We start from the raw sequence: 57,671 nt of genomic DNA on the forward strand, positions 1-57,671 counted from the left end.
AATGTTTCAATTAAAGATTGTTTATGCCGTTTGACGAAATCTCCCAACCCTCTATAACCAAGACAACCACTCATTGTTCCCATGATTACTAGCAACAACACAAACCACAATGGATGTCTTTGTCCCTTTTTGGTGCGAAAATCTTTAATTTTTTTGAGTTCTTCAATCAAGCCTGCTGTCATAGATACCCCCGGACAATTTGTCGAAAGTCTGATTAGCGCTTGGGTGCGGCTACGCCGCACCCTCGCTTAAGTTTGTTACCTCAGTTTCGATTGAATCATTTTTCTTCCAAGAATGAAACAGCCCTGCCTCCCAAAGGGAGGAGCTTCGCTAACGCATCCCAACTTTATCATTTAAATCTCTTTGTTGAAAAAAGACGTAAAAATAGGGGTTTCAGATTATTCTCTGCCGAAGGTAACAAAAGAGGGATAACCAACAAAGTACTTATGTAACTGTACAAATTTTATGATATTGAGATAAGTTTGATATGTAATCCGATATGGTGTTCTCTGTTTACTCTCAACTTTACGGCTTGAATAAATTTGGTATCTATACTCTTGAAATAATTACCATTACAAAATTACTTACACATTCTTCAAGCTATTGCCTATTCCCTGTTAAGAGTTCCCTACCTTCACGAGTAAGTTCACCATATCAAATTGCTATATATTTTTAAAAAGTTGGAAAACTTTTTACAACATTTAAATAAAATCTTGAACAAATCACAAATACTCAATTTTTACATTGCATCAGTAATAGACACAAAGATATGCATATCTACTCATAAATATCAGTATTGAGTAGTAACATAGCACTTACTTTTTATACATTTCATAAAAATACTGATATAAAATTCTATATCCTACAAAATAAATCAAAATTACATCTAAATTTTATCAGCCCATTGATGTGTATTTCTTTACTATATCAATTTTTTTAAATTCTTTATTTGCAGAAATATAACAAATCAAATTTTCGTCTTTGTAGATAAGTATTTATGATTAAAATTATTGCTATTGTTGGTATGCCTGGTTCCGGTAAGAGCGTAGCCGCTACTCACTTGAAAAATCAGGGTTTACCTATAATTTGGTTGGGTGAAATTATTATATCTGAGGTTGAAAAAAAAGGTTTAATGCTCACGCCACAAAATGAACAGATTGTTAGAGAAGAAATTAGAGCTAAACATGGAATGGATGTATGTGTGCAAATGGCCTTACCACTTATTCAAGAAAAGTTATTGAATTATCCATTAGTTATTATTGATGGTCTTTATAGCTTTAGTGAATATAAAACTCTCAAAAAAAACTTTGGTAATGAATTGTTAGTAGTAGCTATTTTCACTCCCAAAGCTCTGAGATACGAACGACTATTTTTTAGAAAAACTAGACCTTTGACACGAGAAGAAGCTGAGTTAAGAGACTGCATGGAGATTGAGAAAATTGAAAAAGGAGGACCAATCGCTATGGCAGACTTAACTATAGTCAATGATGGAACGCAAGGACAACTATATCAAAAGATAGAAATGATTTTAACAGAAATATTGCATAATTCTTCTTTAAATGTCTGTAGTAATTAATAGAGCAGATTGAACATTTTATTAAATCAAGGCAATCTAGATAATTTGTAGGAATTTTACTATCGTGAAACTAATTTCTATTCTTGGCTCGACAGGTTCTATTGGTACTCAAACTCTGGATATTGTTACCCAGTTCCCTAATCAGTTTCAGGTTGTGGGATTAGCAGCTCTCAAAAATGTAAAATTGCTAGCTCAACAGATCCGCAAATTTCAACCAATGATCGCAGCTATCGGTGATTCACAAAAATTACCAGAATTACAAACTGCGATCGCTGATGTTAAACCCCAACCTATTTTACTTGCAGGTGAATCAGGAGTCATCGAGGTTGCTCAGTTCAGCAATGCTAAGATTGTAGTCACAGGTATTGTTGGTTGTGCAGGTTTATTACCTACAATTGCTGCAATCAAAGCAGGTAAAGATATTGCCTTGGCCAACAAAGAAACTCTCATTGCTGGCGGACCAGTTGTCTTACCTTTAGTACGCGAATATGGAGTAAAACTGTTACCTGCCGATTCCGAACATTCCGCAATTTTTCAGTGTTTGCAGGGAGTACCCGATCAAGGATTGCGGCGAATTCTACTGACAGCTTCTGGAGGTGCTTTCCGTGATTGGCCAGTTGAGAAATTATCTAATATTACTGTAGATGATGCTTTGAAACACCCTAACTGGTCAATGGGTCGTAAAATCACCATTGATTCTGCAACGTTAATGAATAAAGGATTAGAAGTCATTGAGGCTCACTGGCTTTTTGGTATTGACTATGACCATATTGATATTGTCATCCACCCTCAAAGCATTATTCATTCATTAATTGAGCTACAAGATACCTCTGTATTAGCACAATTAGGCTGGCCTGATATGCGCCTACCACTACTGTATGCTTTATCTTGGCCAGAGCGGATTCACGCAGATTGGCGACAGTTAGATTTAGTAAAGCTTAAAGAATTAACCTTTTACGCCCCAGATCATCAAAAGTATCCTTGTATGCAACTAGCTTATGCAGCAGGTCAAGCAGGTGGTTGTATGCCAGCAGTGCTAAATGCAGCTAATGAGCAAGCTGTAGCTTTATTTCTAGAAGAAAAAATTCAATTTCTTGATATTCCTCGTTTGATTGAACAAGTCTGCGATCGCTACGTTATCGACAACTGTTCTAGCCCAACCCTTGAAGACATCATTGCAGCGGATCAATGGGCTAGACAAGAACTCATAAATGCAAGTCAACTTTTAGAGCGTTTGACTATCAGTAAAGTTTCATCAAAACAAGAAACTTTAACCCTTACCTAGAAATACATAGCCTATTTTATTTTCACAATAACGTATGCAGGTAAATATTAGTATGTATAACCACAATATATAATGAATGGTTATGATAAATAATATAATTATTTTAAATACTTTTAAAAAAGTACTTGTGTAACTATCAAATTATATAATAGCAAGGTTAAATTAAGTAAAGGAATGGCAAGACTTACTTCATAGTTTAAAAATACATAAAAAATAAAAACTCACTTTTTATATGAGTAACTTGGCAATTAAGTTTGTAATTGTAAATTAAGAAATAATCAATAATATATAGTATTAAATTAAAGATGATTAGTGAAAAAATTCTCAGACATATATTCCAATATCGTCGTTTATTATCAGATACAGAACCTTGTGCTAAAGAACCATGTTCAATATGTCTAGCTCCTCATCTTCCAAAAATACAATCATTTATTGAAAATAATGAGCCAATTCATTTTATTCTCCCGGCATTTCCTGCAAAATCTCCTAATCCTCAAAAAGTTTTAGGACCATTGCCAGATATGGGAGAACGAGTTGCACTTCAATTTCTTCAGAATTTGTGCAATCAGATATCAGAAATATATGCTTCCGGAGCAAAGATAACTATTTGTTCTGATGGTCGAGTATTTACCGATTTAGTTGCTATCACAGATGAGAATGTAAGTCTGTACCGTCAAGGAATTGGACGACTGCTCAATGAAATCAATGCAGATGCAATTGATACCTTCTGTCTTGAAAACGTCTTCACAGGAATGAGCTTTGATCAAATGAGAAAAACACTTGTCAAACAATATGCTCAACCCATTGAAAGTATCCAAGAGCGGGTAAACAGTGAAGATAAGCATCGTCAATTTTTCAACGGTATTTATCACTTATTATTTGACGATTATCTCGTTCTATATCCTGATAAATCTCGTGAGCAGATTGAAGTTGAATGTAACTTACGAGCTTATGAAGTCATCCAACGAAGTAATGCTTGGACTACATTGGTTGGACAACATTTTCCTCAATCTTTACGTTTGTCAATTCATCCTCAAGATTATCACTCAAATAAGATTGGTATTCATATGATTAAAACTTCAGACCAATGGGGAACTCCATGGCATAATGCTCCAATGTTTAATGGTAAAGAGTTTCTGCTAATGAAACGCAAGCATATTGAAGATATAGGTGCTTCGCTAGTTTGGCATAATGATCATCCTAGTCATTACATCTTATCTGAACAAGTATCCCAAGCTTTGGTAACCCTTGACAACAAGAGTTAGAGCATCAGGTTATTCGCCTTGATTCACAATTACTCTAACTTAAATCTGAACAAAGATTAAGGAGAAAAAACAAGGGAAAAATATTTTATCCCTTTACTCTACCAATGAAACTTGGAACTAGTGCAGTGATGCTTTTGCAATACAGAGATTTTTGCTCAATTTAAGTACTAGTCACAAAGCATAGGTTTAAAATGACTCAAATTATCAATATCGCTCAATCAAAGGTGATTAGTGAACAAATTCTCAGGCATGTATTTCGTCATCGCCGTTTAATTTCAGATACGGAGCCTTGTGTACATCAACCCTGTTCATTGTGTCTAGCTCCTCACCTTGAAAAGGTTCAATATTTTGTTGAACATAACGAACCAATTCATTTTATTCTCCCAGCATTCCCTGCAAAATCACCAAATACTCAAAAAGTTCTCGGCACTATGCCAGATATGGGAGAACAAGTTTCACTTAAATTTCTTCAATCTCTTTGTGATCAGATCAGTGAAATATATGCTCCTGGAGCTAAATTAACAATTTGTTCTGATGGTCGGGTATTTAGTGATCTTGTCGGTGTCACAGATGAAAATGTGACTTTGTATGGTCAAATAATTCAAGCACTGCTGAAGGAAATGAATGCAGATGCAATTGATGTCTTCAATCTAGAAGATATGTACACTGACCTCAGCTTTGATGAGATGAGACAGAAACTTGTCAAGCTCTATGGTCAAACCATCGAAGCTATCAAAGATGCTGTGAAAAACAATGAGCATCAGTGTCAAATGTTCAACGGTATTCATCGTTTTTTGGTTGAAGATTATCAGGTATTGGAAGCTGATAAAAAAAGTCGTAACAAAATTCGACTTGAATGTAAGGCAAGAGCTTATGAAGTAATTCAGCGCAGTAATGCTTGGAGTGTATTAATTTCAGAACTTTATCCTCACTCAGTACGCTTATCTATTCATCCTCAACATTACCATTCAGAAAAAATTGGTATCCACATGATCAAAACCTTAGATCAATGGGGGACTCCATGGCACAATGCTACAGTCTTTGATGGAAAAGAATTCATGCTCATGAAGCGAAGCCATCTAGAAAGCATGGGTGCTACTTTAGTTTGCCAAAATGGTCATCCTAGTTATTTTGCGTGGACTGAACAGCCATTAGAGAGTCGTATTACCGTTCAGGAGGTTATTTAATGATAGTTTCTACTTCTGTTGAGCAATCAGCGCAATTTAACGTCAAATCATTAACTCCTTTCGGTGCATTGCTTGAAGCAACTGAAGACCACTCAGATATTCAACAACTGTCCATTGAACAGTTATGTCAATTGACTTGGGAACATCGGTTGATTGTTCTGCGAGGTTTTTCACTCTTAGAGCGTGAAGAATTATCAACGTACTGTCAAAGATGGGGTGAGCTATTAGTTTGGAATTTTGGTACAGTTCTTGATTTGATTGTTCACCAAAATCCTGAGAACTATTTATTTACAAATGGAAATGTACCGTTTCATTGGGATGGAGCTTTTGCTGAAGCTGTACCACGCTTTCTATTCTTTCAATGTCTAAAAGCACCGGAAGCAGGAAGTGGTGGTGAAAGCTTATTTTGCGATACAGTGCGGATTTTGCAAAATGTCAGCCCCCAACAACGCGAAATTTGGCAAAAAACTGAGATTAGTTACAAAACTCAAAAAGTTGCTCACTATGGTGGAGAGATCACCAAATCTCTTGTGATTAAGCATCCGATAACTGGTCTTTCAACACTTCGTTTTGCAGAACCATTAAACGATGCAAGTGTACATCTCAACCCCTTGTATGTTGAAGTTTGTAACCTACCAGCCGAAGAACAAAACCCATTTATTAATGAGCTAATAGAAAACCTTTATCTACCACAAAACTGTTTTGCACACGAATGGCAAGAAGGAGATTTTTTGATAGCTGATAATCATGCACTGCTCCATGGTCGTAACCCGTTTCTTTCCAATTCCCAAAGACATTTGCAACGGGTACATATTTTATAAATTTTGATCGATAATTCCGAGCAGGGTACAAGAAAGCAGATTTATCCGTGGAATCAATCGGAAATCCAAAATTCCCAAGCCCCCGGATTGATCCGTGGGGACGGCACTCAATGTGGCGACGCAGGTTCGCCACCTGTGCCTCGTCAATCCAAAATCTAAAATCGGATGACTCTTAGAGATCTCCGTTTAAACACTGATCATTGAGGCTGACGAGAAGAAGTCAAAACGCAGAGATAGGGAAAGGTAGTGTTAGTGCAGGTAATTTACTGAAATTTTCACTGAAGTAATTCCCGCCTTCCGCTACTCTCAATCAAATATGTGGGGATAGTGTAACTAGGTAACACATTGGTCTCCAAAACCAAAAATTCTGGGTTCAAATCCTAGTCCCCACGCTAGAGCAACAACTTAAAATCCGTCTGCTCTCAACACAGTTCATGATTATCTAAGTTGAAATTGAGGTAAGTAGAAAATGAACGACGTTAACCGTATACGCACTGATATCATCAATGTTGCGAAAACTTTTGGAGCAGAATATTCTGAAAAAGTATTGGACGAAGTATTCCAAGTTTTTGGTGAGCAATTTGCTGATAATTCATTCATGATTCGGACAAGCAATAAACAACCAGATAAATTAGGCTGCTATTTCCGTTATCATGAAGAAGACGAAAGCCAGCTTGGTCTTGCATGGGATATTGCCAGAAAATCCGGTCTGTTATCTGATCAGGGTCGTCCAGTAGATCAACTGATCCCAGAAATTTGTGAAACTTTTCCCATCATGGCAGATGGTGTAGATTTTGACGTTAAACACGGGTTAGCAAAAATTTGGCAAAGTATTAAAGGAGTTGTTCCTGTACAAGACGCTTTTAAATTATCTTTGCCAGCAAGTGTTACTGCTCACTCAGATTTTCTCAAAAATCACCATCTTGATGCTCTCTACGCTTTTGGAATTGACTACCACCACAGTTCTGTTAATTTGTATTTCGACACTTATCATCCTAAACATCATACATCTGAATATTACAAAAATCTTTTACAGGATTTACAATTTCAACCTCCTTCTGATGAACTTCTTGAACTACTAACAAATAATGGAGAAATTGCACTGACATTTAATTTTGCTTCTCCTCGGATTGAGCGGTTGTGTTTTTACCTTCCTTTTTTAAATCGTGAAGCTGTACCTCAAAATCTTTTGAATCCATTACTGAAAAAATATATTAACGAGGCTCCAGCATTAGTCGATAATCCAGGTTTTATTTTGGGTTGGTCATTCGGTCCACAAGGAGGAAAGGGAACATACACTAAAGTTGATGTAGACTATCATGGTCGAACTGTACCTTTATTTATGAAAGTACATAGCCAACCATTACCTAAAGCTGCTGATTTTGCTCTTGCTCAATGATGAATTAAGTGTATAACAAGCAGAGTAAAACTACTCTTTGCTAAAGTTCAAAAAAAGCGATTGAATACACTTAAATTAAAGTTTATGGGTGGGTCAATAAAAGCTCACCCACTACTTTGATTGTTGAAAAAACTTAGTACAATTTCTGCTAATTCTTTATTGTTAAAAATCTTGATTAAAAGTCTTTACGAGTAAGTTTATAAATCAAATCTAATAATAATATCTGGTTATTTTACTTCTAACGTAACTATTCTTATGAAACTGAACCAAATTACTCATCCAAATCAATTACACGGATTGTCAATTCCGCAATTGGAAGAAATTGCACGTCAGATTCGAGAAAAGCACCTACAAACAGTATCTACTAGTGGAGGCCATCTTGGTCCAGGTTTAGGTGTGGTTGAACTGACGTTGGGACTTTACCAGACTTTAGATCTTAATCGAGATAAAGTTATTTGGGATGTGGGTCATCAAGCTTATCCACATAAGTTAATAACTGGACGGTGCGATCGCTTTCATACTTTGCGACAAAAAAATGGTATTGCAGGTTATCTCAAACGCTGCGAAAGTCAGTTTGATCATTTTGGTGCAGGTCATGCTTCTACTAGTATCTCTGCGGCTTTAGGAATGGCTCTTGCCAGAGATATGAAAGGAGAAAATTTCAAAGTTGTTGCAGTCATCGGTGATGGTGGATTGACAGGAGGTATGGCCCTAGAAGCAATTAACCATGCTGGTTACTTGCCCAAAACTAAATTGTTAGTTGTACTTAACGACAATGAGATGTCGATTTCTCCAAACGTCGGGGCGCTTTCTTCTCACCTCAATCAACTGCGGTTTAGTTCTCCAGTCCAGTTGCTTAAACAACTGGAAGAACAGTTTGAGCATCTATCACCTGTAAGTAATTTTCTCGCACCAGAATTGAACCGGATTAAACAAGGTATAAAACGTCTAGCAGTGCCAAAGGTGGGAGCAGTATTTGAAGAATTAGGTTTTACCTATATGGGACCAATTGATGGTCATAATTTGCTAGAACTGATAGCTGCTTTTGAGCAAGCACATCAACAAACTGGCCCAGTATTAGTACATGTAGCAACCATTAAAGGCAAAGGATATGAATTCGCTGAACAAGAAAGAGTTGGCTATCATGCCCAATCCAAATTCAATTTAGCTACAGGCAAAGCAATCACCTCTAGCAAGCCTAAACCACCAAGTTATTCTAAAGTCTTTGGTGAAACTCTTACCAAAATTGCTAAGGGTAATTCCAAAGTCATCGGTATCACCGCAGCCATGTCCACCGGGACAAAGTTAGATATCTTACAGAAAAATCTACCTGAGCAATATATTGATGTGGGGATTGCCGAGCAGCATGGAGTAACACTAGCAGCCGGTTTAGCGTGCGAGGGTATGCGTCCTGTGGTTGCCATCTACTCGACCTTCTTGCAACGAGCGTATGATCAAATCATCCATGATGTCTGCATTCAAAATTTGCCTGTCTTCTTCTGCATGGATCGATCTGGTGTGGTTGGAGCAGATGGCCCCACCCATCAAGGAATGTACGACATCGCTTATTTGCGTTGCATTCCAAATATGGTATTGATGGCTCCCAAAGATGAAGCCGAACTCCAGCAAATGCTGATCACTGGTATCAATTACACTGATGGCCCTATTGCCATGCGGTATCCACGTGGTGAAGGTCACGGAGTTCCCCTGATGTCAGAAGGCTGGGAAACCCTACCCATTGGCAAAGGAGAAATCCTCCGTCAGGGAAACGATGCGCTGATGGTAGCTTATGGTTCTATGGTATATCCAGCACTGCAAGCTGCTGCTATTTTGAATGAACACGGTATCCAAGCAACTGTGGTCAATGCTCGCTTTGCCAAGCCTTTAGATACTGACTTAATCGTGCCTCTTGCTAAACAAATTGGTCAAGTCTTTACTTTGGAAGAAGGTTGTTTAATGGGTGGCTTTGGTTCAACAGTTGCTGAAGCTTTACTTGAACATCGTGTGATTGTTCCGGTCATTCGTCTAGGTGTAACAGACAAATTAGTTGAACATGCTACTCCAGAAGAATCTTTATCACAACTAGGTTTAACTGCTCCAAAGATTGTCGATCGCATCCTTAAAGAATTTCAACAACAATCCAATTTCGATATAAAAGTATTGCAAAACGGCTCCTTTGAGCAAAAAACCCCTTCATAGTAATTTGTGATTTTTCAAACTCATAAATTAGTTTTACTGCGTTTCTGTTGTAGGCGTCAAAAATAACAACATATGCAAACTCTTTCAACTCCCATCATCTCCAATTCTCCTTCTCAGCAGACATTTACTAATACCATTATCCCCCGCAGGAAAACTCGCCCAGTTCGTGTCGCTAATGTCACCGTTGGTGGTGGTTTCCCTGTAGTAGTCCAGTCAATGATTAATGAAGATACTTTAGATGTAAAAGCATCTATAGATGCTATTCGTCGCTTGCATGAAATTGGCTGTGAAATTGTCCGCGTCACCGTACCCAGTCTGGCTCATGCTAAAGCTGTAGCTGACATCAAGCAAAAACTCAAAGTAACTTATCAAGATGTTCCTTTAGTGGCTGATGTTCACCACAATGGCATGAAGATTGCCTTAGAAGTGGCAAAACATGTCGATAAAGTACGGATTAATCCTGGATTGTATGTCTTTGAAAAGCCCAACACCAATCGTACCGAATATACCCAAGCTGAATTTGATGAAATTGGCGATAAAATTCGTGAAACTTTAGAGCCTTTAGTCCTCTGTTTGCGCGACCAGGGAAAAGCCATGCGAATTGGCGTCAATCATGGTTCGCTAGCAGAGAGGATGTTATTTACCTACGGTGATACTCCTGAAGGTATGGTACAGTCTGCTCTGGAATTTATTCGCATTTGTGAATCTCTCGATTTCCGTAATCTAGTAATTTCCCTGAAAGCCTCCAGAGTCCCTGTAATGATTGCTGCCTATCGTCTGATGGCTCTACGGATGGATGAATTGGGTATGGACTACCCTTTACACCTTGGTGTCACCGAAGCAGGCGATGGAGAATATGGTCGCATTAAATCCACGGCTGGAATTGCCACTCTTTTAGCCGATGGTATTGGTGATACAATCCGCGTCTCTCTAACAGAAGCACCAGAAAAAGAAATTCCTGTTTGCTACAGTATTCTGCAAGCTCTGGGATTACGTAAGACCATGGTAGAGTATGTAGCTTGTCCCTCTTGCGGTCGTACCTTGTTTAATTTAGAAGAAGTGTTGCACCAAGTGCGAGAAGCTACCAAACACCTTACAGGTTTGGACATTGCTGTTATGGGCTGCATAGTCAACGGCCCTGGAGAAATGGCAGATGCAGACTACGGTTATGTTGGTAAGCAACCTGGCTATATCTCTTTGTATCGCGGGCGAGAAGAAATTAAAAAAGTACCAGAATCCCAGGGAGTTGAAGAACTGATTAATTTGATTAAAGCAGATGGTCGTTGGGTTGATCCTTAAGATCGGGGATCGGGGTTCGGGGATTGGGGATTGGGGATTGGGGATTGGGTATTGTGAGAAATTATCCCTTGCTCTCCTTGTCTGTGTTGTCCTCTTTGTCTTACCAATCTCTCCTGTCTCCTCAATCTTCTTATATTGAGATATTGAGAATATTATGTCGATACATAAAGCTTTCAAACTTGCTAGTCGAGAATTTCACAATGGAGAGCCAAGTGAAATATTTGTTTCAACACCTAATGAAATTGTAGCCTTTGGTCAAAATCATCCGATTGTTCAAATAGCTGGCCCCTGTTCTGTAGAAAATGAAGAAATGATTATTTATACTGCCTTGCAAGTCAAAGCAGTTGGTGCTAAGTTTTTGCGAGGTGGAGCTTATAAGCCCCGTACTTCTCCTTATGCTTTTCAAGGTCATGGTGAAAGTGCTTTGGGTTTGCTGGCGATCGCTCGTCAAGTTACAGGTTTAGGTATTGTGACGGAAGTCATGGATACAGCTGACCTTGAGAAAGTTGCTTCTGTCGCAGACATTATCCAAATCGGTGCGCGTAACATGCAAAATTTCTCACTTTTAAAGCGAGTGGGAGCAATAAATAAACCAGTTTTGCTGAAGCGAGGTATGTCTGCAACTATTGAAGAATGGTTAATGGCAGCTGAGTACATACTGACAGCAGGAAACCCGAATGTAATTTTGTGCGAGCGAGGAATTCGCACATTTGACCAACAGTATACACGTAACACATTGGATTTAAGTGCCATACCAGTACTGCGATCGCTCACTCACTTACCGATTGTAATTGACCCCAGTCATGGCACAGGTCGATCAGAGTATGTACCTGCAATGGCTATGGCTGCTATAGCTGCTGGTGCTGATTCGCTGATGATTGAAGTTCACCCTGATCCAGCCAAAGCGCTTTCTGATGGCCCTCAATCTTTAACACCAGAGCAATATGGCGACTTAATTCAGGACATGATTGGAATTAGTAAAATTTTTGGTCGTTGGCCTGAAAAATATCCTATATCTACAGGACATCTTGCTTTACCAATACACGCTATCAATACATGAAACACAACAGAGACATCAGGGAATTTGCTTTAAGTTATTGGAGATAAATTATTAATGTTTTTAAATAACCATGATTACATAACTAAAGGTGGGGTTAAGGTATCTCGCTTCGTTAATGAGACTTTCATAGATACTGCGATCGAACAAATTTTGTTGCGTATCGATTATCAACGTGGAGGATTGTTCAAAAGTAGCTATGAATATCCAGGAAGATACAAAAGATGGGCGATTGGTTTTGTTAATCCACCCTTAGAACTTGTTACTCGTGAAAAATTTTTTAAACTCACCGCTCACAATCAACGAGGTAAAGTCATACTTTCGTATTTGGCAGAGTTTCTAAAGAAGCATCCGCAACTGCAAGAAATTGACCAAGATGATCAGCATATAACTGGTTCTATCAAACCAAAAGAAATTTTTTTTTCAGAGGAAGAAAGAAGTAAGCAACCATCTGTTTTCAGTATCATTCGCGAAATTTTATATATTTTTGAAAGTCCTGAAGATGATCATTTAGGACTTTATGGTGCCTTTGGTTATGATTTGGTTTTTCAATTTGAATCTATGGAAAAACTGCTCCCGCGTTCTACAGAGCAGCAAGATTTATTACTTTATTTCCCAGATGAATTATTCATCATTGATTATTATTTACAACGTGCATTTTGTTTACAATATGATTTTGAAACAAAGCATGATAGTACTAAAGGACTTTTCCGCAGTGGTGAAATAATTGATTACAGAGGTAGGTGTCTTACTCCTGCTCAATCTTCAGATCATGAACCTGATGAATATGCACAGCAAGTTTGTAAAGCACTCTTATACTTCCGCCGTGGTGACTTGTTTGAGGTCGTTCCTAGTCAAAGCTTTTATAGGCACTGTCAACAGTCTCCGGTAGAATTATTTCGTACTTTACAACAAATCAATCCCAGCCCCTATGGATTTATTTTGAATTTAGGTGGAGAGTATTTAATTGGTGCATCTCCAGAAATGTTTGTGCGAACTGAAGGTAGACGTGTAGAAACTTGCCCAATTAGTGGTACAGTTCGCCGGGGACAAAATGCAATTGATGATGCTGCTCAAATTCAGAAGCTTCTCAACTCAGGCAAAGATGAAGCTGAACTGACCATGTGTACTGACGTGGATCGCAATGATAAGTCGCGCATCTGTGAACCTGGTTCAGTACAAGTAATTGGTCGTCGTCAAATTGAGATATACAGTCATTTAATCCACACAGTAGATCATGTAGAAGGATTACTCAGACCTGAATTTGATGCTTTAGATGCATTTCTCACTCATCTGTGGGCTGTTACAGTTACAGGAGCGCCAAAACGGTCAGCAATGCAGTTTATCGAACAGCATGAGCGCAGTTCTCGACGTTGGTATGGTGGAGCAGTTGGTTACTTAACCTTCAAAGGAGATTTGAATACAGGTCTGATTCTGCGAACGATCCAGCTTAAGGACTCAATTGCCGAAGTGCGAGTGGGTGCAACAGTTCTTTACGATTCAGATCCACAAGCAGAAGCTCAAGAAACTCTCACTAAAGCTGCTGCTCTGTTTCAAACACTTTACCAGACTCAGCAGAAGACTGACAGTGTTGTCAACGACATCGACACCAATAAAGACTTTTTTAAATCCAAAGCTGAAAATAGTAAACAAATATTATTGATAGACTATGAAGATTCATTTGTTCACACTCTAGCAAACTATATTCGTCAAACTGGTGCTGTCGTCAAAACATTACGCCATGGCTTTTGTGAATCAGTCTTTGATACAGAAAAGCCGGATCTTGTTGTCTTATCTCCTGGACCTGGTAGACCCAGTGATTTTTGTGTAGCAGAGACAGTAAGTGCTTGTATTAAACGACAGATTCCCATCTTTGGTGTTTGTTTGGGATTGCAGTCCATTGTTGAAGCTTTTGGAGGTAAACTAGGAGTTCTGAGTTATCCTCAGCATGGTAAAGTATCCCGGATTTCTGTTATTCATTCAGAGTCTATTACTTTCAAAAACTTACCAAAATCGTTTGAAGTGGGTAGATATCACTCACTATTTGCTTTACCTGAGAATCTCCCCACAGAATTTAAAGTGACAGCGATCTCAGATGATGGCGTAATTATGGGTATCGAACATCAAACATTACCGATTATTGGCGTTCAATTTCACCCAGAATCAATTATGACTTTAGCTGGAGGAGTTGGTTTAGAGATTATTAAGAATGTAGTTAGTGCATGTACAACTAAAAAATACTCTTCAGTTGTCGTTGCATAAATATTTTTTTGGATATGATTTTGACTGTATCAAACTAGTTTCTAGGATTTGTAGTAAGCAATGCGCGTGCTTCAAATAAGCAGGACTTACGCAAAACATAACGCGGATTTGCGGTAATTCATGAATTACCGCTACGCAAGAATCAGGTTTTCGGTCACATCTTGCGTAAGTCCTGATAAGGACTAAAGTCCTTACTACAAACTTTTTCAAGTATGCAATAGTTGTTTATAATCAATGCTATCTCATATGGATGTATGTAAGAATATCTCCACCCTTGAAATAAATTCAACAAAACCGCGCCATATTCTTGAAGAGATTGTCTGGCACAAACGAAAAGAAGTTGCATCTATGGGTGAGCAACTATCTTTTGCAGACTTACAAAATCAGATTAGTACTGCTCCTCCCCTACGAGATTTCCTGGATGCTTTGCGGCAAAATCCGAGTAAACCGAGCTTAATTGCCGAAGTTAAAAAAGCTTCACCTAGTAAAGGAGTGATTCGTGCCGATTTTGACCCAGTTAAGATTGCTCAGGTGTATGAACAAAGTGGTGCTACCTGTCTATCAGTACTAACTGATCAAAAATTCTTCCAAGGCAGTTTTGAGAATCTACGGTTAATTAGAAAAAGCGTAGGATTACCTTTATTATGTAAGGAGTTTATTATTGACCCTTACCAAATTTATTTTGCAAGAGTCAATGGAGCAGATGCAGTGTTACTGATTGCTGCGATTTTATCGAACGAAATTCTTGCGGATTTTCTACAGATTGTTCAGGATTTGGGTATGACTGCTTTAGTAGAGGTGCATACTCTGGCTGAACTTGATCGGGTACTAACACTATCAAATGTGCAATTAATAGGAATTAATAACCGTAACCTTGAAGATTTTAGCGTTGAATTAGAAACAACTCAACGTTTATTGAAAGAGCGTCGAGAACAATTAAATAATTCAGATATCACTGTGGTAAGTGAGTCTGGTTTGTACACATCAACTGACTTAGCTTTTGTTGCAGAAGCAGGAGCCGAAGCAGTTTTGATTGGAGAATCTCTGGTAAAGCAAACAGATTTAGAACAGGCTGTAAAAAAGCTAATGAATAAATAAAATCTGTCGAGTCAATCCAAAATCTAAAATATAAAATCCAAAATCTAAAATCGAATGACCTCTATTTCTCATCACTTTGCATCTTTACGAGCCAGTAATCAGTGCGCTTTGATTCCCTTTGTAGTTGCTGGTGATCCTAATTTAGAAATCACAGCAGAAGCCTTACGAGTTCTAGATTCTAGCGGTGCTGATTTGATTGAATTGGGAGTTCCCTACTCAGATCCATTAGCAGATGGACCAGTGATTCAAGCAGCTGCAACCCGTGCTTTGAAACGAGGAACCCGTTTAGATAATGTTTTGCAAATGGCTCAAACAGTTACTCGTGGTTTGCGATCGCCTATTATTCTTTTTACTTACTACAATCCAATTTTAAATTTAGGCACAATTCCGTTTCTAGAAAAAGCCGCAGCATCAGGAATTAAAGGATTAGTAGTACCTGATTTACCTTTGGATGAGGCAAGCAATTTGTTAGAGGTTGCTGATACTGTGGGAATTGAGGTGACTTTGTTAGTAACTCCTACAAGTTCAAAAGAACGCATAGAAGCGATCGCTCGTCAATCTCGTGGATTTATTTACTTGGTGAGTGTGACAGGTGTTACTGGTGTACGCTCACATCTCCAAACACGGGTTAAGGATGTGCTTCAAGACATTCGCAGTGTTACAAACAAACCTATTGGTGTGGGTTTTGGCATATCTAAACCGGAACAAGCTCGTCAAGTTAGAGATTGGGGTGCAGATGCTGTGATCGTCGGTAGTGCTTTTGTAGAGCGTTTAGCTGAAACTAGACTGACAGCTATTAAAGATTTCTGTCGTGATTTGAAGACATCAATCGAAGGCAGAAGGCAAGAGGTAGAAAGCAAAAGATGACAGATTTAATCCTGCAAACTCTAAAGATTGGAAAAAGTATTTTTATTTAAAACATATGTTGTTAAATACACAACTAAATCAAGATGTAACTCAATTATTCACTCAACAACCTGACCCCAATGGCAGATTTGGCCAATTTGGCGGTAAGTACGTACCTGAAACTTTAATGTCAGCGCTGAGTGAATTAGAAACAGCCTTTAAGCAATACCGCACCGATCCATTGTTCCAACAGGAGCTTCAAACATTACTACGGGACTATGTTGGACGTTCTACTCCTCTTTACTTTGCTCAAAGATTAACTGAGTATTATGCTAAAGCTGATGGTACGGGGCCACAAATTTATCTTAAACGTGAAGACTTAAACCACACAGGAGCGCACAAAATTAATAATGCTTTAGCACAAGTGTTGCTAGCAAAGCGCATGGGTAAACAACGCATTGTAGCAGAAACTGGAGCAGGTCAACATGGTGTTGCTACTGCTACTGTGTGCGCTCGTTTTGGCCTAGAATGCGTGATTTACATGGGTATCCATGACATGGAACGACAAGCTCTGAATGTCTTCCGGATGCGGTTGATGGGCGCAGAAGTCCGATCTGTCGAAGCAGGTAGCGGAACTCTCAAAGATGCTACTTCTGAGGCAATTCGGGATTGGGTAACAAACGTCGAAACAACTCACTATATACTAGGTTCAGTTGCAGGACCACATCCCTATCCGATGATGGTGCGAGATTTTCACGCAGTAATTGGTAAGGAAACTCGCGCTCAAGCAATTGAGAAATGGGGAGGACTACCAGATATTCTTTTGGCTTGTGTGGGTGGAGGTTCCAATGCGATCGGACTGTTTCATGAATTTGTGAATGAACCTTCTGTGCGCCTGATTGGTGTTGAAGCAGCTGGTGAGGGTATTGATACAGACAAACACGCAGCAACTCTGACAAAAGGGCGAGTTGGAGTTTTGCATGGTGCTATGAGTTATGTATTGCAAGATGACGATGGTCAAATTGTTGAAGCCCATTCTATTAGTGCTGGGTTAGATTATCCAGGTGTTGGCCCTGAACATAGTTATTTGAAAGAAATAAGACGTGCTGAATATTACAGTGTGACAGACCAACAAGCGCTACTAGCATTTCAACGCCTTTCCCAACTTGAAGGAATTATTCCAGCGCTGGAAACAGCACATGCGATCGCCTATCTAGAAACTCTTTGTCCACAATTAGTTGGTAGTCCCCGAATTGTGATTAACTGTTCAGGGCGAGGTGATAAAGATGTACAAACAGCTATCCAATTTTTAAACCTTGTTTAAATGAGAATATAGTAATTTAGAAAAAATTTTTACTGAAATATGGTTACAACATCTGTGGTTGAAACAAATTCAACATTTCATAACTCTTCCAATTGGAGTCAGTTATTACAACAATTATTAGATCGTCAATCGCTGACAGCTGATCAAGCCAGTGAATTAATGTACGGCTGGCTCACAGATGCTATTCCTCCTGTGTTATCTGGTGCAATATTGGCAGCAATTCAGATGAAGGGTGTGTCTGTACAAGAGTTGCTGGGTATGGTGAAGGTTTTATACTCCCAGTCATTAAGACCAACATTGCGGGATATAGTTGTTGGTGATTCCCCACTTATTGATACTTGTGGTACTGGTGGAGATGGAGCATCAACATTTAATATTTCCACTGCTGTGGCTTTTGTCACTGCTGCTGCTGGTCTAAAAGTTGCAAAACATGGTAATCGTTCTGCATCTGGTAAAACCGGATCAGCAGATGTTTTGGAAGCTTTGGGAGTCAATTTGAAAGCAAGTAGTAAGAAAGTTCAAGAGGCTGTTGATACAGTTGGTATAACTTTCCTATTTGCACAAGATTGGCACCCTACTTTGAAAGTTTGTTACCCATTGCGGAAAACACTAAAAGTACGTACGGTTTTTAACTTGCTTGGTCCTCTGATTAATCCATTGCGACCAACAGGACAGGTTATAGGTGTTAATGATCCAGGTTTGATACAGACCTTTGCTCTAGTCTTGCATCAACTGGGAATTCGTAAAGCGATCGTGCTTCATGGACGAGAGAAATTAGACGAAGCAGGTTTAGCTGATATTACTGACTTGGCGATCGTATCAAACCAACATTTGCGCTTGCTTGAACTTGCTCCTGAAAAACTAGGAATAAACCCGGCTCCAACTACTGAACTGAGGGGTGGGGATGCTCAGGAAAATGCCAGAATTCTCAAAGCAGTTCTTCAAGGTAAAGGTACTCAAGCACAGCAAGATATAGTAGCCTTAAATACAGCTTTAGCACTTTTCGTTGGTGAAGCAATTCCAGAAACAGGAGATGATATGAGTACCTTTGCAAAAGGTCTGACTCTTGCTACAGAGGTCATTGCAAGCGGGATTGCTTGGACAAAGTTAGAACAGCTTGTTGAATTTTTGCGCTAAAAAGTTTCAAATAAGGACTGCTTTATGGCTGCTGAAAACCGACTAATTTTAGTACGTCACGGTGCTAGTGAATGGAGTAATCAAGGGCGTTATCAGGGACATCAACCTGTACCATTGAGTTCTCTGGGATTAGAACAAGTTTATGCTTTAACAGAGGAACTGCGTCAGTATAATCCAGAGCGAATAGTTAGTAGTGACTTGCAAAGAGCGCGCCAAAGTGCGGAAATTATAGCCAAGCATCTCATGCTGGAAATTCACTATGATGCACGACTGCGTGAGCTAGACTGTGGAAATTGGGCTGGATTAACTGAGAAGCAGATTGAAGTATTAGATCCTAAAGCTGTTGTCGAGTTGCGTTCTGGCCGCGATATCCCTAGAGGTTCTGGTGAGAGAATGGCAGATTTAATAGTGCGTACTCGCGCTGCGTTAGCTGATTGGGTAAATGATAATTTTTCTGGCATACTCATATTTGTTGCACATGCTTATGTCATTCGGGAAATTACGCAAACTCTTTTAGGTGGAAATTTACCTAATAATCAGTTACCAAGTTTAGGCTCTTATACTTTACTCAATTACAAAACAGGAGGTAAATGGATATTAGAGGGGTATGGAATTGTTCCCAATAGCAGTTCTTCTCTAACTACGGTAAATTGGTTGCCAACATTTTGAAAAATTATATTAATTTAATGTGAAGCTCATAGAAAAGAGCTTCCAGAATTAAACAGGACTTACGCATGGGTAACGGAAAAACAAACCACAGAGAACGCACCAGGACACAGACAAATAAGAGTTTGGGCTGTTTTTTGCGTAAGTCCTAACGCTTTCTGAACATTCTCGCGAGAAAATTGGAATAAACTTACCCAACAAGCAGAAGAACAATTACATCTGTTTTCTAGCCCCTAGGCACAGCCTATAGCTGTGCCTCTTACTCCCCGTGTAATAATTATCATTCTTGATATTGGATATTTTATTTTTTGGAAGTCCCTAAGTGAGATAAAACTGAACTTCACGGGTAGTTCTGTTCCAATTCAAAAAACTTAGTACGGCCATTGCCAATTGCGAATCTCTGGCATATCTTCGCCATACTGAGCAATGTAATGTTTGTGTTCAATCAACTTATGCTCAAGCATTTGTTTAGCATATGCGATTTTGGTTTCCAGTTGAGGTAAGCGGTCAATAACATCAAGAACAAGGTGAAAGCGGTCTAGCTCATTGAGTACAACCATATCAAAAGGTGTAGTTGTAGTTCCTTCTTCCTTGTAACCCCGAACGTGGAAATTCGAGTGATTTGTACGACGGTAAGTCAGGCGATGAATCAACCAAGGATAGCCATGATAAGCAAAAATAACTGGTTTGTTTGTTGTGAAAATACTATCGAAGTCTTTATCTGATAATCCATGAGGATGCTCGCTTGACGGTTGTAGAGCCATTAGATCAACTACGTTAATCACTCTGACCTTCAAATCAGGGGCAATCTGTCGGAGAATATCAACAGCAGCTAGGGTTTCTAAAGTAGGAATATCACCTGCACAAGCCATGACCACATCCGGTTCATTGTCTTGATCGTTACTTGCCCATTTCCAGATACCGAGACCTTTGCTACAGTGCTTGATAGCATTATCCATGTCAAGATACTGCAATCCAGGTTGTTTTCCTGCAACAACAACATTGACACAGTGACGACTACGTAAACACTTGTCAGTTATTACTAATAAGGTGTTAGCGTCAGGCGGTAAATATACTCGGATAATATCTGCTTTTTTATTGACCACATGATCAATAAAACCGGGATCTTGATGAGAAAAACCGTTATGGTCTTGACGCCAGACATGAGATGTCAGCAAATAGTTGAGGGAAGCAACGGGTCTGCGCCAAGGAATATGACGACTTGTCTTAAGCCATTTAGCATGTTGATTGAACATTGAGTCAATGATGTGAATAAATGCCTCATAACAAGAGAAGAACCCATGACGACCAGTCAGAAGATATCCTTCCAACCAACCTTGACACATATGTTCGCTTAAAACTTCCATCACCCGACCATCAGGAGCAACATTTTCATCATTAGGAAGAGTAAAGGTAGTAGATACCCGATTTGTAACTTCAAACACAGCACTGAGGCGATTAGAGTCAGTCTCGTCAGGTCCCATCAACCTAAAGTTTTTGGCTTCTTCATTTAGCTTAATTACATCTCGAAATAAACGCCCCATAACACGAGTAGCTTCAGCCGAAGTGATCGCAGGTTTGGGGACAGCGATCGCATAATTTTGGAAATCGGGCATTTTTAGGTCTCTTAGCAAAATACCACCGTTGGCGTGTGGATTTGCTCCCATACGTTGCTCGCCTATGGGAGCGAGTTCCGCTAGTTCAGGAATGAGTCTACCATTTTCGTCAAAAAGTTCCTCCGGTTTGTAACTTTTCATCCAATCCTCAAGCATTTTGAGATGCTCTGGCTTATTTGCTAAACCTGATAAAGGAACTTGGTGCGATCGCCAAGAATCCTCTATTGCTTTGCCATCAATTTCTTTAGGGCCTGTCCAACCTTTTGGAGTCCGTAAGATAATCATTGGCCATTGTGGACGCTTATCAAAACCATGAATGCGAGCTTCGCGCTGAATAGCTTTAATTTCTTCGATTACTGTATCAAGGGTTGTTGCCATCAATTGATGAATATCTTCTACAGGATAAGAACCCTCGACAAAATAAGGTTTGTAGCCGTAGCCAAGAAATAATTGTTCTAATTCCTTGTCGCTCATCCGTGCTAGTATTGTCGGATTTGCAATTTTATAGCCGTTGAGGTGCAAGATTGGTAAAACAGCACCATCATGTGCTGGATTGAGAAATTTGTTACTGTGCCAACTTGCAGCAAGAGGCCCAGTTTCTGCTTCTCCATCGCCTACTACACAACAAACTATCAAATCAGGATTATCAAAAGCAGCACCATAACCATGGACTAGGGCGTAACCAAGTTCTCCTCCTTCATGGATGGAACCAGGAATCTCAGGAGCAACGTGACTAGGAATACCACCAGGAAAAGAGAACTGTTTGAACAAACGCTTCATTCCTTCGGTATCTTGAGAAATATCAGGGTAATGCTCGCTGTAAGTACCTTCTAAATATGTATTGGCAACTAAACCAGGTCCACCATGTCCAGGACCTGCAATGTAGATGCTGTTCAAATCATACTTCTTAATTATGCGATTGAAATGAACATATATAAAGTTAAGACCAGGAGTAGTTCCCCAATGACCAAGTAGTCTTGGCTTAACATGTTCCAACTTCAGAGGTTCTTTAAGCAGTGGATTATCAAGAAGATAAATTTGTCCAACTGAAAGATAATTAGTCGCACACCAATAAGCATTAATTTTCCTTACTTCTTCAGCAGTAAGAAATTTTTGTTGAATTTTGGGATTAAATGCCAGAACCATATTGAACTCCTACTTAATATGAGAATTTTGATTCAGACGAATTGAAAAAAGTCGCTATTTGTAGCTAAAATATATAGTTACAAATAGATTTACTGAAGCCTGCACCAAGTAGTAATCAGTCCCAGATATGCACAGAAAAAATACACATCAAGGTTTTTAAACTCTTGATTTTATGTTAATCTGAGTTGTCAGACTTAGTTTGTCAAACTGTGACTGATAATTGTCAGCTATAGATGCAATACTTAAGTTTATACAAAGACTCATCTTAATGATTAGAATCGAATATGAATCTTTGTACAATAGGGAATTGTAATCTCAATTAAAGCCAACTTGCAATATTTATCTAGAACACCTATCTTTAATTTTTACATAAAAATAGAGGTAGGAAACTTGATTGCCAAATACATCGGTGAATTTGTTGTTTAACTTTTATTGAAAATACATTTGAATATAAATTTATAAATTTAATAGGTTATTTTCAAGAGATAAAATTTCGGCAAAATTGGATATATTTTTGCTGTTATATAGAAATAATAATTTATATGACAGAATGCCGAATATTTTTCATAACAATATCTCGCAAATAGAATTCGCAGCTACACAAACAAAGTCTACCTATCCAGGCTATACACCCTTGGGAATTCGCCTCCGTTGTAGCATCTGCCATCCAGATTTGCAGTTTGCGGAAATTTAAAATATTTGGGATACCCCCTAGCATTTAAGTTTAAGTTCATGCTTAATTCAGATATCTTAAGAGATAATCTTTAGTAAAAATGCCAGAATAATAGTGTAATAACGCAAGTTACTAGTTATTGTTACTGTCGTGAGCATCTCTTATTTCTCTCTCTGCGTTCTCTGCATCTACTACGGTTAATTGATCTTACAAATGATTTAGAACTGCTATAAATAGCTTTCAGAAGGTAATTATGTTAACAGCAAATAATCTTAACTCCAAAATAGTGCAATCCATCCCTTACAGCAATGGTGTTAATACACTTTTGAGCGGAGATAGTCAAAACCAGAGATTTTCATTAAGAAATCATCCATCTCAAAAATCACTAAAATCTTATTTAGTTTACTATTTATCCAATTATTTACAAGTTTCTTCTCAGGAATTAGATGTTAATCTTCCATTTCATTATTACGGGATGAATTTAGTAGATCAATTATGTCTTACAAGTGTACTTGAAGATTATCTTGGATACCGTCTTTCTAACGATATAGTTTGTAAACATCCCACTATTGAGAAATTATCTGAGTATTTAGTTCAGGGACTAACCATGCGATGAAAACACAATTGTTGTTCCTTGGCTCCATCAAAATTCATATAATCTAATTTTTGAAATAATGAAAGGATAAAGTATCTTCAATAATTTAAGTTTCAGTCGTTCATACTCATCCTTAAATTATTCTCTATTTTGTGGTAGTGTAAGAGCTTTTTTCCTTGATAGGTCAAATTATTCAACCGCACTAATGGAAATTTGAGTTAGATAATTATAGGCTAAGTTTATGGTAGGCATCAACTATTTATGGCTTCCTCCATCGGTCAATTGGACACTATTGAACAATGATGTTCATGTCTGGAGTGCTTCCCTCAACTTACCAACGTTTCGGGTTCGACAATTGGCACAAAAACTTTCAATAGACGAATGTATGAGGGCGGAGCGTTTTTACTTCGAGCGAGATAGGAAGCGTTTTATAGTCGGTCGTGGACTTCTTAGGACAATTTTAGGATGTTATTTGGGCATTGAACCAGAGCGACTACAGTTTTGTTATGGCCCTCATGGAAAACCAGCTCTTGTAGAAACACTTGATGAAAGTATAGTTAATTTTAACTTATCTCACTCCCAAGATTTAGCTTTATATGCTATTACTCTTAAGCGCAAAATTGGTATAGATGTTGAATACATTCGTCCTATTGCAGATATTGAACAATTTGCAGCACGTTTTTTTTCGGCTCGTGAACAAGCCGTCTTTAATGCGCTTCCAGCAAACCAAAAGCTAACAGCACTTTTTCATTGCTGGACTTGCAAAGAAGCTTTTGTTAAAGCTATTGGAGATGGATTAACTTTTCCCCTAGATCAGTTTGATGTTTCTTTGTCCCCAAGTGAACCAGCTCAACTGCTGAGTATTAGAGGTGATTACTCTTGTGTAAAGCATTGGTCTCTTAAGAAATTGAAACCATTTCCTAAATATGTCGCAGCTTTAGCTGTGGAAGAAAACGATTATCATCTTACATGTTGGCGGTGGCCAGAGTGAAGTACATGTAACTGAACTCTGAAAATTAGAGAAGATTTGGCGTTGCTCAATCACGGGATGATTTCGCCCAATTTGGAACGAATTTTCAATGTTTTCAACTGCCGATTCATCCCGCATTTATGCAACGCCGAAGATTTAAATACGCTTCCACTCTAGAGACTGAGGTGCTCCATCTAGGGATGGTGTAGTTAATAACAACTTATGACTTGTAATTTCAAAGGTACGCTCTAAGTCTGTTCCTATCCAATCAGGTATCAAACTAACTTCTACATGATGAATCACTTTATCTCCTTGAATTTCATATTTACCGCTATAAGAAATATAATTTATGGATGCTTTAAAATATCTAATAATTGCTTTGATAGACTTTCTACCGTTTCTAAATAAGAGCCAAGGATTTAATAAAATTTTCCTTGTTTTTACTAATTCCTCGGAAGATATCTCAAGAGGTAAACAATTATTTTTCATAATATTGACAGATACGTACCCATCTTGTGTGTATGTCAAATAACCGATTGGGTTTTTACCATAAGGATAAATTATCTTTCCATCAGAACTTTCGGTTTTCCAAGAGCTAAGTTTCCAAACACCTATAAAATCAGAATTTGTCATCTCTAAAATACCTATAACTTTCGTGAATGTTTAATTAATACAATAGTTTGTATTGCATTAATTTTGTGTTTATAATCAACTAGCAATAAGGTGTGATATCTTCACCACATTCGTCTACCAAATAAGACAATGACTTATAGCGCAGATTGATTATTTGTTGATACACAGGATTAAATTTACACAAAGGTGGAATGCGAAATACAGTGATGCCAAATAATTTAAATGTTCGCTCAAAAGGGCAATTAGCAGGAATAATTTTACATAAAATGCGAGCTATCGTAGGTTTGCGAATCTCGACAGATTCAAGCCATTGGCGGACTAATTGTAAGAAGTTAGCACTCTGTATAAAAATCTTAGTATGATCATGAAGTCTTTGCCAAACAAATATTTTTTTGAGCATAATACACCTCTTCCAGATTATAAAAATAAACATTATTGCACATTAGTATCATTTGCTGAGTGTAAGTAGAATGACTTGAAAAAACCAAATTATGTGAAGTAATCTAAAATTGGCGAAATTCAGTTTGTAGTCAGGACTAAAGTCCTGACTACAAACCTTTAATTATTTACAAAGAAAGGCAGAAGGCAGAAGGAAAGAAGTATTAATAAAAAATGCGCGTTGTGGGTCTAAAGCCCACTAGTATAAAAAGATTTGTGTCGAGATGCACAAGCCAAAGACACAAGGCGTCCTTGCTTCAATCCCACGTTTTTAAACGTGGGTTCCTTCTGCCTTCTGCCTTCGTACTTCTGCCTTCTGAAACCGTTCTACTTAGAGCTAAACCTTTGATTTGATTATGCAAATCTGCTTTGTCCGTTTAATATGAAGACGCATACAAAGACCCCACCCCGGCTTCGCCACCCCTAAGCGCAAGCGGGGAGGGGTTAGGAGAAGGGTAAAATTCTATACAGCTTCACGAAGGATTGGTATTAGGTAAAAAAATTGCATATATACAATCCTCACTGCTTTGCTATCGTTATTAACATTAATTATCTAGAAATCAAAACCATTTCTTCCAACTGCTTCAATGAAGGCGTAGTTGAATAAGGCTGATGCAGGGAAATGATCTCAGCTAATGTTTTCTTTAACTGTGTGCGAGCAACAATTTTATCAACAAAACCGTGACGCAGCAGGTCTTCAGCAGTTTGAAAATCATCAGGTAACTTTTCTCGCAGTGTTTGCTCAATGACTCTACGACCTGCAAAACCAATTAACGCCTTTGGTTCTGCGATGATAAAATCGCCTAACATAGCGAAACTAGCAGTTACACCTCCTGTGGTTGGATGAGTCAAAATAGGGATATAAAGCAAATTAGCTTCACGATGATACTCTAAGGCTCCTGAAATTTTAGCCATCTGCATCAGACTGAGCATTCCTTCCTGCATTCTGGCACCACCAGAAGCACAAACAATGACCACAGGATAATGTTTTTGTGTGGCTCGTTCGATAAGACGAGTAAGTTTTTCACCGACTACCGAACCCATACTTCCACCCATAAATTGGAAGTCCATGACACCAAGAGCGATGGAAAAGCCTTCAAGTTGACCTAAACCAGTTTGCACAGCATCTACTAAACCAACTTTTTTCTGAGTTTGTGTGAGGCGATCGCTATAGGCTTTGTGATCGCGGAATTTTAGTGGATCAGTAGGACGTATTTGTTCATCGAGAGCTACCCAGGTATCAGGATCAATGAGCTGACGAATACGTTCATGGCTATCTACTCGTTCATGATGTCCACATGCTAAACAAACCATCTGATTTGCTCGCAAGTCTTTAGTATAAGTTAAAACGCCACATGCAGTACATTTACTCCATAGTCCAGAGGCAAAATCATGCTCTTGGCGCTCTGGATTTGTAGGTGAAGATTTGCGACGATTTGCAAACCAATCGAATAGAGACATGAAACCTCCTAAATTCTCTGTTATTCATGAATTATTGCTAGTACTCTGTCAGGCTTAAATTGATGAATAAGAAAGTTAGTAGTAAGAACTGTACGCGTAGCGTCCCCGCAGGGTAGTCCTTATTTATTAAGTACTAAAGTGCTTACTACAAACCCTTAATTAAAACTTTAAATTCTGTCTTGTCTCTTATTTAATTGACTGATTGCTAATACTAACAATTGGCTTACCATCTACAAAATTGAAATAAAGACAGCTTTTTTCTGGAGCCTGAGAATCCCAACTATATATGGGTATTCCAGAATAATTGACGGAATCTAAGTCTTGTTGAGGCAGGTTTTGAAATGTAATTTTCTGTTTAGATAAAGCATCTAATAGTATGAAAACTAAACCCATTTCACTAAGACCTCTACTTTCTAGAGAAATACTTTTTCTTTCCCTAAGTTCATCAAGTTCAGATTCTGAAATCGTCAAACCCACACGATGAAATCCCTTTTTAATTTCAGCAATGTCTATAGTTTCAGCAACTTGAGTTAATTGATACATAGTTCTAACCTCTTTGATAGATATCTAATTCCTTACATCTGTAAAAAAGCTTGGTCAAACTGACGTAGCTTCAGTTTTACTGAATATCCAAAACAGCGTCAGGTAAAATCAATTGCATACGTTGAATCACGTTTTCATATAATAATTTCATGACTGGGAATGGACGCGCCATCAACTTGATTTCTTTAACTTTTCCATCCGATCCATGAGTTATTATATCTACACCGTGAATTGGATAACCATCAATTTCTCCAGCCCAAACAAGCACAGTCTTATTATCCTGTCTCAACTCTTCAATGCATTTAATATTTTGGATATTTGGCAAAACATTTTGAAGAACATTTAAAACTAAATCTCTTCCAACAATTGGAGTAATTGCTAATGGACTGAAAAAGATAATGTCTGGGTCCAACAAATGTGCAACGCTCTCTAGTGAATTGTATGTTTCAACAGCAATACGAAATGGATGGTTTTCCATACAAGTTCTATTCCTTCTGAAAATGAGTGTATTGTAATTAGTAGTATCAATTGCAGATATGCATATTCCACAATTTGAATGTGAGAGCAAGTATCAAGTAAGTTGAAATCTTTTATGAATGATGCAAGCACTGAGTACTCTCATCAAAAAAGGTTCTATAGAGGTACGTTGACTTGCATTCATTTTTGGGAGTTGATCAAGCCTGGTTATAAAATATCCGCTCTCAAACGTAACTGAATAGACTCATCTAATGTATGACGGAGCTTTTGAACGTAATCCTCTGGAGTGGATTTTTCTATAGAGTCATGCGCGAGGGGATAATTAAAATCCCAGTAAGACTGCAATTGTATACTAGAGTTAGATGCAAGCAGAAAATGACCAGGTGGCACTTGATAAACATTGGCAAACAAAGTACGGTCATCTGGTAGGATACCGTGATTACATTGCCAAAAAGATTCATCATCCCAAGCAGCTGGTACACCTGCTCCAAACAATGCTTTGACTTCAGAAGCAAGATAAAGATTACCGCCGTAATAAGAGTAATATAGGGGCTTAATACCAAAGCGATCGCGGGCAGCAAAGAATAATTCGTTACGTTGATCCCAAATCACAAAAGCAAACTCACCCCGTAAATGATGCAGACACTGGGTTCCAAATTCGTTGTATAAGTGAAGTGCAATTTCACTGTCAGAATGAGTTTGCAGCTGATAGCCCCAACGTTTCAAATCATACTGTATCCGCTCAAAGTCGTAAAATTCTCCATTAGCAACGATGTGTAGATTTCCTTGTGCATTTTGAATTGGTTGTTCTCCTCCAACAAGGTCAATAATACTCAGTCGGGTATGACCTAAAGCAACTCGTTGAGTAGGGTCTATCCAATATTTTTGTCCATCTGGCCCTCGATGATGTAAACTAGCCAAAGCTTGCTTAACTGATGCCTCAGAAATCTGTTTTTGATTTGAGAATAACGCTACTATTCCACACATAAGCTAGTCTTTTCTGCTTTTTTAATGAATGAAACTTAAATTTTTGCTGAGGTGGTACAAATTTTTGCCTCATCTAAACTACTGTTTAATTCACCTTGAGAAAGTTGCTTTTCTTGAGTAGATTCTTCAGATATCCAAGGTTGTAATTCAGGCCGATATTGATAGTTTTTAAATTCTTGGCGCATCTTCTCAATTGAACTATTGTCAGATAATCCTTTCTTGAGTTGGAAGCGATAAATCAACTCTAGAAACGCCCATTGACCCGATACACTTAAAAGTCGGAAGAAATGGTATAAATGTCTTGGATTCAAGCAACCAGCTAAACCAAAACTTTTCCATTGAAACAATGCATACCAAATTGCAGCATTAAAGAAGTTAACTTTGACACCAGCAAACACATTGCATCGCAGAGGCTCAAATTTAGTATTCTCCAGAAAATTATCGAAGTATTTGGGTGTATGATATCCTCCTAATAACTGATCTGCTCGATAAAGATCCATTAACCCAATATTTGTTCCTTGATTTACCAACTGCTGAAATTCTTTAAATAGATCAATCCAAAATCCTCCTATATTTTTGTAGCTCAGTTTCAAATACATATCAGTGAATTCTGGATTTAAATGCCATTTCCCTGCATAAGTTGGTACGTGAATACTGAACCACCACATCCAATCAAGATAAATACGCCAACTCATAATACTTGCATGACCTAGCTGTTTACCATGATCGAAGTAGACATGGTTAATTAAGTTGTGATAATAAAGATTGAACTCATTGTAAGCAGAACGTTTTTTATCTACATCTGCTTCACCTGCTATTTTAGCTCGAATAATTTCCGTAACACTTTCTACAGCAAACGCTAATAAAGTAGTCTCAATGCAATAGAAGCCGCCAAAGAAAGAAGCAGAATTACCAATTACATACCAATTATCTTCCGAGAAAAGTTTTTTACTTTTATAAGCAATTCTCGGTGAATAATGGAAATCAATGATTTCACCACTTTCAATGAGTTGATAAACAAGATTATGATTAGCTTGCATAAAAGCAACGAACTTTTCTTGTGTATCAATTCCCTGCGCTGGTAACACCTCATTATAATGAACAATACCAACAGAAAGTTCTCTTGATGGAATATCAGTGGGAGTCATCCATGACCAATGACCATAGCCAAAATAATGGTTAGTGGAATAGTAACGACTAGTGGATGTTTCATTTGGGTTATAGCCATCGTCGAAGATGGTGCGATTCACATTTTTCACTCGCAACCATGCTGTACCATTATTCAATCCACAAAGATTTTGTGGGCCAAGCAGAAGATTATCTGTTTTACGTCCAATAATAAATTGACGACCAGCACCATCGATAACATGATCGGCTTTCAGTGCTATTTGTTGATCAGCAACTTGAATTTTAACAGTATTAACAGCATCACCCTCAGTTAACTCTACATCAACCACAGATCCTTTGTAGACAGTAGCTCCCATGGCTTCATTCATGAGCAGTAAATCCTGCTCAAATTTCGTACGATTAATTTGATAAGAAGCAATCGAAAGTTGTCGGTTACACCAAATATGATAGTAATCGTCTAATGTCGTAGTTTGGTCTGGACGCTTGGGCCAATGAAAACTCAATGTAGACCTGAGAATGTGATTTTCAATTAAGTAATCGTGAAGCCCTAATTCCTTACAAAAAAACAAATCGGCAATTTCAATTGTGGAATCGTTAATGGCAGGTTCATTGTCTAATTCTTGTGCAGGGAGATCAACTAGAGCAACTTTGATGTTAGGAATGTTTAACATTAGGTGGCGAGCTTGGCTCAAACCTGCCAAACTTGTACCCAGAATTACAACATCGTATTTTAATGATTGAGTGGTGTACATGAAAGTATCCTCTGTTTTGAGTGAATTTTTGATGAGAGCAGTAGTGATATTTGCTTACACTACTGCTGGTAGTATTAAATTAAAACGCAAGTACAGCAGTCGGCTTTGCAGATGTCTCGACAAGAGCATTTAATAATGATTGTGGCCAAGGAGTTGCTATAGGAGTGCCATCAGCGAGGTGCTTGACCCACAATACTTGTTGTTGTCCAACATGTAGTTTTTCTGTAGTACCATCTTTCTGTTCGCGGAAAAATTCTAGATTGAACGTAGCTCCACACTCTGAAACAGACTCTACATAAAGAAGAACACGAATTTTATCAAAAGGCATTGCTTCTCGCAAATAATTCATTTGGCTGTAGAGACAAATCATTTCTCCTTCAGACTGAGAAATCATTAAGTATTCAGGAGCAACCGAGTAAAGGAAGAGGTCTAAAATTCGACCTTGCCAAATGAAATAGTTGCTGTAGTAAATATTACCAACTAAGTTTGATTCTTCTAAGGTTGTTTGGAAGAGTTCAGACTTGATTAATCTGCCTTGACGGTTATCGTCTGAGGAAGCATGGTAGACAGTAGTGCCAGAATTGAGATTAGACAGAGATGCAGGTAGTGTGGGCAGAGTTGCAATCGTTGATTGTTTGAGATTGAGAGTAGCTGGTTGTTTAGCACCAAATTGTTGCAGATATTCTTGGAAGTATTTGGGAAATAACTGAGATGAAGCTGTTCCATTACTACCTTTATGTACCCAAGTTGCTTTGACTTGTGCGATCGCCAAACGCTCTAGAGAATTATTTGGCAACACTTTACAAAACTCAATGTAGGTATCAAAAGAGGAACCAACTACATCGCCTAGCCAGCAGCGTGCTTGGATTGTATCGTAGGCAGTAGCTTCGCCTACTACTCGCAAGCTCACAGTTTTAGTCAATAAACTCCAATCACCATCTTGGAAATCTGTCAACATCTGTGAAGCAATACTTTTCATTGGTAGTTCACGAATTTTTCCGATCCAATTAAAGTATTGTGAAAAGTATACGTGGTGGCTGATACTAGCGCTTTCTCTCAAGCTGACTTGAAAACTTTGTTCAAAAACTGGTTGTCCTTGAGGGCCATGGTTCTTAGCAATACTTAAAGTTGATGATTTTGTTTGTTCTTGAGGTTGAGGAACAATGATCGCAATCATTCTTTCGGGAGGGCGAGTCAACTTCACCGGTATGGTAATGATGTAATAATCTCCAGAAGAAGTTTGACTTTCTAGTAGTACTGCGTCTTTCTGTTTGGCTACAAATCCAAAATTGGGTGGCGCTTGGTCAGTAACATTGAGGATAGCTTCGACTGCTGACCAGATACGAGTTCTAGCTGTTTGTGTTGTGTCTCCCTGCTGAATTAATTGATTTACTAGCGGGCGATAAGAGTTACTTAGCTGACTTATTTCATCATCTTCTGATTGATGGACTGGTTGAATGTGACATCCTTGGGGATTTTCTCCAACTGTGCATAGATAGTAGCGATCGCAACCAGACAAAGATAAATAGATTGCACTTGAACTATTCTCTTTGAATGTAAATTTTCCACAAGCAAGTGCTGCTTCAAGATCAAAATCTATTTCCTCTTGTGGGTTTAACCCTAACATCTGCAATGCTTGAGTTACAAGCGAATGCTTTTGCTGTTGTTCTTGTTGAGGAGCATATCCGAGAGTAACAGTTGGTTGATTAATACCAAATCCTGGGAACGTAGTATTGAGCAATTTTTGCAGATGGCTGCGATCGCGAGCTTCAGGAACAGCTAATTCAACTGCTGTGGGATTTTCTGGGTGTTCTTCCAAAATCCGTAGGCGATAACCAGTAATTCGCTCTACTATATATCCCTGTTCATCAAAAGCCACAACCTCACTGATATACTCACGTCCTTCTAGTTTTTGTAAAACGACATTAACAATTCTTGATGGTTCCTGTGGATTTGGACTGGGGAATAATTCAATCTGATCAATTTGCACAGGTAAACAAATGTGCTTGGGAATCGTTAACTGTACAGACTGAAGCAAAACATCCCGGAAATAGGGATCACCCAAGAGAATGTAACTATCTTGACCAGGAGCAAAACTATCTGCTAAAAGCTCAGTTACAGAACTAACATAGGAACGGAAAACACTAGTTTTTTCATTCAGCGAAAAGATACTACCCATCCGTTGGAAACGCGTACCCTGGAAAAGCAAATCTCCGTACAGGTCTTTTAAAGGTTCTATATCCAATGCTTGACCTAATTCCAACGCCGTTTTTGCTGTTTGTGTGGGCTGACCCAGCACTAAAGTAGCAGCAAAATGATCAGACGTAAAACCGCTTTGCTCAGTACGAATTCCGACTTTAACTCGTGTTTCTCCATAGGGATTAACTTCCAAAACCTCAGCATGAAGCTCAATTTCGGTTCCGTCTGTAGGGTGAACAACTATAGGACGTCTTAAAGAAATATCTTCAAGTCGTACAATTGCAGGTTGTTGTTGACCAGTGACATAAGCAGTAACTTGTGTCATCGCTTCCAAACCAAATACAGTCGGGAAGAGGTATGAACCACGCCATACATGATCCTGGACATAAAGGTCTCGTTCTAAGGTCAAACGAGTTCGAGTCACTAATTCTACACAGGGTTCCACATAAAGTACTTGGTCAACAAACCGAAGTCCTGTTGATAATGGTAAATCTACAGGAGACCAAGTATCCAGACCGCCTAATTTCGCTGCAATTACAACTTGTGAGACTCCAGGATCGTAATTAAAGAGTTTGAGAAAGCGATCGACACCTTCTTGGGTAGGAATAGCACCGATACCCATACGTTCTAGATTTTTGACGCTACCCATGCGCGCACCCATACCAACTTCACCCCAAACACTGTAAGCTAGGGAAATAGTTTGAGTTGTAGGATACTTATTTGCAAAGTTCTTAAACAGAAGTGCTAGAGACTCGTTCGCAAAGGCATACCATGTATTACCAGGCATTCCTGTGACTCCAATAATGGAGCTAAAAGCAACCAAAAGTTTAGGAGGATTTGCAGCTAAAGCCTGTAAAAGATTGTAAGCTCCCAGAAGTTTTGGTGACACTTCAACTACAGCTTCATCAACCTTGACTTGTTCTACTCGACGCGGTTTATTTAGACCTGCGCCATGAATTACTCCTGTAATTGCGCCTAATTCATCAGTAATTTTTGTAACTAACTCAGATACAGCTTCAGGGTTAGTAATATCACAAGAGTAATAGCGACAAGTTAATCCTTGCTCGGCAAACCTTTCTAAGGTGCGTGTAATCTCGTTTGTACCATCTTTTGGAGCAGGAGAGCTTCCAACTAAAGCCATTTTGGTACCGACGAATTGAGCAAGAGCTAAGGCACATTCAGCAGTAATACCCTTTGCTCCTCCAGTCACAAGGATGACATCATCTTTTGACCAAGAAATTGCTCGTTGAGTATAGCTATTTGGCTGTTGAAGACGGTGTTGAGGTACTAAGCGCACTAAATTAGCGTCATAGCCAACCGTAGATATAGGTGTGTTTCCTGATACTTCGCTAATCACCAAGTTAGCAGCAGAGCTAGCTTCAATTTCTAGAGCTAAGTCTACTACTCGGACTCGCAGATCTGGTCGCTCAAAATGTAAACTGCGAGCAAACGCAGCAGCACAACAGACTTCTGGAGCAATTGTTTGAACTTCGTTACCAAAACGACCGCCACCAAATTGTACGTATGCAATGCAAGTATTACCATCTTTTTTCGCAATTGTGGCAATACTTTGTAGACGTTCTACCATTGACTTGATTGGTAGAGGCGATCGCTGTTCTTGAGAGCTTGTTTGTGGTAAAATCGCGAAATAATGAGAGAAATCTTTTGGTAAAGATTGCTCATTAGCATAAATTTGCTGGTAAGTGACTTGCTCAACTTGCGCCCCAAAACCAAGGAGTTGATTGCTCAAAGCAGTAACTACCAGATTTTCTAAGACATCAGCAACAACTAATACTCTGGCTTGAGACCAGTTTTCTGTTGCTTGTGGAGCAGCTGCTTGAGCTATATACTCAACAGCGAAATTTCTTACCCAGTCAAAACTTTGTTGAAAGTTAGGAGCAGATACTTCAGGAGTCTTTGCTGTTGTTGCAACTGGAGCAGTCGCTTGATTTACCTTTGGTTGGGGATTTTTTGCTTTTTCAAAAACTGCTGCGACATCGGCCAAGGTTGAATTAGCTAGCGCGGAAGCGTCTATTTGACCTCCAACACCAAATTGTTTAGCCGCAGTAGCAATAAATTCCGCAGCTTTAATAGAATCTAGATTCAAATCATCTAGTAAGCGTAGCTCCAAAGATAAGGTTTCTTGGGGGAAGCCTGTTTTTTCTTCAACTAGCTTTAACAGGAGTTGCGTTAAGTTAACTGACTCCTGTGCAGATTCTGTACTTGCAGATAGCTGTGTTGTTGGAGCCGATTGTGTGTTCTTCTCCTCTGGCATAGCAGAGCGAATAACTGTTGCGATTTCTTGTAAAGTGGAGTTATTCAAAGCGGAAGAGTCAATTGTACCAACAACACCAAATTTTCTGGCAGCAGTAGTGACCAATTCACTCGCTTTGATGGAATCTAAATTTAAATCGTCTAAAAGTTTTGCTTCTGGGGTAACGATTTCTTTTGGATACCCGGTTTGCTGAACTACTAAATCTACTAAAACGGTTTCAACATCTGGGGTATCCTGACGAGAGTTAGTTGTTTGAGTAACTTCCTCTCTATCGATTACAGCAGTGTTAGAATGATGCTTGCCATTGGTAGAAGCCTTACCGTTACCGTTACCATTGTAAGCAGCTAGCCCATTGGTTTTAGCCTTACCGTTACCGTTACCGTTACCGTTGTAACCAGCTACTCCATTGGTTTTAGCCTTACCGTTACCGTTACCGTTACCATTACCATTACCATTACCATTGTGAGCAGCTAGCCCATTGGTTTTAGCCTTACCGTTACTGTTACCGTTACCGTTACCGTTACCGTTACCGTTACCATTGAGGATAGTCGGATAATGCCGATTTCTCAAGTGTGGCAAACTTTGTAAATCTGCGCGGATAACGCGAGCTAAAAATGAACTACGTTGGGAAAAGTAACTCGATAAAAACTCAATCAGTTCTTCTCTTGGCAAAGAGTTTGACGAATGGCTGAAATTATGCATGATTTTTATTTACCCTCATTTTCTCCGTTGTTGGATACCATAATCGGTAGACTTTCCAAGTCCGCTTGGATCAAGTTGGCTAAAAATGAACCACGTTCGGCAAAATAATTGGATAGCATAGATTCCAACTCTTCTTCTATTTGCCAAGGACGTGCTAAATCTGCTCGCTGTTCTGGTTCATATTCAGCGTTGAGTATTTGTCTCATTTCCAGCAAATCTCCAGCAGTTAGCATATCGGAGAATGGTTTTGCAGGAGGAATTTGCAGAGGACGTTCACAGGGATTTTCGATGAAAACACGTTGAGAAGCTGGAATGAAAGTGCGTACAAGTCGATTTTCGTAAAGTGCATTCCATTTAATTTCACCACCATGAACAAAGAAACTGCCTAAAAAGGTGTTGAGGTCTTGATCACGGTCTGGCTTTGATTCTAAAGGAAAACATTGGGGTTGTTGCTGTTCAGTGATGGCATTAGCTAAATTAGAAAGCACTTTACCAGGGCCTACTTCTACCATGAGATCACATTTTGATGCGATCGCTTTGACTGTGGAGATAAAATCTACTTGGGAAATGACCTGCTGAGAAAAATGTTCACGCAGATTTAGTCCTGGCTGGACTAACTGACCATTCACACTGGAGAATAAATCTACGGAAGTTGCTTTTAGTTCCTGGGGAATTGGTGCATTTGCTTGTAGATATTCCGCAGCTTGGGAGACAAGTTGAGAATGAAAAGCATTAGTAACAGGTAAAACAGTGGTTTGGATATTTTGGTTAGTAGCAAGCTTGACAACAGCTTCCACGCTAGAGCGATCGCCAGAGATCACAGTCTGTTTTGGACTGTTGATATTTGCCACTACCACATAACCATTTACTTGTTGTATTAGCCGTGTCGCAACTTCCGAAGAGCAACCAAGACTAGCCATGATCCCAGCATTATCTTCAGACGCAGACATCGCCTGTCCTCGCACTGTGGCTAAACAAAGCAAGGATTTTTCGTCAAATGCTCCAGCACAGGCGAATGCACTCAGTTCACCAAGACTATGACCACCGACTGCTACAGGTTGAATACCAAGACGTTCGAGATAATGCTTCCACAACAAAGAAGCAAGACAAATAGCTGGTTGAGCAACTTCAGTTTGTGCAAGCTGTTTTGACCATGCTTGTAGCTGTTCTGCATCTACAGAATGTTCCAGAAAACGATAAATTAACTCACTAACTGGCTTAACTCCTAATTCCTCTAGAGATGTATTTGCTTGGTTAACTATTTCTCTAGCCCAGTCGTAGCGTTCCACAAGTACGCGAGCCATATTTAACTTTTGAGAACCCTGACCAGGAAACAGAAAAGCAACTCGGTTGCGTTTGACGTTATTCGAGATCCAAACTTCTTTTTCAGGAGAAACAACCACCTCTCCAACAGCTGGAGGTCTATCGTTAAGCATTTGTTCGAGTTGTTTGAGGCGCTGGATCAATTCTTCTGGCGTACCAGCAACCACAGCAGATCGAACTAGCTCTTGAGATTTGATTTCATTGCTAAGTTTTGCTGCTAAATCCAGAAGTTCGGCGACACTAATTCCTGCTGCTATTTCTCTAACGCTTTGAGTACGTTCAAGTAAAGCTTGAACAGAAACTGCACTCAAGACAAATAATTCTGTGTCTTGGTGAGAAACTAGCAGCGCTTGTTCAGCTATCGATGGTTTCAGGCGGGGTGTAGGAGCATCTCCAGATTCAATGGTAATGTGGCAATTTATACCTCCAAATCCCATCCCAGAAACACCTGCTCGAATCTTTTCTGTCTGGTTGCGGATTTCTCCCTGGATAATCGGGTAAACAGACAAAGCAGATTTTTCCAGCACTGGATTTAGTTCTTGACAACCTGCGGTTGGAGGTAGGATTCGCTGGTTAACACCCATAACCGCTTTAATAAAACCACCCACGCCTGATGCTGCTTTGGTATGTCCCACCAAGGATTTGAAGGAAGTTATACCAATTGTACGAGGTTTTGCCTCGCCTTCGATACTCATGGCTAGTGCGACAGCATCTAATTCTGTGCGATCGCCCAGAGGTGTACCTGTTCCATGTCCTTCGATAAAATCAACGCTGTGTAAACTATAACCTGCTCTATCATAGGCACGACGGATTGCTTTTGCTTGACCAGTTTTAGAAGGTGCTGTAATTCCACCTTTACCATCAGATGAAATTCCCCAACCATTGATCACTGCATAGATATAATCTCCATTTGCTTGAGCATCTTCTAAACGTTTGAGAACCACAAAACCACAGCCTTCACCAGGAATAAAGCCATTAGCGCGGCGATCATAAACGTTCATATCCTGGGTAGCAAGCGCACCAGCTTTAGCAAATCCAATTAATTCAAATGTGTCTAAGCTGACATCTACACCGCCGGCTAATGCCAAGTCAAGGTCGCCGTTAGTTAAAGCTGTAGCAGCTGTTGCTATGGCTATGAGAGAAGAAGCGCAAGCTCCATCTACAGTATATCCACCACCATCAAAATTATAAAAGTTACAAACGCGACCAGCAATAGTATTGGAAAGACCAGCAGCTAATGCATCCTCAGTTACTGGTGGGAACACAGACTTATAAACTTCTTCCATTGTCTCTAAAAGGGTTTCCACAATTCCTTGTGGTAAACCTTTTACTTGTGCAGATACACGCAGAACTTTCTCCACATATGGCCAGCGTAATCTAATTGAACTGGCTCGTGATTGCTCTCCTGTCAAAGTATTTCCGAGAATAACTCCTGTGCGTTCAGTGGGAACACTATCACGAGCATATCCAGCATCTTTTAAAGCTTTGTCAGCGACTTCTAGAGCTAACCAATGGACAATATCAGTATGCTCAAAAGTCTTTTTAGGAATTCGCTTACCCATCCAGTCAAATTCAAAACCATCTATTACACCTGCACGTGTACCATAGGTTTTGTCTGGCGCTAGAGGATCTGGATCGTGATACTCAGATAGTGGTAATCGTTGATCTGGTAATTGTCTGAACTGGCGTCGCCTTGCTAATATATTTTCCCAGAGTTGTTTGAGGTCATTAGCGCCAGCATAGTGACAACCCATACCAACTACAGCGATCGCATTCTTAGAAGTTGAAGATTCTATTGCAGATGTTGTTATTTTCATTGGAGGTCTAGTTTAATAAAAGACACTGATTTTTGCTGTATTGTGTGATTTCCACTCCATATTCAGTTGACACTCATCTGGAGTGGAGAGAATGTCAACACCCAAGTCCCTCAACTAATTTGCGGGTAACGAAACTGGCAAAAATTTCGATGTCATCAGGTTTCGACAATGGTAATTGACCATCAATTAACAACATTGCTAGACCATGAACTAATGACCAAGCAACCCATGCAATCTGTCTGGGTTCTCCAGCTCTGATAACTCCAGCGGTTTGTCCCTCCACAATAATGTTTACCAATCCCATAAATGATTGCTGACTTACTTCAGTCAGAGATGGATACTTATTACTATCACTTGGGAAAGTTCCAAACATGACTCGGTAATTAGAAGGATGCTTGCTTGCATATTGTACATAAGCAACGCCACAGGCTTCTAAGCGTCTTAGCGGATGTTTGGGAGATTGTTCAACTGCAACTTTAAGAGCTTGCATTAATCCCAAAAATCCCTCTTTTGCGACAGCAGCTAAAAGCGCTTCTTTATCCTCAATTTGAAAATTGAAAGCTGTAGTAGAGATTTGGTCTTCTATTTGAGTTATTTGTGGATTCATTGCTTTATTTGCTCCTCATGATTATGTTGCTAAAATCAGGAATGTACAATTTTTAGATAGTTCCAAAGCTAAATGGGGCATATTACTTTACATAGGGTATTTATCAATTGCCAATGGAACTATTTTATTGCTATGGAAATTTCAATCAATTTACTAAGATACAGAGAGTATGTGTTTCTTGTTTATTGTCCATACTTACTTTTATAAATAGTTTAAAGAGGATTATTCAGAATAACAATTGAAACTTTTTATAAAAGATAGGATATTTTTTTCATATATAGAGTAGACCTCTTGCAAAAATATTTTTAACCCACCTTAACCCTAAGCGTAAACGGGGAGGGAACTAAATCTTTCCCCCGTTCACGGGTTCATTCGACTTTTGCAACAGGTCTAGTCATCCTAATTTATTCAGAACAACAAGAACCCCGACTTTTTGAACAAGTCAGGGTTCTGAATAAATTTCCACAAATTCAGATAGGATAGCTATACACAAGCAATGTACTAGTTTTTTACAGTCACACCTATTTTATGAGCCTCATCCGCTAAATTGGTATTTTGGGCTAAATATCCATCTTCCATACGAACAATACGGTCAGCAATATCTAGAATACGGTTATCATGAGTAACAATTAGGATGGTACAACCTTGTTCTTTAGCAAGGCGTTGCATAAGTTCAACAACATCACGACCTGATTTTTTATCTAAAGCTGCTGTAGGCTCGTCAGCCAAAACTAATTTAGGTTTTCCAACTAAAGCTCTAGCGATCGCAACTCTTTGTTTTTGTCCTCCTGAAAGATTTTCTGGATAATAGTTAATACGTTGATCTAAACCAACTGCTTGGAGCATGGCCTCAGACCTAGCCCGGATTTCTTGCTGAGAGAGGTTATCGTTTAGTTCTAACGATAACTGGACATTTTGTCGAGCTGTCAAGAATCCTAGTAAGTTGTGAGCTTGGAAAATATAACCTATTTGGCGACGGACTTGCACCAGTTGTTTTTCACTGCTTCCGTATAGTTCTTGACCGAGAAATTTTAGGCTACCTGCTTGCACAGAACGTAAGCTACCGATCAAACTCAGTAAAGTTGTTTTACCTGAGCCTGATGGACCAGTCATAATAACAATTTCTCCTGCTTGAATTTGCAGATTAATATCAAATAAAATTTGCTTTTTTAATGCGGCTCGACCATAGTAATGATCAAGATTTTTGATATCAATAACAGGTATTGTCATCATAATATTTATTCAAGAAATACAATTTTACTAAAAAATATCTGCTGGGTCTGCTGATTGTAGTTTTTGTACTGCGATCGCACCAGAAATCGAACACATTAATACAGTCAAAATTAATACTCTTAAAGCTGTCTCAATAGTCATAACCATAGGCAGAAGTGTAACTTGTCTAGCCAAATAGTATTGTAAAATCGCAAAACTAAATCCTGGTATATAACCAAGAATTGCTAATATCAAAGCTTCTTTTAAAATCACAAATAATAAAAAGTTGTTTGTATATCCCATTGCTTTTAAAGTTGCATATTCCGGTAGATGATCGGAAACTTCTGTATAAAGAATCTGATAAACAATAACAGTTCCAACAAAAAAACCTATAGCTATACCTAAACCAAAAATAAATCCTAGTGGTGTATTACTGTGCCAGTAATTTTTTTCAAATTCAAATAATTCTTCTTTGGATAGAACTTTAACGTTCTTCGGTAAATATTTTCTTAATTTTTCTAAAACAAGTTTTTTGTCTGCTCCTGGTTCTAAAGAAATCATTCCTATATCAATTAGACCAGATTTGCGATTTTGAAATATACGTAAAAAAGTTAAGTCACTTGTGGTTATTGTGCCATTAATAGCGAAAGATGTTCCTAACTCAAATACTCCGCCTACTTTCACTCTACGATTACCAACTTCTGTTGTAATTTGTTTTCCTTGATTAAATTCATCAACAATATCTCCAAATTCTTTTCGAGAACCTTTATCAAACAGAACTACATCTAATAAGCTAATCTTATCAAGATTACGTTCAACACCTGGAATTTTAAAAACATTATCATCAGGGTTGAGACCAACAATAAATATACTGTGAATCTGCCGATTTTGTGGATTCCTCCAACTAGTAAAACCAAAATATATAGGATACACAGATTTGACACCATTTAATCCCAAAGATTTGTATAAAGTTCTTTGAGAAAATGTTTTCATATCAACCAGTGATTTAGAACGAGGATTGATTAAAGCAATATCACCATCTAAGTTTTTATAAAAACTTACGGCACTTTCAAAAAGAGATTCATTGAAACCCATTTGCATAAACATCAGGATGTCTGCAAATCCAATTCCAGCCAACGCCACTAATAATTTAATTTTTTTCCTAGTGAGTTGTAACCATGCTAAAGATGTTTTACCAGCCATAATTATCTACCCTCAAATTATTGCTTTTATCTAATCATTTAGAAAATATGCAGTTTGGGATAGAGCTCTAATTGATAATCAGATTCCCTAAGCCAAAAATTAATTTTGATAGTAATAGGACTTATACCAATTCTTCGTGAAGCTGCATAGAATTTTACTCCTCCCCAACCCTTCCTAAGGGAGGGTCTTTGTATGCGTATTCATATTAAATACCGATTCTTGGCTTCCTACCTTACGGTAGACACGTAGACGCTTCTGCGGCTTCCGTAGGTAGTGGCTTCTGAAATTAGCCGCTTGCGCGTCTAAGGCGTCTTGGCGGTTTAATAAGCAAAGCTTTTTGGCGATTTTTGCGTAATTACTGAGTAATTAGTGAGATTTAATCTAATTTTTAGATATTAATCTTCACAACAACTTTGGCATAAGTCAAACCCGAAACGAGTTTGCTATCTTTTGGAGTCAGGCGAATTTTGACTTCCACAATTCTGGTATCCATTTCTGCTGATGGATCTGTATCAAGGACATTTTGTTTACTAATTTTTTTGCCAACATTAATAACATTTCCCTGTAACTTTCCAGGAAAAGCACCATAGTTACTGGTGATGGTAACTTTTTGACCTAGACGTACTTTACCAATATCGTCTTCATTAACTTCTGCTACTGCCATCATTTTAGTAGTTTGACCAAGTTCTAAAATTCCTTCACTCATAATGTTTTCACCAGGCCATGTATTAATTTTTAGAACTTGGCCGTTTATTGGACTACGAATATATGATAAGTTAAGATTTGCTTGCGCTTGTTTAACAGCTGCAATTGAATACTCTACTTGAGCTTGAGCTGCTTGTACATCAGTGGGACGGACTTCAGAAATACTTACTAGAGTAGATTTAGCTTGCTTTATTTGTTCACGGTCTGTTTCTACAGCTAAACGTTTACTATCTAAAAGCGAAGCAGAAATAGCACCAGCTTGGTTAAGATATTGGTAACGTTCAAATTCTTTTTGATTAATATCTAGTTGTACTTTCAAGCGATCAATTATTGCTTTTTGTGCTTGAATATCTCCAGTTTTTGCTCCAGCTTTCACTTTTTCTAAATTGGCTCGTTCAACCTGGACTTGCTGTTTAGCAGCAACTAAAGCTGCTTGATTTTGCTCAAGGTTATCTAAAGCTGCAATCACCTGACCTTTACGCACAACATCCCCATCTTTGACAAATAACTGAGCTATTCTTGCTCCTTGTCCTACAACTGGGGTTGGTGCAGACACCTTAATTACTTCTCCTTCTGGTTTTAGGATTCCTAAAGCACTAACATTGGTAACTTGAGGAACGACATCTTGTTTAGGTATTGGTAAAGGTTGTTGCAAAACTTGTTGAGAACGTAAAAGTTTATAAATAGTAACTATACCAACAGCTAAAGAAACACCAAATACTAAGATAAAAAGCCGTTGAACTATTGTTTTAAAACCAACTTGATTATTCTGAATCGATTTGTGTGTCATATAGAAGTCCTTAATTTTTTCTTTGCTCGACGTTCGCAATTAAATAAAAAATTATATTTAATTTAACGGACATAAAATATACAACTTACTGAATTATGTTCAGCAATGAAAAGGAATCCTATAGATTAATATGTGATTTTAGCCTAATTTATTGAGTATTAAGTTTATGTTATATTATCTAGAAAATTTTTCAGCTAAGATAAGGATAATAAGCATGAACTTAAACATTTTGCAAATCCCCATACTCTGAAAAGTAGGGAATTTGCACTGAATTATAGCGCTTATCACTTGAAAGAAGTAGAAGTTTATCGGCGTTCTGAATCGCCAATTTATCTAAGTAGGTCGATGCAAATAAAGCTAACTCGCCAGGGTCGTCATTTGTTTTTTGTCATTGGTAAGGGTTTCAACTATATTTACATTTCGTAATATAGTTTTGTGTATTCCCACCGACTTACTTATGTTTACCTGTGTATCTAGCAGAAGTCGCTTGCGTGTCTACATTTTTTGACTTGTGTACCTCACTCAAAATCGCTATAGTGTTAAAAAAGCAACAGAACTAGCTTCCCTCAGATATTCTACAGATAGGTGCTATATCTCAACTTCCAAAACTTTCATTTGTTTCCGATTTGAAATGCAATTGCACATTTGTGTTGTGATTAACCTTACTTGAAATCCTAGAAATTTCTTCGGTTACTATATTGACACTAGAGGCTTTATTTGTATTATGCCAGTCATCATTCCAAGTGATAAAGAGGTCTCTTGGAAAGGAGATTAATGTCTGTGTATATTTTTTGATATGACGCCAAAGATACTTCATTACTTCCAGAATAAGTACTAACAAGTTGAAGTCACTGTAGTACTGATGTAGTTTTTGCTGACCTAAACTTCTAAACCAAAATTGCAAGCGTAAAGCAGATGGAACTGTAAAGGTTATGGGACAACGGGATGACGGCGATGATAGCTTCAAATAAGCTGGAGCTATCTCAATATTTTCAAACAATTTAAAAATACGACTTGCTGTTTCCTCTGATGACTGACGTTCTTCTTCCATAGCTTCTACTTCAGAAACTGCGGTATCAAAAAGAGCCTTGTATTCTTTTAAACTGCTGGCCAATGCTCCATTGTATGGTGGTAGATCAGCCTCTACCAAGTACGCAGGGTCTTGTGTTTCTAAATACTTGCAATATAATCGAATTTGACCTTGACCTGCAAGGATGTTACCAAGACTCCAAACACGAAACCAAGCGTTCCAAAGCTCAAATCCTTTAGTAAAACAGGAGTAACCACTTGAAACTAAGCGATCGTGGTGGATGAGAGCATTCTCTATCAAGTTTTCGTAGTGAATAAAACGTTGTCGAGAAAAATCACCATCTACACATGCTTTGAGTAGATAATCACTAAGTTTTGTGATTGCAGCACATGTGAGTGATAATCCACCAGAAAAAAGTGGATCAATAAACCCTGCTGCACTTGGTAAAAGAGACCATCTATCACCTACTATTTGTTTGGAAGAATATTGAAGACGCTCAGAAGAAATCCATTCACGAACCGCTTTAGCGTCTTTAAACTGCTGGGCGATTGATGGGAAGCGTTGAACAAATTGATTAAACTCTTCTTCAGGGGAAATATCTGTTTTTGGATAGATATTTCTGTCCAAAGTCAGTCCAACACTACATAAAGGATTAGTAGAATTTGAGTGATTATTAAAGGGAATAATCCAGAACCATCCACCTTCAAAGAAATGGTGTAAAGTTGTTTGAGAAAATGGATAAGGAAACCCATAGGTAGTTTTTGCTGAAGCAACCTCGTCATAAGGCTTGACATTCACCATGTGGGTAAACAAACTACGGGTATTGGTTTTATAAGGTGGTTCACTTTCACGTAAACCCATCTGCTTACTTAGTGGAGAATTAAAACCTGAAGCGTCAACTAAGTAACGTGAGAAAAATTTCTGACCTTTATTACTTTGCAAATATGCACCCTTCTCATCAAAACTAATCTCAGAAATACGAGTGTTTTGATAAGCGACAACACCATATTTCACAGCCGTAGCAAACATATAAGCATCGGTTTCATGACGTAGCCAATGACAATCAGGGCCAAAAGGTGCAGTTAATGTTGGAAGTTGATTCGATTCTTGTGGTTGCTGTTCTTGATTTTCTCGATGATATAAAAAGCTAAAACCTCGCTTAACCCCGCTTCCTGTACCGATGTGATCGCGAAGAGTATAGAAGTTAGAAAGATACCCAATCTCAGGAACTAAAAATCGGCGAGCCATTAACTTCATTTTAATAGATGTATCTGGAACTGTAGACTCTCCAATTGCAAATTTAGGATGACTACCTCCATCAATCATAACTACTCGAAGACCATTTCGAGCCAGAATAGCACCTAGCATTGTTCCACCAATACCAGTACCTAAAATTGCAACATCATAACTATCTACTACACTCATGGATTACTCCTTGATCATTAAATTTTATTGAATGCTAGTAAGTAGACATCTCCGAAAAAGAATATAAAAGCCTTGTGCAGTCAGGGTCGATACCTCATTTCTGGAGATGTCTAGTCAATCAACATCATCAGTCATTTAGCTTTGTTGGATACATTCAGTAAGTCCGCGCAAATAAAGCTAACTAGTAAGTCAGTGCGGTGGACGGGTTGACTTATTGTTCTTCTGCGCCAACTTACTTAACCTAGTTGATTAACACCTCACGCCGTTATTAGAAAGATCTACTATGACTGTTTCAGCATTCTGTATTAGCAAGTTATTGAATTGAAATTGCATACGTTGACGCCATACTTCATAAGCTGGGTTTTCAAACCAGTCCTCGGCGTCAAGTGGTAATTCTACACGTGTTGTATCAACAAGCCGAACTACTGCTTCAATTGGCATTCCACATAATATAGAAGATGCTAAAGCTGTGTAAGAGGTTTGATTTCCTGCTACATCCCGACACTTTACTGCCATAGCACCACCTTGAGCTAGGTCTAGTTGATTCTTTCCTGAAGATATTTTCAGTAATTCTAGAGCATCGCGATTTATTTCACCAGCATAAATGCTAGCAAAACCAATACCACTCCAAAGATCAGCTTGACGTGATAAAGGAAAAGAATTGACGATTTCTGAAATACCTGTGATATCTGCACTTAGTGAAAACCAAATTGCTCGTCCTAATCCTTGATCGAAAGCTCGGCAAGCATAACCAGTTAGTCCTTTAGGAACAATAGCTTTTTTTACAAAATGTTGCCAATGATTCATTCCTAAACAGAAACCATAGCCATCGATCGCTAACCAACGTTGTAAAGGATCTAATGGTGCTAAAGATTTCTTGATTCCTCGTTGTAAACCAACAATTGCAAAACCAACTCCTATATGTATTAAATGCGAATATTTTGCTCCAGCACTGTTGAGAAAATTTTCTAGTCTATTTTGTCGCCAAGGACTCACGTAATCGAGTATGGCTAAACCCATTCCTGCTCCTTCATACGCAAATCCCCGTAAATTAGGTTTAGTAGCTTCTAGCTGACTAACCAGAACATCTGTGTTACCGAGTTCAAGAGCTGCATTACACCCATTAATGAAAGTAAAACTAATCTGCTTTAAGTGGCGTTGTGCTTCAGTAGAATCTCCTGGAAAATTAATCCAAAGATTATCAATGTTTTCAAGCGAAACACCAAATAAAGTTCTACGCAAAAATCCCCAAGTTAGTGCCATTGGTATATCCTTCACTTGATAAATTAATTAAATTTAGACCTCAAATTATTTATTCAATTTTTATTGCAATTAGACTCTGATTAAAAGATTTTTGTCAGGAATATTAGGCTATTTTTAATCAAATCTATTTGCCCTTTGTACAAGGGAATATATTTTAAGGTCAAAAGGAAATCATTAAAGGTATTCATCAAGCCTTTGTGCTTGATCGTTCAGTCAACTACACTCATGATATTAATAGCTATCAAAAGTACTTACAATAGAATATTTTTCGATAATATAGGATATTTATTAACTGATAAAAATAACATATATAGCAATCCTATATGATTTGTGAAAATCCCAGAGCTTAGATCCCCGACTTCTTTAAGAAATCGGGGATCTTGTATCCTATATAGGAATTTTATAGGAATCACCCTTGATTTGTGGACTTATAAGTTGATTCAGGAAACAGGGAAAAAACTGTACTACTGAGTTCTGTTCAAAATTTAAATAGTAATCCTATACATGCCTATATGAAAGACTTTTAAATATGGAAGTTTAATTTTACATTTATATATCTGCATTTACATTATTTAATATCATTTTTATTTTTGTATCCATATTTTTCTAGATAACAGCGTTTAAAGGATGATTACTTTGATTTTGCTTTTGATCGCTTGACTTCACGAATATTTATTTATCTTATCAATTCTTCGTATATATAATATCTTAATTTTAAAATATATAGACTGTTCAGCGAATTTTCACCAATATTCGCTGTTTTTATGGTTTGACATTTAAAAATTTTTCTGATACCTTCGTAAGTACTTAAGTAACTAAGTACTTTTTCACCAAAAAGGGAAATCTCAAGACTAAAAGAACTTACGAAAGCTAGCAATTTGTAACAAGCACAACATCCAATACCAATTATTTGTGAGGTTGCACAGAATCTTGAGGTTTAAAATCATTGTATAGCAAGAGTTTTGAATCTGGCTATTCTATCCATATTTAGATGAAATTGGTATAAGGTATTAACATTTCTATAAATTCTTGCTTTTAGTAGTTACTAACTAAAGATTTGTATACGAGAATGAATCCACAAAAGCAGAGGCGCAAACGTGGCGTCATCCTTACCCCAGAAGGATGGCAAAAGTTTCAGAAGGCAAAAATGGATCTGGAGCTTCAAGAGAATTACGGAGATAGATATAAGCTTGAAGAACTAAGCGATCGCGCTGGATTAAATCCAAGCACTGTAGCAAAAATACTTGCTCGTCAGGAAGGAGTTGACAAACAAACACTGGAAATATTTTTTACTTCTTTTAACTTAATACTCAGTAAAGATTGCTATTCCAATGCAGTCGCAAGCAAGTACCAAGACTGGGGAGAAGCAATTGATGTTTCAATGTTTTGTGGGCGTACAGATGAACTGGTAATATTAGAGGAGTGGCTCCTTAAAGACAACTGTCGGTTAGTAGCTATTTTGGGGATGGGAGGAATAGGTAAAACAACTCTGTCTATCAAACTGGCTAAACAGATTCAAGATCGGTTTGAGTATGTTATTTGGCAATCCTTGCGAGATGCTCCACCCATCAATACTATTCTCAGTAAACTAAATCAATTTTTATATCAAGAACAAGAAACAGAAGCTAACTCATCAAAAACCACATCTGAAAAAATCTCGCGATTAATCACTCGTCTACGAGAACACCGTTGTCTAATCATACTAGATAATATAGAGTCAATCCTAGCTAGTGGTAGTCGTTCTGGACAATATCTTAAAGGATATGAAGAGTACGGTCAGTTATTCAAAGAAGTAGGAGAAGTACCTCATCAAAGCTGCTTATTAATAACTAGTCGAGAAAAACCTAAAGAAGTAGTTTTACTGCAAGGAGAAACATTACCTGTTCGTTCATTTAGAATAAATGGTTTGCAATGTATAGATGGACAAGAAATACTGAAAATCAAAGGACTATCTGGTACACCATCTGAACTGTCAACTTTAGTCAATCACTACGCAGGAAATGTCTTGGCTTTAAAAGTTGTTGCTACTACTATTCAAGATTTATTTGATGGTGATGTTTCTGATTTTTTTAAACAAGAAACTGGTCTTTTTGGTGATATTTATGAGTTATTAGATCAGCAATTTGAACGCTTATCAGATTTAGAAAAAAGTGTAATGTACTGGTTAGCTATCAATCGTGACTCAATTACACTATCAGAATTAAAATCGGATTTCGTCTTAAATGAACTCCATTTAAAACTGTTTGAGGCTTTAGAGTCTCTTGGGCGGCGATCTCTAATTGAGAAAGCTTCGCCTACCCTACTAGAGAGAAGCACATCACTCTTCACATTACAACCGGTAGTAATGGAGTATGTGACACGGCATTTTAGAGAACAAATTTGCAAAGAAATTATTACTCAAGACATCAAAATTTTCAGATCACATGCTATTTTAAAGGCGACAGCAAAGGATTACATCAGACATGCTCAAAATCGTTTTATCTTGGAGCCTATCATTGATGGGCTTATTGCTGTTTTCACAAACAAAATCAATCTTGAAAATCACTTGAAGGAAATTATTGCCAGGTTACAGAAGGAATTTCCCTTACAAGTAGGATATACATCTGGTAATATATTAAATTTATTTTGTCATCTGAAAACTAATTTAAATGGTTATGATTTTTCTGATTTAAATATCTGGCAAGCATACCTGCATAGTGTGAATTTACATGATGTAAATCTTCAAAATGCCAACTTAACTAAGTGTGTTTTTACTGACACAATTGGTGGTATTCATTCTGTAGTTTTTAGCCCCAATGGAGAGCTTTTAGCCACAGGTGATACTAATGATGAGGTTCGTTTGTACCAAGTTGCAGATGGAAAGTTAATGCTCATTTGCAAAGGACATACAGATTGGGTTTGGCCAGTCACCTTTAACCCTCAAGGTACAGTGATTGCTAGTGGAAGTGTTGACCAAACAATCAAGCTATGGGATGTGAGTACGGGCCAATGTCTCAAAACTTTGTATGGCCATAACGGTGGGATTTGGTCATTGGCTTTTAATTCAGATAACGGCACACTTGCAAGTGGTAGCGATGACAAAACAGTGAAATTATGGAATCTTAACACAGGTAAATGTTTAAAAACTTTCCAGGGACACAGTAATCGAGTTACATCAGTGGCCTTCAGTCCTTGTGGTAATATTCTTGCAAGTGGAAGTGATGACCATCTAATATATTGTTGGGATATTAAAACTGGTAATCGCCTTAATATCTTAGAAGGACATACCCGTCAGGTTTGGTCGATAGCTTTCAGTTCAGATGGTCAAACTCTTGTCAGTGGTAGTCATGATCAAACGATCAAAGTATGGGATATCAAAACTACTCGTTGCCTTCGGACTTTACAAGATCATAGTGACTGCGTAAATTCAGTTACTTTTGTCTCTAATGACCGTATGGTTGCAAGTGGTAGCGATGACAAAACAGTGAAGTTATGGGATGTCAACACTGGCAGGTGTGTTAGTACACTAAGAGGACATAGCAGTAGAGTCTGGTCAGTTGCTGTTAATCTAAACTCTGGCGTAATAGCCAGTGGCAGCGATGACCAAACAGTAAAATTATGGGATATCAATACAAATCAGTGTTTCAAAAGCTTACACGGTTATTGTAATGGCATTTGGTCTGTTGCTTTTAGTCCTCAAGGTGATATCGTTGCAAGTGGCAGTGGAGACCAAACAGTGAAATTGTGGGACACTGATACTGGTCGATGTCTTGAAACTTGGCATGGACATAGTAATCGGGTCACATCAGTTGCTTTTAGTCCAAATGGTCGTATGCTTGCAAGTGCTAGTGAAGATCAAACGGTCAAGTTATGGGATACTAAAACAGGTGAATGCATCAAAACTTGTTCTGGTCATAGCAATCGGGTTGTTTCAGTAGCCTTCAATCCTGAAGGTAGGTTGCTGGCAAGCAGCAGTGATGACCAAACAGTAAAATTGTGGAATGTAGACACTGGTCGATACGTTCAAAGTTTGGAAGGACATACTAATCGAGTTTGGTCAGTTGCCTTTAGTCCTCAAGGTAAAATTTTGGCTAGTGGTTGTCTTGACCAAATAGTAAGATTGTGGGATATTAGCACCGGTCGATGTATTGCAACTTTATCGGGTCATATCGGTGGAGTTTGGTCAGTTGCTTTTAGTCCTGATGGTTCTATCCTTGCAAGCGGTAGCAGCGATCAAACGATCAAACTTTGGGATGTTAACACCAGTCAATGTATAGCAACCTTGCAGGGACATCGCAACTGTGTATATTCACTAGTTTTTGTAAATGATCTTACGCTCGTAAGTGGTAGTGGGGATCAAACGGTACGCTGTTGGGATATCAAAACCAATAACTGTGTAGAAACATTGTTAGGACATACCAAATTAGTTTGGTCAGTTGCCTACAATAATCAACAAAAAATATTAGTTAGTGCAAGTGAAGATGAAACAATAAAACTTTGGGATATCTTAAGTTCAAAATGCCTAAAAACATTGAGAAGCAAAAGACCTTATGAAGGCACAAATATTATAGGTACAACTGGTATAACCGAGGATCAAAAGACTACATTGAAAGCTTTAGGAGCACTTGATTCCAAGCTTTTAATGTCTATAAAAGATGTCTCTACTGAAATCTTGATGGACTAAAAATAGATTCAATCAGAAGTTCCTACAACTGTCTCAAAATCAATAATAGGGCTAATAGTTAAGATTATGTCACAGTCCCTTAAGCAAAAAGCACAGAAGAGACACGCAGTCGCCAACATTCAGTTGCGATCGCCCAGTCTTCTTGGGTATGGATTGTCAATACTCGCACTGCTGAGTCAGGAGTAGCAATATCTTGATCAAGGATAAAATTTATATTTTTTTTGGGATCAAGTTTCAGCCCCAAAAACTTAAACGGTTCACACGCAGCTTGGCGAATAAGAGGAGAATTTTCACCTACACCTGCGGTGAACACCAAAGCATCTAACCCATCCAAACTAGCAAGCATCGCACCTATATAAGAGCGCAAGCGATGGATATATATATCCCATGCGAGTTGAGCGCGGGAGTTACCTTGAATCATTGCTTCCATCACCAAGCGCAAATCGTTAGATATACCAGAAATTCCCTTTAAACCAGAAACTTGATTGAGAATGTATTCTAGCTGCTCTGGAGAATAATTATGTTGTCGCAATAGGTAAATTGCAATACCGGGATCAATAGAGCCAGAACGACTCCCCATCATCAACCCATCTAGAGGTGTAAAACCCATTGTCGTGTCAACACTACGACCATTTTTAATTGCTGTTAAGGAGCAACCATTGCCAAGATGACAGATAATCAAACGCAGTGATTCTAAATCTCGATCAAGGATATGAGCAGCACGTTGAGCGCAGTATTTGTGACTGGTACCATGAAATCCGTAACGACGAATTCCTTGCTCTACCCACTCGTAAGGGCCGGGATAAATAGCAGCAGCGTCAGGTATCTGAGCATGGAATGCAGTATCAAAAACTGCCACTTGCATAACTTTCCCTAACGCCTGTTCAATCATTTGTATTCCCTGCAAGTTTGCTGGATTGTGAACAGGAGCAAGGGTAGAAAGACGAGCGATCGCCTCTTTTACATCGTCAGTAATAATAACGCTATCTTGGTAATGTTGGCCACCATGTACTACGCGATGTCCGACAACATCAATTTCTGATAAATGCTTAATTACCTGAGTGCTACCTTGAGTCAGGGTATCAAGTACATAAGCCATCACAACAGCTTGGCTTTCGGCTTCAATTTTTTCTTGCAGCACTTCACCCGTAGCTGTTTTTATATCGATTTTGGCGACACCCTGAAGATAAGTCCAATCCACTTTTGCTTCCCAAAGAGGTAGAGGTACTTGGTTGGGAAGAACTTCACCTGCTATCTCATAGAGACAACTTTTTTGGCTGCTTGATCCAGCATTTAGTACTAGTATCTTCATTGTTTTAAAAAAGATTTCGGGGCGCTTATCGCCCGATCAATGACACAAGTGTTAAATCGATGGATAGGAAACAAAGTTCGTAGTAAGGACTATACGCGCTGCGGGAACCCAGGGTAGTCTTGATTTTTTAAGCACTAAAGTACTTACTACAAACTCTTAATTTAAACTTGACAAACTATTAGTTTTCATTTATGGCGCTGATATTAGCTTGATTTGATTTGCCTTTAATCAATTTCTTCAGCAGGGTTTGTTTCCACATAACGATACCCGTTAATGAGAGAACTGGAATAATTACGAACTGCATCAGTGCGGTAAATGCAGAATTACTGTTCCAAGGTGAATAAATATATGTACCAATAAAGCCTGCACCAACAATATGAATCCAGCGCATGGTAACTCGGAGAGTTTTGTTAGACATAATTACATCCTTTGATTGGTTAATGGAAATTACAATCTGAATAAGTGAGTCGGCTGAATATTTTCTATTTGGAAGTCCCTAAGCGAGCATCTCGAATTAATTCAAATAATGTGAGGATAAATGCAACCGAAAGTAGAAGTGATAAAACCACAGCATAAATTCCCATCGCAGGTGAAGCAATCCCAAGTAGATTAGGTTTACCGAGAGAATGCGATACATTGCTAATTCCGTACGCCCATGTAGAATACTGATCGACAGGGGTTTCTATAAAAATATGTCCCATTTGAGTGGCAATATAAGCAAATGTTATTGCTACTACTCGATACCAGGGATATGAACGTGTGAGAAAAACGCTAAGAAAAAGTGGATAAACTAACAAGCTGAAGGTAAACGGGGTGACATCTGATATAAATGGCCAACCACTACGGTCAGCACGGAGAATATGGTCTATGTGATGCAGAATACCAAGGGAAAGCGTTACTGCTAATAATACTTCGCTACGCCATAGTCTCAGGTTTTGATACCTTTTAACTTCCATATAAATATCATCCTGTTCCTAAGTATCTTCGTCATTTTGAATTCAGTTGAGTGAAACTTGTTTGTACAAAACTATAAAACTTAGGTAGAAGATTCCAAAAAGACACCAAGACGACGAAACTTTTGATATCGCAGTTCGCGACGTTGTTGTCCTGTCAGAAGACTGAGTTCCTCTAAGTTATGCACCAGTGCTTGCTTGAGAGTTTTAGCTGTCTCAAGCGGATTTAAATGTGCTCCACCCAAAGGTTCTGGTAATATCTGGTCTATGATGCCTAAACTTTTAAGATCCGCAGCCATCATTTTGAGAGCAGCAGCAGCTTGAGGAGCTTTACTAGCATCTTTCCATAAGATAGCTGCACAAGCTTCTGGTGGAGCAACACTGTAGACAGCATATTCAAACATTAATACACGTTCACCGACGCCAATACCTAAAGCACCACCGGAACCTCCTTCACCAATAACTGTACAAATGATGGGAACTTCTAATCGAAACATCTCTCGTAAATTGTAGGCGATCGCCTCTCCTTGACCATGATGTTCTGCCTCTACTCCAGCCCAAGCAGCTGGTGTATCGATAAAAGTTAATATTGGCAGACCAAAACGGTTAGCATGTTCCATTAATCGGACTGCTTTGCGGTAGCCGCTAGGATGAGCCATACCAAAATTTCGCAGAATGTTGTCTTTGGTATCGCGGCCTTTTTGATGACCAAGCATTACTACTGGTCGTCCATCCAGTCTTCCTATCCCACCAATTATAGCTGGATCATCAAAACCACCGCGATCGCCATGTAATTCTACCCAGACATCACTGATCGCTTGAATGTAATCAAGTGTATTGGGACGACGGGGATGACGTGCAAGTTGTAGCCGTTGAGCCGCAGAAAGATTATTGAAAGTTTCCTCATACAATTGCAGAGTGCGAGACTCCAATTGCAAGATTTGTGCGGAAACATCTACTCCATTTTCTGCTGCTAATTCACGAATTTGATTAATTCGCGACTTTAGCTCGAACAAGGGCTTTTCAAAATCTAATAGTAATGGTCTATGATTAGTTGTTACCATTTCAACAAATATAACTTTAGGGTAGTTAAAAACTCTAATTCAGCTAAAAGTATTTCATTTACAAAAGCGATTACACTATCAAAACTAACGCTTTTGCAATGTAATTTCAATATATAAAATTTCGATAACATAGGATATTTCTTAGATGAATATAAGGTTAAAGCATGGAATATAGAGTATAAGACTGCACAATTCATAAAATGTGTTGCTCTGAATCGTTGAGTTAGCCATTGTTGTTCAGCTTTTTCCAACATCTGAGGAAAAATCTTTCAGCCGGACTTCGTCCGTCTACGTATCGAAGCGCAGGGTAATCCAAAATCTAAAATGGTATCACCCGTATAGTATGCAATTATAAAGGACTTGACACTTGTAGTAGCTTGTTACCACCCTTTTGAAACTCATAGGCAACTTCTTTAATTTGGACTGTGTATCCTTGCTCCTTTAACTCGTGGATTACAGGTTGCACAAGTGAAGATAGTTTTCCAGAGGTACTTAATAGTGGAAAAATTCGTGTCTGTTTAGCTACTCTACACATTTCTATAATCGAAGCTAAATGGAACTCTTGAGAAAGACAGTGAGAATAAGTGAACAATAAGTGAGAGCATAAAGCTAAATCAAATTGTCTATTAGCAAATGGTAAACTAGGCAATACGCTAGTAATGTAACGATTTTCTTGTAATCCTAATGTAAAATCTTCAATAAATGTTTGCATTGCTACCATTCTAAGTTTTTGAAGCTGGTATGGAGACTGGATTTTCTGCCACACAAAACTATCTGAGTTTGTTTGTAGTGCATTCATAATTGCCTGATTAGCTTCTTGAATGCGATCAGCAATTTCATTTGCAGTTAAATTGTAGATAGTATCGCAGGAAATAACATTAAACCCTTGCTTTGTCATTTCAGCATTAAAGCTTGCAGGTCCACCAGCACAGTCAAGGATCTTCACTTTTAAATCTGCTGCAACTAGATCAAACATTTGGATATATTCTGTGGTAGAACGCCCCCACACAGCAATGTCTTTTAGCATAAGTAAATCAGTACAAATAATGTAATAATTCAGTTGTACGCAGGGTACTTGGAAGACTGATAGCAAGCGATCGCAATCCTACTGAGGAATATATAGTGGCAATCTCCTATTAATGCTTGGCGCTTTGTGACATTAAATTATGGATACGGCTCCCTACTGGTGCGGCTTGACTCGGATCAATAGCTACATCAACTACAAACGGCCCTGTTGCAGCTAGGGCTTTCTCCAATGCTGCTTGTATATCAGACTCGCGCTCTACACGAATACCATCAGCTCCCATTCCCCGTGCAAGCATGACAAAATCAACTGATGGTATCTCTGCATCTATATTTTTAAATCCCAGTGATGCCATTCCTTGTTTACACATGTTGTAGCCTGCGTCGTTGAGTACAATCCAAACGGCAGGAGTTTGGTATTTTACTGCTGTACTCACTTCATTGTTCATCAGCATAGCACCATCGCCAACGATCGCAACGGCTTTACTGTTTTGTGCAAGGGCTGCACCCACAACACCAGTCACAAAATGACCCATAGACCCAAAACCAGAGCCGCTTCGGTACTGCTCTGGTCTGTTAAACTTCAGTAGATGAGTTGCCCAGGCGAGCGAGTTACCTGACTCAGCCATAACTAATGTGTTGCTTGCTTGAACAATGACTTTTTGAATGATACTGAACAGGACTTGAGGACGTACCAGACGATTGTCTTGTATATCAGGCACACGATAAATAGGTTTAGGTAATTTTTTGGTTCGCAGACCAGTTGGATGTTTAGGAAAGTGCTTTAACAATGCTTTGACAAACAGTTCTATATCAGCCTGAACAGCAAAGGTTTCGGCGAATGGATATGCAGTTCCAGCTATCTCTGGATCTATATCAACATGTATAAAACCTTTTGAGGGAACCATTATCGGGTTCCAAGAAGAAGTGCGCTCACTCAAGCGGCTTCCTAGCACTAGTATTCGTGAAGGGCAGTTTTCTTGCATATATTTAAAAACAGAATTATGCCCAGCAAAACCAGTTACACCTACGAATTGCGGATGATCTTCTGGAAAAATGCCCTTACCACGTGGTGAAGACATTACAGCTACTCCCGTTCTCTTTGCAAGTTCACGGATAATCCCCGCCGCTTTCCGTGCTCCAAATCCAACCCATATCGCAAACGGGCCTTCTGACAACAATTGTACACATTTTGTAATTGTTTCTTCATTCGCACTGGCTAGGCTATGAGAAAGATTAATTTTTGGTAATGATTCTGTCAGGAA

Annotated in this window: 41 protein-coding genes and 1 tRNA gene (1 of these 42 running past the window's edge); 19 read left to right on the top strand and 23 right to left on the bottom strand. The window is 38.5% G+C overall.

The window, feature by feature from the left end; genetic code table 11:
• A partial coding sequence (locus B4U84_RS27230) for a transposase family protein (protein WP_131121320.1) occupies positions 1–182 on the bottom strand: 182 nt, incomplete at its 3' end.
• Positions 183–997: 815 nt separating this feature from the next.
• On the opposite strand from B4U84_RS27230, the gene B4U84_RS27235 reads away from it, so the two are divergent.
• From B4U84_RS27235 to B4U84_RS27310, 16 genes are all read left to right on the top strand, one after another.
• Positions 998–1,576 (top strand): AAA family ATPase, encoded by a 579-nt coding sequence (locus B4U84_RS27235; RefSeq protein WP_131121264.1) that lies wholly within the window; start codon positions 998–1,000, stop codon positions 1,574–1,576.
• A gap of 64 nt (positions 1,577–1,640) precedes the next feature.
• The gene (dxr, locus tag B4U84_RS27240; protein ID WP_131121265.1) at positions 1,641–2,861 is read left to right on the top strand and encodes a 1-deoxy-D-xylulose-5-phosphate reductoisomerase; all 1,221 of its coding nucleotides are present in this window, start codon (positions 1,641–1,643) and stop codon (positions 2,859–2,861) included.
• A 305-nt stretch (positions 2,862–3,166) separates the two neighbouring features.
• Complete coding sequence (ambI1, locus tag B4U84_RS27245; protein ID WP_131121266.1) at positions 3,167–4,126, top strand: L-tryptophan isonitrile synthase AmbI1; 960 nt, start codon at positions 3,167–3,169, stop codon at positions 4,124–4,126.
• 191 nt (positions 4,127–4,317) lie between these two features.
• Positions 4,318–5,313, top strand: coding sequence for a l-tryptophan isonitrile synthase AmbI2 (ambI2, locus tag B4U84_RS27250; RefSeq protein WP_131121267.1), 996 nt, complete (start codon positions 4,318–4,320; stop codon positions 5,311–5,313).
• On the top strand, positions 5,313–6,134 hold the full coding sequence (ambI3, locus tag B4U84_RS27255) for a 3-((Z)-2-isocyanoethenyl)-1H-indole synthase (protein ID WP_131121268.1): 822 nt from the start codon (positions 5,313–5,315) through the stop codon (positions 6,132–6,134). Before ambI2 ends, ambI3 begins: the two co-directional genes overlap by 1 nt.
• A 318-nt stretch (positions 6,135–6,452) precedes the next feature.
• Positions 6,453–6,526 (top strand) — tRNA-Trp (locus B4U84_RS27260).
• Positions 6,527–6,603: 77 nt separating this feature from the next.
• On the top strand, positions 6,604–7,533 hold the full coding sequence (locus B4U84_RS27265; protein WP_044446463.1) for an aromatic prenyltransferase: 930 nt from the start codon (positions 6,604–6,606) through the stop codon (positions 7,531–7,533).
• 255 nt (positions 7,534–7,788) lie between these two features.
• Positions 7,789–9,732 (top strand): 1-deoxy-D-xylulose-5-phosphate synthase, encoded by a 1,944-nt coding sequence (dxs, locus tag B4U84_RS27270; protein ID WP_131121269.1) that lies wholly within the window; start codon positions 7,789–7,791, stop codon positions 9,730–9,732.
• Positions 9,733–9,804: 72 nt separating this feature from the next.
• Positions 9,805–11,031 carry a (E)-4-hydroxy-3-methylbut-2-enyl-diphosphate synthase gene (gene ispG / locus B4U84_RS27275; protein ID WP_017308616.1) on the top strand — a complete coding sequence of 409 codons (1,227 nt, stop codon included), beginning with the start codon at positions 9,805–9,807 and terminating at the stop codon, positions 11,029–11,031.
• A gap of 154 nt (positions 11,032–11,185) precedes the next feature.
• Positions 11,186–12,091 (top strand): 3-deoxy-7-phosphoheptulonate synthase, encoded by a 906-nt coding sequence (aroF, locus tag B4U84_RS27280; RefSeq protein ID WP_077166397.1) that lies wholly within the window; start codon positions 11,186–11,188, stop codon positions 12,089–12,091.
• Between the two features lie 54 nt (positions 12,092–12,145).
• A complete protein-coding gene (locus B4U84_RS27285) occupies positions 12,146–14,350 on the top strand; it encodes an anthranilate synthase (protein WP_131121270.1) in 2,205 nt (734 codons plus the stop codon).
• Between the two features lie 246 nt (positions 14,351–14,596).
• On the top strand, positions 14,597–15,448 hold the full coding sequence (trpC, locus tag B4U84_RS27290; RefSeq protein WP_131121321.1) for an indole-3-glycerol phosphate synthase TrpC: 852 nt from the start codon (positions 14,597–14,599) through the stop codon (positions 15,446–15,448).
• A gap of 54 nt (positions 15,449–15,502) precedes the next feature.
• A complete protein-coding gene (gene trpA / locus B4U84_RS27295; RefSeq protein ID WP_017308612.1) occupies positions 15,503–16,315 on the top strand; it encodes a tryptophan synthase subunit alpha in 813 nt (270 codons plus the stop codon).
• A 55-nt stretch (positions 16,316–16,370) separates the two neighbouring features.
• Positions 16,371–17,618 carry a tryptophan synthase subunit beta gene (gene trpB / locus B4U84_RS27300; RefSeq protein ID WP_131121271.1) on the top strand — a complete coding sequence of 416 codons (1,248 nt, stop codon included), beginning with the start codon at positions 16,371–16,373 and terminating at the stop codon, positions 17,616–17,618.
• Between the two features lie 39 nt (positions 17,619–17,657).
• Positions 17,658–18,755, top strand: coding sequence for an anthranilate phosphoribosyltransferase (gene trpD / locus B4U84_RS27305; RefSeq protein ID WP_131121272.1), 1,098 nt, complete (start codon positions 17,658–17,660; stop codon positions 18,753–18,755).
• A gap of 24 nt (positions 18,756–18,779) precedes the next feature.
• A complete protein-coding gene (locus B4U84_RS27310; protein WP_017308609.1) occupies positions 18,780–19,424 on the top strand; it encodes a histidine phosphatase family protein in 645 nt (214 codons plus the stop codon).
• A 368-nt stretch (positions 19,425–19,792) separates the two neighbouring features.
• Here the strand turns inward: B4U84_RS27310 and B4U84_RS27315 are convergent, their stop codons facing one another.
• On the bottom strand, positions 19,793–22,183 hold the full coding sequence (locus tag B4U84_RS27315) for a phosphoketolase family protein (RefSeq protein ID WP_044446449.1): 2,391 nt from the start codon (positions 22,181–22,183) through the stop codon (positions 19,793–19,795).
• A gap of 926 nt (positions 22,184–23,109) precedes the next feature.
• Here B4U84_RS27315 and B4U84_RS27320 point away from each other — a divergent pair.
• The gene (locus B4U84_RS27320; RefSeq protein ID WP_131121273.1) at positions 23,110–23,472 is read left to right on the top strand and encodes an acyl carrier protein; all 363 of its coding nucleotides are present in this window, start codon (positions 23,110–23,112) and stop codon (positions 23,470–23,472) included.
• A gap of 220 nt (positions 23,473–23,692) precedes the next feature.
• Positions 23,693–24,442, top strand: a complete 750-nt coding sequence (locus B4U84_RS27325) for a 4'-phosphopantetheinyl transferase family protein (RefSeq protein WP_131121274.1) — start codon at positions 23,693–23,695, stop codon at positions 24,440–24,442.
• A 135-nt stretch (positions 24,443–24,577) separates the two neighbouring features.
• Here B4U84_RS27325 and B4U84_RS27330 read toward each other — a convergent pair whose 3' ends face one another.
• From B4U84_RS27330 to B4U84_RS27400, 15 genes are all read right to left on the bottom strand, one after another.
• Positions 24,578–25,054, bottom strand: coding sequence for a lipocalin-like domain-containing protein (locus B4U84_RS27330; RefSeq protein WP_131121275.1), 477 nt, complete (start codon positions 25,052–25,054; stop codon positions 24,578–24,580).
• Between the two features lie 79 nt (positions 25,055–25,133).
• Positions 25,134–25,454 (bottom strand): Mo-dependent nitrogenase C-terminal domain-containing protein, encoded by a 321-nt coding sequence (locus B4U84_RS27335; protein WP_131121276.1) that lies wholly within the window; start codon positions 25,452–25,454, stop codon positions 25,134–25,136.
• A 587-nt stretch (positions 25,455–26,041) separates the two neighbouring features.
• Positions 26,042–26,953 carry an acetyl-CoA carboxylase, carboxyltransferase subunit beta gene (accD, locus tag B4U84_RS27340; RefSeq protein ID WP_131121277.1) on the bottom strand — a complete coding sequence of 304 codons (912 nt, stop codon included), beginning with the start codon at positions 26,951–26,953 and terminating at the stop codon, positions 26,042–26,044.
• Positions 26,954–27,139: 186 nt separating this feature from the next.
• On the bottom strand, positions 27,140–27,496 hold the full coding sequence (locus B4U84_RS27345) for a hypothetical protein (RefSeq protein WP_017308600.1): 357 nt from the start codon (positions 27,494–27,496) through the stop codon (positions 27,140–27,142).
• A gap of 76 nt (positions 27,497–27,572) precedes the next feature.
• Positions 27,573–27,974, bottom strand: coding sequence for a hypothetical protein (locus B4U84_RS27350; RefSeq protein ID WP_044446439.1), 402 nt, complete (start codon positions 27,972–27,974; stop codon positions 27,573–27,575).
• A 206-nt stretch (positions 27,975–28,180) separates the two neighbouring features.
• On the bottom strand, positions 28,181–28,960 hold the full coding sequence (locus B4U84_RS27355) for an asparagine synthetase B family protein (RefSeq protein ID WP_131121278.1): 780 nt from the start codon (positions 28,958–28,960) through the stop codon (positions 28,181–28,183).
• A gap of 35 nt (positions 28,961–28,995) precedes the next feature.
• Positions 28,996–30,840 (bottom strand): NAD(P)/FAD-dependent oxidoreductase, encoded by a 1,845-nt coding sequence (locus B4U84_RS27360; protein ID WP_131121279.1) that lies wholly within the window; start codon positions 30,838–30,840, stop codon positions 28,996–28,998.
• Between the two features lie 79 nt (positions 30,841–30,919).
• Entirely contained in the window at positions 30,920–36,016 is a 5,097-nt protein-coding gene (locus B4U84_RS27365) for an SDR family NAD(P)-dependent oxidoreductase (protein WP_131121280.1), read from the bottom strand.
• A 5-nt stretch (positions 36,017–36,021) separates the two neighbouring features.
• The gene (locus B4U84_RS27370) at positions 36,022–39,156 is read right to left on the bottom strand and encodes a type I polyketide synthase (protein WP_131121281.1); all 3,135 of its coding nucleotides are present in this window, start codon (positions 39,154–39,156) and stop codon (positions 36,022–36,024) included.
• Positions 39,157–39,250: 94 nt separating this feature from the next.
• Entirely contained in the window at positions 39,251–39,763 is a 513-nt protein-coding gene (locus B4U84_RS27375) for a TetR-like C-terminal domain-containing protein (RefSeq protein ID WP_017308596.1), read from the bottom strand.
• Positions 39,764–40,264: 501 nt separating this feature from the next.
• Positions 40,265–40,996 carry a DevA family ABC transporter ATP-binding protein gene (locus B4U84_RS27380; RefSeq protein ID WP_165490369.1) on the bottom strand — a complete coding sequence of 244 codons (732 nt, stop codon included), beginning with the start codon at positions 40,994–40,996 and terminating at the stop codon, positions 40,265–40,267.
• A 27-nt stretch (positions 40,997–41,023) separates the two neighbouring features.
• Positions 41,024–42,178 carry an ABC transporter permease DevC gene (gene devC, locus B4U84_RS27385; protein ID WP_131121282.1) on the bottom strand — a complete coding sequence of 385 codons (1,155 nt, stop codon included), beginning with the start codon at positions 42,176–42,178 and terminating at the stop codon, positions 41,024–41,026.
• Positions 42,179–42,566: 388 nt separating this feature from the next.
• Positions 42,567–43,673 carry an ABC exporter membrane fusion protein gene (locus B4U84_RS27390; RefSeq protein ID WP_131121283.1) on the bottom strand — a complete coding sequence of 369 codons (1,107 nt, stop codon included), beginning with the start codon at positions 43,671–43,673 and terminating at the stop codon, positions 42,567–42,569.
• Positions 43,674–44,268: 595 nt separating this feature from the next.
• The gene (locus tag B4U84_RS27395; protein ID WP_131121284.1) at positions 44,269–46,128 is read right to left on the bottom strand and encodes an NAD(P)/FAD-dependent oxidoreductase; all 1,860 of its coding nucleotides are present in this window, start codon (positions 46,126–46,128) and stop codon (positions 44,269–44,271) included.
• 249 nt (positions 46,129–46,377) lie between these two features.
• Positions 46,378–47,391, bottom strand: a complete 1,014-nt coding sequence (locus B4U84_RS27400; RefSeq protein WP_131121285.1) for a DUF1702 family protein — start codon at positions 47,389–47,391, stop codon at positions 46,378–46,380.
• Positions 47,392–48,460: 1,069 nt separating this feature from the next.
• Between B4U84_RS27400 and B4U84_RS27405 the strand changes: the two genes are divergently transcribed.
• Positions 48,461–52,054: a WD40 domain-containing protein gene (locus B4U84_RS27405; protein ID WP_131121286.1), complete on the top strand. Its 3,594-nt coding sequence runs from the start codon at positions 48,461–48,463 to the stop codon at positions 52,052–52,054.
• Between the two features lie 79 nt (positions 52,055–52,133).
• Here the strand turns inward: B4U84_RS27405 and B4U84_RS27410 are convergent, their stop codons facing one another.
• The 6 genes from B4U84_RS27410 to B4U84_RS27435 form a co-directional block, all read right to left on the bottom strand.
• The gene (locus B4U84_RS27410; protein WP_131121287.1) at positions 52,134–53,366 is read right to left on the bottom strand and encodes an acetate kinase; all 1,233 of its coding nucleotides are present in this window, start codon (positions 53,364–53,366) and stop codon (positions 52,134–52,136) included.
• Between the two features lie 178 nt (positions 53,367–53,544).
• A complete protein-coding gene (locus tag B4U84_RS27415; protein WP_131121288.1) occupies positions 53,545–53,784 on the bottom strand; it encodes a hypothetical protein in 240 nt (79 codons plus the stop codon).
• Positions 53,785–53,848: 64 nt separating this feature from the next.
• A complete protein-coding gene (locus tag B4U84_RS27420) occupies positions 53,849–54,322 on the bottom strand; it encodes a hypothetical protein (protein WP_052508264.1) in 474 nt (157 codons plus the stop codon).
• 80 nt (positions 54,323–54,402) lie between these two features.
• Positions 54,403–55,383, bottom strand: a complete 981-nt coding sequence (locus tag B4U84_RS27425; protein WP_131121289.1) for an acetyl-CoA carboxylase carboxyltransferase subunit alpha — start codon at positions 55,381–55,383, stop codon at positions 54,403–54,405.
• A 349-nt stretch (positions 55,384–55,732) separates the two neighbouring features.
• Positions 55,733–56,410, bottom strand: a complete 678-nt coding sequence (locus B4U84_RS27430) for an SAM-dependent methyltransferase (protein ID WP_131121290.1) — start codon at positions 56,408–56,410, stop codon at positions 55,733–55,735.
• A 109-nt stretch (positions 56,411–56,519) separates the two neighbouring features.
• Positions 56,520–57,671: the 3' portion of a thiamine pyrophosphate-dependent enzyme gene (locus tag B4U84_RS27435; protein WP_131121291.1), read on the bottom strand. It continues 654 nt past the right edge of the window; 1,152 of the gene's 1,806 nt are visible here — the last part of the coding sequence; its start codon lies beyond the right edge, outside the window — the gene reads right to left on this strand; its stop codon occupies positions 56,520–56,522.

Source organism: Westiellopsis prolifica IICB1 (genome assembly GCF_004323185.1).
GTDB lineage: Bacteria > Cyanobacteriota > Cyanobacteriia > Cyanobacteriales > Nostocaceae > Pelatocladus > Pelatocladus prolificus_A.

Bases quoted from the DNA above. Each gene is read 5' to 3' on its own strand.
- B4U84_RS27410 (WP_131121287.1), bottom strand. From the start codon at position 53,366: ATGAAGATACTAGTACTAAATGCTGGATCAAGCAGCCAAAAAAGTTGT.
- B4U84_RS27315 (WP_044446449.1), bottom strand. From the start codon at position 22,183: ATGGTTCTGGCATTTAATCCCAAAATTCAACAAAAATTTCTTACTGCT.
- B4U84_RS27425 (WP_131121289.1), bottom strand. From the start codon at position 55,383: ATGGTAACAACTAATCATAGACCATTACTATTAGATTTTGAAAAGCCC.
- B4U84_RS27355 (WP_131121278.1), bottom strand. From the start codon at position 28,960: ATGTGTGGAATAGTAGCGTTATTCTCAAATCAAAAACAGATTTCTGAG.
- B4U84_RS27430 (WP_131121290.1), bottom strand. From the start codon at position 56,410: ATGCTAAAAGACATTGCTGTGTGGGGGCGTTCTACCACAGAATATATC.
- B4U84_RS27235 (WP_131121264.1), top strand. From the start codon at position 998: ATGATTAAAATTATTGCTATTGTTGGTATGCCTGGTTCCGGTAAGAGC.
- B4U84_RS27345 (WP_017308600.1), bottom strand. From the start codon at position 27,496: ATGTATCAATTAACTCAAGTTGCTGAAACTATAGACATTGCTGAAATT.
- trpA (WP_017308612.1), top strand. From the start codon at position 15,503: ATGACCTCTATTTCTCATCACTTTGCATCTTTACGAGCCAGTAATCAG.
- B4U84_RS27390 (WP_131121283.1), bottom strand. From the start codon at position 43,673: ATGACACACAAATCGATTCAGAATAATCAAGTTGGTTTTAAAACAATA.
- trpC (WP_131121321.1), top strand. From the start codon at position 14,597: ATGGATGTATGTAAGAATATCTCCACCCTTGAAATAAATTCAACAAAA.
- B4U84_RS27400 (WP_131121285.1), bottom strand. From the start codon at position 47,391: ATGGCACTAACTTGGGGATTTTTGCGTAGAACTTTATTTGGTGTTTCG.
- B4U84_RS27365 (WP_131121280.1), bottom strand. From the start codon at position 36,016: ATGCATAATTTCAGCCATTCGTCAAACTCTTTGCCAAGAGAAGAACTG.
- B4U84_RS27420 (WP_052508264.1), bottom strand. From the start codon at position 54,322: ATGGAAGTTAAAAGGTATCAAAACCTGAGACTATGGCGTAGCGAAGTA.
- devC (WP_131121282.1), bottom strand. From the start codon at position 42,178: ATGGCTGGTAAAACATCTTTAGCATGGTTACAACTCACTAGGAAAAAA.
- B4U84_RS27415 (WP_131121288.1), bottom strand. From the start codon at position 53,784: ATGTCTAACAAAACTCTCCGAGTTACCATGCGCTGGATTCATATTGTT.
- ambI3 (WP_131121268.1), top strand. From the start codon at position 5,313: ATGATAGTTTCTACTTCTGTTGAGCAATCAGCGCAATTTAACGTCAAA.
- B4U84_RS27265 (WP_044446463.1), top strand. From the start codon at position 6,604: ATGAACGACGTTAACCGTATACGCACTGATATCATCAATGTTGCGAAA.
- B4U84_RS27380 (WP_165490369.1), bottom strand. From the start codon at position 40,996: ATGATGACAATACCTGTTATTGATATCAAAAATCTTGATCATTACTAT.
- B4U84_RS27330 (WP_131121275.1), bottom strand. From the start codon at position 25,054: ATGACAAATTCTGATTTTATAGGTGTTTGGAAACTTAGCTCTTGGAAA.
- aroF (WP_077166397.1), top strand. From the start codon at position 11,186: ATGTCGATACATAAAGCTTTCAAACTTGCTAGTCGAGAATTTCACAAT.
- B4U84_RS27335 (WP_131121276.1), bottom strand. From the start codon at position 25,454: ATGCTCAAAAAAATATTTGTTTGGCAAAGACTTCATGATCATACTAAG.
- B4U84_RS27395 (WP_131121284.1), bottom strand. From the start codon at position 46,128: ATGAGTGTAGTAGATAGTTATGATGTTGCAATTTTAGGTACTGGTATT.
- trpD (WP_131121272.1), top strand. From the start codon at position 17,658: ATGGTTACAACATCTGTGGTTGAAACAAATTCAACATTTCATAACTCT.
- B4U84_RS27405 (WP_131121286.1), top strand. From the start codon at position 48,461: ATGAATCCACAAAAGCAGAGGCGCAAACGTGGCGTCATCCTTACCCCA.
- ambI1 (WP_131121266.1), top strand. From the start codon at position 3,167: ATGATTAGTGAAAAAATTCTCAGACATATATTCCAATATCGTCGTTTA.
- B4U84_RS27325 (WP_131121274.1), top strand. From the start codon at position 23,693: ATGGTAGGCATCAACTATTTATGGCTTCCTCCATCGGTCAATTGGACA.
- B4U84_RS27360 (WP_131121279.1), bottom strand. From the start codon at position 30,840: ATGTACACCACTCAATCATTAAAATACGATGTTGTAATTCTGGGTACA.
- B4U84_RS27370 (WP_131121281.1), bottom strand. From the start codon at position 39,156: ATGAAAATAACAACATCTGCAATAGAATCTTCAACTTCTAAGAATGCG.
- trpB (WP_131121271.1), top strand. From the start codon at position 16,371: ATGTTGTTAAATACACAACTAAATCAAGATGTAACTCAATTATTCACT.
- B4U84_RS27350 (WP_044446439.1), bottom strand. From the start codon at position 27,974: ATGGAAAACCATCCATTTCGTATTGCTGTTGAAACATACAATTCACTA.
- B4U84_RS27285 (WP_131121270.1), top strand. From the start codon at position 12,146: ATGTTTTTAAATAACCATGATTACATAACTAAAGGTGGGGTTAAGGTA.
- B4U84_RS27320 (WP_131121273.1), top strand. From the start codon at position 23,110: ATGTTAACAGCAAATAATCTTAACTCCAAAATAGTGCAATCCATCCCT.
- ispG (WP_017308616.1), top strand. From the start codon at position 9,805: ATGCAAACTCTTTCAACTCCCATCATCTCCAATTCTCCTTCTCAGCAG.
- B4U84_RS27375 (WP_017308596.1), bottom strand. From the start codon at position 39,763: ATGAATCCACAAATAACTCAAATAGAAGACCAAATCTCTACTACAGCT.
- dxs (WP_131121269.1), top strand. From the start codon at position 7,789: ATGAAACTGAACCAAATTACTCATCCAAATCAATTACACGGATTGTCA.
- ambI2 (WP_131121267.1), top strand. From the start codon at position 4,318: ATGACTCAAATTATCAATATCGCTCAATCAAAGGTGATTAGTGAACAA.
- accD (WP_131121277.1), bottom strand. From the start codon at position 26,953: ATGTCTCTATTCGATTGGTTTGCAAATCGTCGCAAATCTTCACCTACA.
- B4U84_RS27310 (WP_017308609.1), top strand. From the start codon at position 18,780: ATGGCTGCTGAAAACCGACTAATTTTAGTACGTCACGGTGCTAGTGAA.